We start from the raw sequence: 56,147 nt of genomic DNA on the forward strand, positions 1-56,147 counted from the left end.
AGCGAAGCGAAATGCCGCGACACGCGATCGAAGGCTGTGGCGCGATCGGTCAGCGCGCGCGTCAGGAAATCGGGCCATGGGCGCAACCGATCCAGCCGCTCCCGTGCGCGCGCCAGATGCTGTTGCAGCAAAGCCGGGCGCAACGCCCCGCCCGCCTGCCCCAGATGCGCGCGCGCATCCGCCAGCCGGTGCCGCAGACCGCTGTTGAGCGCATCCGACAACTGGTCGAGCCGCTGTCGCTGCGGCGCGAGCAGCATGTCCGGCGTCGGCATCAACCGCGCCTGCATGTCCAGCCGCTCACGCGCCTGCGCCGCGCCGCGCCGCACGGCCCGCCCGGACCGCAAACCCATTTCCGTCAGGCCCGCCAGCAATTCCGCGCGCACCGGCACCGCCATTTCCGCCGCCGCCGTGGGCGTGGGCGCACGCCGATCGGCGGCATGGTCGCACAGCGTCGTATCGGTTTCATGCCCCACCGCCGATATGATCGGTATGGAACAGTCGGCCACCGCGCGCACGACGACTTCTTCGTTAAAGCTCCACAGATCCTCGATCGACCCGCCACCGCGCGCCACGATGACAAGGTCGGGACGCGGCACAGGGCCGCCCGCCTCCATCGCGGAAAAGCCGCGCACCGCGCGCGCGATCTGCTCCGCCGCGCCAGACCCCTGCACCAGCACGGGCCACAACAGCACATTGGTCGGGCAACGATCCGCCAGCCGATGCAATATGTCACGAATGACCGCCCCGGTCGGCGATGTCACCACCCCGATGGTGCGCGGCAGGAACGGCAGCGGGCGCTTGCGCTCGACAGCGAACAAGCCTTCACCCGCTAGTCTTGCCTTCAGCTTTTCCAGCAGCGCCATCAGCGCGCCTTCGCCCGCCAGTTCCATGCGCTCGATGACGATCTGATATTTCGACCGGCCGGGATAGGTGGTCAGCTTGCCGGTGGCGATCACCTCCACCCCGTCCTGCGCGGCAAAGGCCAGCCGCTGCGCCCCGCCCTTCCACATCACCCCGTCGATAACGGCATTGTCGTCCTTCAGCGCCAGATAGAGATGCCCCGATGCCGCCCGCTTGAACCCGGAAATCTCGCCGCGCAGCCGCACATGGCCGAACCGTTCCTCGACCGTGCGCTTGAGCGACGCCGACAATTCGCTGACCGACAGCGGCGGTGCGTTGTCCCCCGCCCGTTCCTCCGCTAACAGGCGGCCCGAACTGTCATAGGCATCATATTCCGGGGACATGGGCGACATGAACATCCTTCTGCTTGGCGGCGGTGGCCGTGAACATGCGCTGGCGTGGAAACTGGCGCAATCGCCCCGGCTGGCCACGCTCTATGCCGCGCCGGGCAATCCGGGCATAGCCCAGCACGCCACGCTGGTCGATATAGATGCGACCGATCACCGCGTCGTGCTGGATTTCTGCACCCGCCACTCGATCGGCCTGGTCGTCATCGGTCCCGAAGCGCCGCTGGTCGATGGGCTGGCCGACAATCTGCGGACGATGGGCGTGCCTGTCTTCGGTCCCAACCAGAAAGCCGCGCAACTGGAGGGGTCCAAAGGCTTCACCAAGGATCTGTGCATGCGCGCGAACATCCCGACCGCCGCCTACGCCCGCGTGACCAGCAAGGACGGCGCGATCGCCGCGCTGGACGACTTCACCCTGCCCGTCGTCATCAAGGCGGACGGCCTGGCCGCAGGCAAGGGCGTCATCATCGCCGAAACACGGACCGATGCGCTCGACGCGCTCGACACCATGTTTTCCGGCGCGTTCGGCAAGGCGGGCGAGGAAGTCGTGCTGGAAGAATTTATGACGGGGGAGGAAGCCAGCTTCTTTGCCCTGACCGATGGCGAAGCGATCCTGCCCTTCGGTTCCGCGCAGGACCACAAGCGCGTGGGCGATGGCGACACCGGACCCAATACCGGCGGCATGGGCGCCTACAGCCCGGCGCGCGTGCTGACCCCCGAACTGGAAGCGCAGGTCATCGACACGATCATCAGGCGCACGGTGGCGACGATGGCGGCGGAGGGGATGCCCTATTCCGGCGTCCTCTATGCCGGCCTCATGCTGACCGATCAGGGACCAAAGCTGATCGAATATAACGCCCGCTTCGGCGACCCGGAATGTCAGGTGCTGATGATGCGCTTCGACGGCGATCTGGTCGATCTATTGCTGGCCGTGGCGCAGGGGCGGCTGGCCGATCAGGGACCGGTCGAACTGGCCAACCGCACCGCGCTGACCGTCGTGATGGCCGCCAATGGCTATCCCGGCACGCCCGAAAAGGGCGGCGCGATCGACGGCATCGACACGGCGCAGGCCACGGGCGCGCATGTATTCCATGCCGGCACAGCGGAAAAGGACGGCGCGATCGTCGCCAATGGCGGTCGCGTTCTCAACGTCACCGCCACCGGCGACAGCGTGCGCGCGGCGCAGGCGGCGGCCTATGCGGCGGTCGATCTCATCCAATTCCCCACCGGATTTTGCCGCCGCGACGTGGGTTGGCGCGAAGTCGAACGCGAAACACGCTGAAAGCCTTGCCGCGCGCCGCCTTCCATCCCTAATATAGTCGAAATATTACAGGGAGGCTGTGCGCGATGCAGGAATTTTTCATGGACTATGGCCTGTGGCTGCTCATCGGGCTGCTGGTCATCATCGGGCTGGTGTTCCTGCTGTCAGGCAAGGGCAAGGGGGCGGACGCCGCCCCCAGCATCGCGCCCGAAGCACAGCCTGAAACGCCGTCCCCACCCGCCGCGATCATCGACACTACCCCGATCGCCAGTCCGCTCACCCCGCCCTCGCCCGCCGTCGTCATAGAACCGGTTGCGGTCGAACCCCTGATCGTCGAACCGATCGAGCCGACGGTAGAGCGTCCCACGCCGCCTGCACCGGAAGCGGAAACCCCCTCCGCCCCCATCCCGGTTTCTCCTGCCGCCGTCGCCCCGCCGTCGTCGGAGGATGACCTGCTGCGCCTCAAGGGCGTCGGTCCCAAGCTCAAAACCCTGCTCATCAGCCTGGGCATCACCCGCTATGCCCAGATCGCGCAGTGGACGGAGACGGACCTGTCCGCGATCGACGCAAAACTGGGATCGTTCAAGGGTCGCCCCGTGCGGGATCAATGGATCGACCAGGCCAAATATCTCGCCGCTGGCGACATCGCCGGATTCGAAGCCAAATATGGCAAGCTATAGCGGATCAGGCTGCGGCGGCGACCGGCGGCGGCTTTACCGCAGCTGGCCGCGCCCGACATGGCGGCGCGCCGCCGATCAATTGCCGGGCTAAAGGATAGCGGGTGACGAAAAGGGCGACGAACGCCAGAATCACGATCGACAACAGCAACAGCGCCAACCCATCCATTCCGGCGATCAGCAACATCCCCATCACCAATGGATGCCACAGGTAAAAGAGCAGGCTGTGATGGCCGATGGTGCCGAGCGGTGCAAAGAACAGATGCCGGGCCGACAGATGCGGCAGCAACGCGATCAACGACAGGCACATCAGCAGGCGAGCAGGCACGAAGGCAAGGGCATTACCCGTACCGTAAAGTCCGACCCACCAGAACAGGCCAAGCGCCCCGGCCAGGAGCGCGACCGCAAGATAACGGGTCGGCAAGCCCCGCTCCGCCACCAACATGCCAAAGAAAAAATAGACCGGATAACGCAGATAGCGATTGTCCGGCGACAGCAGGCTGAACCCCATCGGTCCATGGTCCAGGCCAAAACTATACATCGTCGCCAGACTGATCGGCGCGCCGATCGCCAACAAGGCAAGCGGCGAGAACGGCACCAGCCGCGTCATGACGATCAGGAAGAACAGCACCGGCACATACCATAGGTGGAATGGCGGGCGCAGCAGCAGTTCCAGCGGCGTCGACAACGACAAAGACCAGCCACTGGCCAGAATATAGACACACACCGCCACGGCCCAGGGCAGCAGCATCCGGTTGGCATAGCGCCCGAACAGCGAAGCTGCGCCTTCGTTACGGGTGCGGTCGATATTGAGGAGAAAGCCCGACAGGCCAAACATCATCGGCATGCGAAAACCGCCACCGATCCACAGCATGACATGATTCTGATGGGCCAGCTCCATGGCATGACCGGCCATGACCAACAGGATCAAAAGACCACGCAAAAGGTCGATCGACGGATTTTTTACCACCAAACTATTCCATCCCCCCAAGAACCTGCATGACAGGATAGACGGCTTTCCTTAACAATGTGATGATCCGCCTGTCCGCGTGCTTCCCAATGACGGCTTTGCGCGATGACCGCGTCAATCCGCAAGGATCACAGGAGACTCACTTTGCCTGGCCTCAATCAAGCCCCGCTCGCCAAGCTGGGCGTGCCGTTGATCATATTCGCGCTGATCGTGGGCGGCTGGATGATCGCCAACCGCTATCGCGACGCGCATGAAACATTGCCGAACACGGGTGTTGGCCGGGAGCAATGCGCCCTCTGGTTCGTGGGCAGTTCCTCGATCCATCGATGGACCAGCATGAGCCGGGATATGCAGCCGTGGACGGCCCATAATCGCGGCATCAACAGCGCAACCTACGCCGACATCCTGCCCCGCTTCGCCCATATCAATCCGGGCGAAGGCAAACCCCGCGCCATCATCCTGTACGCCGGGGAAAACGATATTGCAGAGGGCGTGCCGGTGCGTATGGTCATCCGCCAACTCGCCGCCTTTCTGGACCTGCGCCACACAAAGCTGGGCGACGTACCGGTGCTCGTCCTGTCGATGAAGCCAAGCCCCGGCCGCCGCGCAAACCTGCCGCAGCAGCGCCTGTTCAATGCCGCCGCACAGGCATTGATCCCCCATTCGCCCGCCACCTATTATGCGGACATCACCGCCCCGCTGCTGAAGGATGGACAGCTTGGCGACAATTATCAGCCGGACGGCGTTCATATGAATCCGCAGGGCTATCGCATCTGGGCCGATGTCGTGCGGCAACGGCTGACCGACATCCTGCCGCGGGATGTGGTGCGCGATTGCACCAAATGACGTTAAGAAGCTGACGCAGCCGGGGGTTCACCCAATATGTCCCGCGCGCGCGGAGCCAGACGGTCGGTCGCGGCGGCATGGATACCCGGCGCGGCGCATAGCAGGCCAAAGGCGGTCGGGCGTGGCCGGTTGAACCGCAACGGATCGCCCAGCGCGTCGGTGACGATGCCGCCCGCTTCCTGACAGATCAGCGCCGCCGCCGCGATATCCCACTCATTGCCCCATCGCACCGTAGCGACCAGATCGGCTTCGTCCGCCGCCACCATCGCCATGCGCAGCGCGATGCTGTTGGGCTTGTCCACCGTCACCAGATCGCGATCATAGCGCGGCAATTGATCCGCAGGCACCCGCGCACCGGGCAGGGCCGTGCGCCCACCCGCCCGCAAACCCCGGCCATTGCGCGTCGCGCCATGGCCTGCCTGCGCAATCCACAATTCGTTGCGGGCAGGCGCAGCGAGAATACCAAGCCGCACCGCGCCATCCTGCACCAGCGCGACCGACACCGACCATCCCGGCCACCCGCGCAGATAATCGCGCGTACCGTCGATCGGATCGACCACCCAGACGCGCGACAGGCCCAGCCGGTGGACGGTGTCCGCCGTTTCTTCCGACAGCCAGCCTGCCTGCGGGTCGATCCCGGCCAGACTGCTGCGCAACATGGCGTCCACTTCCAGATCGGCGTCGCACACCGGATGGCCCGGCACTTTTTCCCACTGGCGCACACGGGTTTCGCCGCCCGCCCACAGCGTCAGCGCATGGTCCGCCGCGTCCGCCACTGCGGCCACGATCGTGCGCAGCGGCGCAGGCAGGTCGGCGTCAGCCTCCCGCAACGGTCATCCCGTCTATGCGCAGCGTCGGCACATTCATCGCGTATCGGAAAGACAGGTCACTGGCTGGCACCAGCGCGCGGAACATATCCTTCAAATTGCTGGCGATCGTAATTTCCGACACCGCATGCGCCACCGCGCCATTTTCGATCAGAAATCCTGCCGCGCCCCGGCTGTAATCGCCGGTCACGCCATTAACACCCATGCCGATCAGCTCGGTGACATAGATGCCGCGCGTCACATCGGCCATCAGGTCGCCGGGCGACACGATGCCCGCTTCCATATGGACGTTGGTGATGCTGGCCCCCGGCGCGCCACTGCCGCCCCGGCTGGCATGGCCGGTCGGCTCCAGGCCAAGCTGCCGCGCGGACCCGCTGTCGAGCAGCCAGCCGGTCAGCACACCCTTGTCGATCAGCGCGTGCCGATGCACCGGCAACCCTTCACCATCGAACGGGCGCGAACGCAGCCCGCGCGGCATCAACGGATCGTCGATGATCGTGACGTTCGCATCGAACAGAGCCTGCCCCAGCGAATCCAGCAGGAAACTCGACCGGCGGGTGATCGCCGGGCCAACCATGCCGCCGATCAGATGGCCCAGCAGGCTGGACCCGATCCGGGGATCGAAGATGATCGGCATCACCCCGCTGCCCACCTTGACCGGATTGAGCCGGGCGACCGCTCGCTGACCCGCGCGTATGCCAATGGATTCGGCGTCGTCCAGATCTTCCAGATGGCGCACGCTGTGGCTGGCATAATCGCGCTGCATGCCCGATCCCGCGCCCGCCAGCACGCTGGCCCAGGTCGAATGGGACGTGGCGGCATAGGCACCGGCAAAGCCATGGCTGGTCGCCAGCGCCATCTGACTGCGCCCGCTCGACGCGCCGCCGCCCTCGCTGTTGGTGACGCCGGGAATACTGCGCGCCGCCTCTTCCGCAATCAGCGCCCGTTCGCGCAGCGCGGCGGGTTCCGGCTCCTCGCTGTCGGTCAGGTCGAGTGCGGGCGGACGCTTGCGCAGCAGGCGATCTTCCGGCGCAAGCCCCGCATAGGGATCTTCGGGCGCTTCATGCGCCATCGCGATGGCGCGATCGACCAGCGTGCCGAGCGTTGCGGGGTTCATGTCCGACGCGGAAATGCTCGCCGAACGCTGGCCCACGAACACGCGCAGGCCAATTTCCTCGCCTTCGGACCGGTCCACATCCTCCAGCGCGCCAAGGCGCACCGACACATTGGTCGACGCGTTACAGGCGTAGATGGCGTCTGCCGCATCCGCCCCTGCCTTGCGCGCGGCGCTGACCAGATCCTGCGCGCGCGACTGGGCTTCTTCTAGGCTGAGCATGGAGGCGGGATGATCCTGAACGAGGGAAAGATGAGGTCAGCCTTACGCGCTTGCGCCGGGGGGGACAAGCATGGGGTCCGCGACTTGGGACAGCCAGTGGTCCAGCAGATGCCAGGCAACGGCCATGCGCGGCGGGGCAAGGAAGGGCGCATCCGGGTCGCCATTCATCGCCGCGCGCACCCCATCGGCATCGCACCAGAACGCGTCCTCGATCTCATTGACGTCCAGCGTCAGCGCATCGTCATCGGCCTGCGCGGTGCAGGCGATCATCAGCGACGATGGAAAGGGCCAGGGCTGGCTGGTCACATAACGCACCGAATGGACGCGCACGCCCGCTTCCTCGAACAGCTCCCGCGCCACGGCTTCCTCGATCGTCTCGCCCGGCTCGACAAAACCCGCCAGCGCCGAATAGCGCCCCGGCGGAAAAGCATGTTGCCGCCCCAGCAATATCCGCCCGCCATGCTGCGCCAGCATGATGACCACTGGGTCGGTCCGGGGGAAATGTTCCGCCTCGCACCCCTCGCATTTCCGCGCCCAGCCCGCCTTCATTGGCTGCGTCACCCCGCCGCACACCGCGCAATAGCCATGACGGCCATGCCAGTGAAGCAGACTGCGCGCCGTGCCATACAACGCCATGTCAGCCGCAGACACCTGCCCCGCCAGCCCGCGACTGCGCGCCGTTGCCCCCACCGGCTTGGCCAGTGCGCCGATCAACCGCGCAAAGATCGGCCGCCCCGCAGGATCGACGCCCAGCAGCACATGATCCTCGACCCGCGCTTGTCGCTCCAGCGGCTCCAGCAGCAACTGCCCCTCACTCACGACCGGCTCCAACCCCTCCAGCACCACGCGTCGCGCAGCAGGATCGGCGAAGCAATCCGCCAGTAATGCCGGGCTGGACCGGATATGGTCTACCCGATCCAACGTGCCGCCGACAAAGCCTGGCGGATCGACCGGGCGGGGTTCAGTTCCGTGCATCGCGCGCGCTCTCCTTTACTACGGCATCCGCCGCACGGGCGAACAGGGTCGGCAGGCCCGCCTCCCCGATCCGGTCGATCGGCCACCATTCACCCGGACCGGTCGGCTTATGGTCCACGCCCACATGGGTAGTGGCAACATGCAGCGCCAGAGAGAAATGCGTAAAAACATGGGCGACCGGCTCAACCAGCACCGCCCAGCGCGCCGGAAACGGCGGCGTCGGGTCCGGCGCATCGCTCCATTCGGAACTCGGCAAAGCGCGCATCCCGCCCAGCAACCCCCTGTCGGGACGACGCACCAGCCAGACATGCCCATCCCCCCGCTCGATCCACCACGCATGGCCGATTCGGTGCGGCCGCGCCTTCTTCGCTGCCTTGACCGGGAAGGCGGCAGGGTCAGCGGTGGCGAACGCATCGCAATCCTCGCGCAAAGGACATATGCCGCAGGCCGGATTACGCGGCGTGCAGATCGTCGCGCCCAGATCCATCATCGCCTGCGCAAAATCCCCCGCCCGCGCGTCCGGCGTGATCGCATCTGTCGCCACGCGGATCGCTGGCCGGGCGGCGGGCAAAGGCGTGGCAATCGCAAACAGCCGCGCCACCACCCGCTCGACATTGGCATCGACCACGACGGCCCGTCGCCCAAAGGCGATAGCCGCCACCGCCGCCGCCGTATAAGCGCCCACGCCGGGCAAAGCGCGCAATCCATCCTCGCTATCGGGGAAAACCCCGCCATGGTCCCGCGCCACCGCCCGCGCACAGGCCAGCAGATTGCGGGCGCGGGCATAATAGCCAAGGCCAGCCCACGCCGCCATCAGATCGGCGTCCTGAGCAGCGGCCAGCGTCTCCACCGTGGGCCAGCGCGCCGTGAATTTATCGAAATAGGGACCGACTGCCGCCACCGTCGTCTGCTGCAACATCACTTCGGACAGCCAGACACGATAGGGATCGGCGCCGTTCGCCCCCGGCGCAGCGCGCCACGGCAGGCGGCGGGCATGGACGTCATAATGAGCGAGCAGGCGCCCAGCGATTTTTGACTCTCGACCCTCGACGCGCATGGCCGCCCTATGCCATTAAGTGCGCCATGACGGAACGCCCCCCGACACCGAAATTAAAGGCCAAGGCCGTTCCCCCCGTGGAACGCCCGCGCGTCGGTGCGCCGCGCCGAATCGCGGACCTGATGCCCGACATCGGTCGCGCCGCGTTTCGAAAATTCGGCTTCGTTCAGTCCAGCATCGTCACGCGCTGGTCGGAAATCGTGGGCAGCCATTATGCGGGCATCTGCGCACCCGAATCGATTCGCTTTCCGGTGGGACAGAAAGCAGGCGGCACGCTGCAGCTCACGGTATTGAGCGGCCATGCCCCGATGGTGCAGCATATGTTGCCCGATCTGGTCGAACGGGTGAACCGCTTCTTTGGCTATGCCGCCGTGGCAAAGGTCGCGATGCGTCAGGGCGAAATCATGAACAGCCCCGCCGAACGTCGGCCCCCGCCCCGCAACCTCAAACCCATTCCGGTCGAACTGGGCGATTCGCTGCGCGACATTGGCGATCCTGAATTGCGCACCGTGCTGGAATCGCTGGCGCAGGGGCTTGCAAACAGCAGCGGCCTGCCCAAAATCGGCTGAGACTCTTCCGTTCCCGTTCATCCAGACACGCCCAATGGATCACGCCATGAAAAAGCTGCTGCCCCTCGCTCTCCTCGCCCTGCCCGCCATCGTCATGGCCGCGCCTGCCGCCAACTGGGTCAGCCGGGTGGTGCTCTCGCCCATCGGCGGTCATGCCATGGGCAATCCCAACGCACCGACCAGGCTGGTGGAATATGTCAGCTACACCTGCTCGCACTGCGCGAAATTCGTCGGCGAAGCGAGCGCCCCGCTCAAGGCCCAATATGTGAAGGGCGGCAAGGTCAACGTCGAAATCCGCAACGCGGTGCGCGACAAATATGACCTGACCGCCGCCCTGCTCGCCCGTTGCGGCGGCCCGGCCCGTTTCATGGGCAATCATGAGGCATTGTTTGCCAACCAGACGCCGTGGATGGAAAAGGTCGAGGCTTATGACGCCGCGACCACGACCAAACCGACCGAACAAATCGCCGCAATGCGCGACGTCGGGCAAAAAACCGGCCTCTATGCGCTGATGAACAAGCGCGGCTTCAAAGACGCGCAACTCGACGCCTGCATCGCCAACCCCATGTCGATGAAGCAGGTTCTGGCCATGACCGACGACGCATGGAACAAGGTGAAGATCGCCGGTACCCCCGGCTTCACCGTCAATGGCACGCGCGTCGAAGGTTCGACCTGGGCGATCGTACAGGCTGCATTGCCCGCGCCCGCGCGCTGATCTAAAACCCTTTCATTGTCATCCCATCATCGGAGCCTGCCCGTCGTGAAAGCCGTTTCCGGACTAGCCCTCATCGCCATCAGCCTCAGCCTCGCCGCATGTGGCGGCAAGAGCGAGGACGCCGCCAAGCCGACCGGCGATCCGATCGCCACTGTGGCCGCGCCTGCTGGCACCACATGGTCCGACACGATCGCCGACTCGCCCGAAGGCTATTATCTGATGGGTAACCCGTCGGCGAAGATCAAGCTGGTGGAATATGGCTCCTACACATGCAGCCATTGCAAGGATTTCTCCGTCGAAGCATCGGAAGAAATCCGCAAGATCGTCGATAGCGGCCGGATGAGCTTCGAATTTCGTCCCTATGTCCGCGATCCCATCGACCTGACCGCCGCCCTGCTGGCACGCTGCGGCGGTAAGGACATCTTCTATCCACTGTCCGAACAGTTTTTCGCCAATCAGGAAGCGATGTTCGCCAAGGTGCAGGCCAGCGAAGCGGCACTCAAAGCCGTCGAACAACTACCCGCAGCCCAGCGTCCGGGCGGCATCGCCAACGCAGCGGGTCTGGTCGAATTTGCCCAGCAGCGCGGCATTTCCGCCGATCAGGCGAAACAGTGTCTGTCCAACACCGCTGCGGCCGAAAAGCTGGCCAAGGGCGTGGAATCAGCCAACAGCCAGTATAATATCAGCGGCACCCCCAGCTTCCTGATCAATGGCGTGCTGGTGGACAATGTCGCCAACTGGTCGTCGCTTCAGGCAAAGCTCAAGGAAGCGGGTATCTGATTGCCTGACCGGGGGGTGACAGGCGCGCGCCAGCGCGGGGAGGCCGGGGCGGACGACTGCTCCGGCGCATCCTTGTGCAGATAAAACGCCTCAAATTGTCGGGCTTCAAAAGTTTCGTCGATCCCGCCGAACTGCGGATCGAACCGGGCCTGACCGGCATCGTCGGTCCCAATGGCTGCGGCAAATCCAACCTGCTTGAAGCGATCCGCTGGGTCATGGGCGAATCCAGCGCCCGGTCGATGCGTGGCGCAGGCATGGAAGATGTGATCTTCGCGGGGACCGCCACCCGGCCCCAGCGCGACTTTGCCGAAGTATCGCTGCTGACGGTGCAGGAACAGGGCGAAATGTTCAACGCCGTCGATGTCGGCGCGGACGGCGAACTGGAAGTCACGCGCCGCATCGAACGCGGCGCAGGCAGCGCCTATCGCGCCAATGGCCGCGACGTGCGCGCCCGCGACGTCGCCCTGATCTTCGCCGACGCCGCCACCGGCGCACATAGCCCCGCGCTGGTCAGCCAGGGACGCATCGCCGCCGTCATCGCCGCCCGCCCGCAGGAACGGCGCGCCATGCTGGAGGAGGCGGCGGGGATCGCTGGCCTGCATGTCCGGCGCAAGGATGCCGAACAGAAACTGCGCGCCGCCGAAAGCAATCTCGCGCGGCTGGACGAAATTCTGGCCGACATGGACAATCGTGCCAACGCCCTGCGGCGGCAGGCCCGCGCCGCCGAACGCTATATCCGCCTGTCCGAACAGATTCGCACCGCCGAAGCGCGCACCCTGTTCGCCCGCTGGCGCGAAGCCCATGCCAGCGCCGAATCGGCCCGCGCCGACGCCGCTGCTGCCGAAGGAACCGTGCGCGCCGCACAGGAAGCTCAGATGGCCGCCGCCGCTCACGCACAGGCCGCTGTCGCCACGCTGGCCCAATGCCGCAGCACCGCGCAGGCCGCCCGTGACGAAGCGAGCGAGGCGGGTCATCGCCTCGCCACGCTGCGCACCGAACGCGACGGCATCGTGCGCCGCTTGGGCGATCTGGCGCAGCAGGCCGAACGGCTGGCGGAGGATCGCGCGCGCGAAGGCACGCTCGCCAACGATGCGGCCGACGCGATCGCTCGCCTGACCGCCGAAATCGCTACGCTCAAGGTGCGCGCGGGCCAGAGCGAAAAACAACGCCCCGACTTTGCCGGACGCATCGCATTGGCCGAAAATGCCGCGCGCGATGCCGAACTCGACTTGGCCAAAGCGATGGCGCAACAGGCAGGCGAGCAGGCCGAACTGCGTGTTGCCGACGCCGCGCTGGCCGCTGCCCGCGCGCGGCTGGAAAGCGCAGAGCGGACGGCTCAGAAACTGGACGCCGAAGCCGCCGCCCTCCCCGACATCGCGCCATTGGAGGCGCAACGCGCCACCGCGCTGGCCCAGCAGCAACAGGCGCAGGGTGATCGCGAGGCTGCCGATGCGCTGATCCACGATGCCGATGTCGATCGTCATGCCGCCAGCGAAGCCCGCGCATCCGCGCAGGCCGCTCTATCCTCCGCCCGCGCCGCGCTGGCCGCGCTCGACAGCGAAGCCAGCGCCCTCAAACGCGCGATCGACAGCGGCGCGGACGGCCAAAACCGCGCGATCGATCGGGTCAAGGCCGCACCCGGCTACGAACGCGCCCTCGCCGCTGCGCTGGGCGACGACCTCGCCGCACCGATCGCCGCGCAAGGCAAGCAGCGCTGGAGCGGCGCCCAAATTCCAGACAGTGATCCTGTCCTACCCGAAGGCGTCATCGCCCTTTCCGCCCATGTCGAAGCCCCCCCCGAACTGGCGCGCAGACTCGCACAAATAGTGGTGGTCACTCAGGACTTTGGTCAGCCGCTCGCCGTCGGCCAACGCCTCGTCACCCTCGACGGACAGATGCGCCGCTGGGACGGCTACATCGCGACGCAGGGTGGCGCGGCAGCCGCCGAACGCCTCATCCGCCTGAACCGACTGGCCGCGATCGACGCCGCCCGCCCTGCCCTGGCCGCTGAAGTGGTAACAGCGCAGGCAGCCCAGGACGAAGCCCATTCCCGCGAACAGGCCGCAACCCAGACACTCGAAGCGGGTCGCAAGCGCCTCATGCAGGCCGACCAGCAATTACGCACCGCCCTGCGCGCAGCCGACGCGGCCACAACGGCGATCGAACGACTGGCAGGACGCCGCGAAGGGCTGAACGAACGCCTCGCCACCGCCCAGCGCGACCGGGACAACGCCCGCGCCGATCATGATGCGGTACAGGCCGTCCGAGCCGCGATGCCCGACGGCGCGCAAACCCGCGCCCTCGTCACAAGCCTCAGCGCAGCCAGCGAAAAGGCGCGCACAGAAGTCAGCCGGATTCGCGCCGATCAGGCGCTGGCCGACCGGGCCATCGCCAGCGACCGTGAACGGCAAGCCGCCGCCGAAGCCGAAGCCAAAGGCTGGCGCGCCCGCGCGGGCGAGGCCGCCAAACGCATCGCCGCCATGGTCGCGCGCGGTGAAGCGATTGCGACTGAGCGCCAGTCCATCGCTGACCAGCCCGCCACACTGGCGCAGGCCATCGTCCGTCTGGACGATCAGGGCGCGACCCTGACCCAAGCCGCTGCGCAAGCCCAACAGGCCGAACTGACCGCACAGGATGCCCTACGTGCCGCCGAAGCCAGGGCTGCGCAGGCAGGCGAAGCGCTTGCAACCGCACGCGAAGCCCGCGCCACCGCCACCGCCCGCGCCGAAGCTGCCGACGAACGCCGCATCGAAACCAGCCGCCTGTCGGGCGAACGCTTTGAATGTCCCCCACCGCTGCTTCCCGAACGGCTGGGCTTCGCCAGCACCGACATTCGCGTCGCCCAAAACGAGCAGGCCGATCATGACCGCTTTGCCGCCGATCGGGAAAAGATCGGCCCGGTCAATCTGGTCGCAGCACAGGAACTGGCGGAACTCGAAGCGGTGCAGGCCGCCAGCCGCGCTGAAAGCACCGAACTCACGCAGGCTATCCACCGCCTGCGCGGCTCGATCGGCAGCCTCAACCGCGAAGGTCGACAAAGGCTTATCGCCGCCTTCGAAGCGGTCGATGGCCATTTCCGTCGCCTGTTTACCACCCTCTTCAACGGCGGGCAGGCTCATCTGGAACTGATCGACAGCGACGATCCGCTGGAGGCCGGGCTGGAGATCATGGCCCAGCCGCCCGGCAAGAAACTGGCCGCGCTGACCCTGCTGTCTGGCGGCGAGCAGGCGTTGACGGCGGTGGCGTTGATCTTCGGCCTGTTCCTGACCAACCCCGCGCCGATTTGCGTGCTGGACGAGGTCGATGCGCCACTGGACGACGCCAATGTCGAACGCTTCTGCGACCTGCTCGACGCGATGGTGGCGCAAACCGACACCCGCTACCTAATCGTCACCCACAACGCCGTCAGCATGGCCCGTATGCACCGTCTGTTCGGCGTCACCATGGTGGAACAGGGGGTCAGTCGGCTGGTGTCGGTCAATCTGGGCGGCGCCGAAGCACTGCTGGCGGCGGAATAGTTCCTAGTTCCGCCCGAACCACCCCTTCATCCGGCGAAACAACCCGCGTTCGCTGATCGACTCGAACATCTCCTCCGGCCCTTCGGGATCGAGTATCTCATTGTCCGCAAGCCACGCCTGCACATCGTTGAGGTCAGGCGTCTCATAGGGGCGCAGCGTGCGGCCGGGCTTCTGCCGCATCTCCTCGATCCCCGCGATCAACCCGCGCGCCGCGATCACGCCCGCCACCCGCTCGGCTGGCAGGTCGAGATGTTCGGCGATCAGGTCGTCGCGTATCGCCAGTATCTGCGCGCCGCACTCCGCATTGACAGGCAGGGCCGTGTCGATCGTCACGTCACATTCCGTGTCCAGCCGCATCGATCGGTTATTCATGTTGGACGATCCCACACGGATCAGCCGGTCGTCCACGATCAATATCTTGGCATGGACGTAAATCGGCACGCCGCGCTGGGTAAAGGGGTGATAGATGCGAAAGCGGCCATGGGTATCGCGGGCCTTGAGCGCTTCGAACAGGCGCGCGCGCGCCGTGTCCATCGCCTGCTGTTCCAGCCAGCCGTCCGCCTGCGTCGGGTTGACGATGACGATGTCCGGCCCATCCGCTTCGTCCAGACGCCGGGCAATGGCTTCGGCAATCCGGCGCGACGCGAAATACTGGCTTTCGGCGTAGATACAGCGCTTGGCCGACGCGATCTGATCGAGATAAAGTCGCTCGATCTCCCTTATGCCGTCCTGATCGTCCATCTCCGGCGCGGACCGGGAAATGGCGACATCGACGTTCGTAAACTGCACCTTGAGCGCATCGGGCCAGCAATCCTCCACGCCCTCCACGGGCAGCAGGTCGTCGCCCCCCGCACCTTTCCACCGGTTGCGGGCATGGTCGCCCAGCGCGACGGCGACCGGTCCGCTCAGCGCGGTCGTGGCGTCGTGCCATGGGCTATAGGGCGATCCGTCGGGATGCAGCCGCCCCGGCTCCTCGTCGCGATGATGGCGCGTGTCCCACCGGTCGCCGGTCATGTCGATGCCGCCGCAAAAGGCGAAGCAATCGTCGATCACGACGATCTTTTGATGATGGGAAGCGGCGGGCGGATGATGGCTGTCCATCTTCACCGTCACGCGCGGATGCGCCATCCATTTGATCGTGGTGAACAGATTACTGGGCCGCACCATCGCCTTCATTGCGCCGACGTCCCAGCGCAGCAGAAAGATTTCAAGGTCCGGGCTGCGTTCGACCAGCCAGCTGATGAAATCGCCGATCACCGCCGGCGCGCCATCCTGCGCTTCGTCTTCGCGGATCAGGCTGATCGCGGCATCGAAGTCCCAGCCGATCAGCATGATCCGCTTCTTCGCCTTGATCATGGCGGCGCGGGCATGCCGGAAATAGGCGTCGGCGTCGATGATGGTACTGGCCTGCGTGGCGCGCGCGATGCGCCAGCAATTGTCACCTGGTTGCGGCACGCTCATGCGTTACCCACCACGATACAGGCGCAAAAGACCAACAGCCCGGCAAAGCGGTTGGAGCGGAACTTGGCGAGCGGGTCGATGCCGTCCTCCTTCAAAGTGATGACCTGCCAGCCCAGATGGACGGCGATCGGCAGCAGCGCGGCAAGCGCCAGTATTTGCGGCCGCACCACCCATAGTGCGCCACCCCATAGGCCCAGTGCCGCCAAATAACAAAGCATGACCCCCATTCGCACATGCCGACCCATCGACAGCGCGCTCGACCCTATTCCGATCAGCGCATCATCCTCCCGGTCCTGCATCGCATAGATGGTGTCATAGCCCACAACCCAGAAAATCGTTCCCGCATAGAGCAAAAGCCCCGGCAGCGTCAGCGATCCTGCCACCTCGCTCCACCCCACGAGCGCGGCCCAGGAAAATACGAGGCCCAGCCATATCTGCGGCCAGCCGGTAATCCGCTTCATGAACGGATAGGCCGCCACCAGCGCCAGCGAGGCCAGCGCGACGACCTGCGCATACAGATGCAATTGCAGCAGCACGATCAGGCCAATGAGGCATAGCGCCAGAAGCCAGGCCCACGCGACCTTGACCGCCATCGCCCCGCTCGCCAACGGCCGGGCGGCAGTGCGCGCGACCTTCGCGTCCAGATCGCGATCGACGATATCGTTGAACACGCACCCCGCGCCCCGCATCGCGATCGCACCCAGCAACAGCCAGCCGATCAGCGCCCAGCGGACCACTCCGCCACCAGCCAGCGCGACTGCCCATGCACCGGGCCAGAACAACAGCCACCAGCCAATCGGCCGGTCGAACCGCGCCAGCAACGCCAATGCGCGCGGCGTGGCGGGCAATCGGGCCAGCAGGCCGCGCGCCTGACTGTCGGGAACGATCGTCTGATTCACTTCTGCTCCGTTCAGGCTATGCTTGTCCCAGGCCTCACCTTCTCTTTAGGGAAGAAAGAGGCTTCGACAAGCATAGCCGGAACGGAAGAGACAAAATGACCGCAACCCCCGCCTGGCCCCCGCAAAGCGCCCCGCGCCTGCATGTCGAAACCCAGTTGGGCGAGGCCGTCGTCGTGCCGGTCGATGGCAACCCGGCCCATTATCTGATCAGCGTCATGCGCGTGAAGGAGGACGACATCGTCCTGCTGTTCGATGGCCGGTCGGGCGAATGGGCCGCGCGTGCGCGCGACATCCGCAAGCGCGATCTGGTGCTGGAGTGTATCAGCCAGACCAAAGCGCCGGAAGTCGTACCCGATTTCTGGCTCTGCTGCGCACCGATCAAGAAAGGCCGCATCGACCTGATCGCAGAAAAAGCGTGCGAACTGGGCGTTGCGCGGCTGCAACCGGTGCTGACGCGGCGGGCGGTGGTCGACAAACTGAATTTCGACAGGCTCCACGCCCATCTGGTCGAAGCGGCCGAACAATGCGGCCGCACCGCCCTGCCCGATCTTGTGCCGATGATGAAGCTGGATGCGCTACTGAAAAATTTGCCTGACAATCGCTGGCTGTTCTTCGCCGATGAAACCGGCGGGCAGCCCCTGCACGCCACCCTGACCGCGCATCCCGGCCCCGCCGCCATGCTGATCGGGCCGGAGGGCGGCTTCGATCCCCAAGAGCGTGAGGCAATTCGCGCCCATCCCCGCGCGGTGCCGCTTTCGCTCGGCCCGCGCATCCTGCGCGCCGAAACCGCCGCGATTGCCGCCACCGCTGCGTGGATGACGATCAACGGCGATTGGAAATAGTTTCATTTCGCTATTGGATTGAAGCGGGGACGGACTGGCCTTATGTGAGGGCCGCCCGACAATGTTTGACGGGCACTGGGGAAGCAGTAAGGGCGGATCATGAGCACGAGAACCGATACAGGGGACCATGATCCCGTCATCGAAAGCCGCGACCAGATGATCGCGGCTTTCGCCAACGGCGAAAAGCCCAAGGATCGCTGGCGCATCGGCACCGAGCATGAAAAATTCGTCTATAGCCGCAAGGATCATCATGCGCCCAGCTATCAGGAAAAAGGCGGCATCCACACGCTGCTGATCGGCCTGACCCGCTATGGCTGGAACCCGGTGTTCGAGGGTGAGAATATCATCGCCCTGTCCGGCGCCGATGGCACGATCAGCCTGGAACCGGCAGGCCAGCTCGAACTGTCGGGCGCGCCGCTCGACAATCTGCATCAGACCTGCGCCGAAACCGGCCGCCATCTGGAACAGGTGAAATATGTCGGCGACATGCTCGGCCTAGGGTTCCTCGGCCTTGGCATGTGGCCCGACAAGACGCGCGCTGAACTGCCGATCATGCCCAAGGGCCGCTATGACATCATGCTGCGGCACATGCCGCGCGTGGGGTCGATGGGTCTCGACATGATGCTGCGAACCTGCACGATCCAGACCAATCTGGATTATGGCAGCGAAGCGGACATGGTGAAGAAATTCCGCGTGTCGCTGGCGCTGCAACCGCTTGGCACCGCGCTGTTCGCCAATTCGCCCTTTACCGAAGGCAAGCCGAACGGCTTCCTGTCCTACCGCAGCCATATCTGGTCCGACACCGATCCGCAGCGCACTGGCATGCTGCCCTTCGTGTTCGACGACGACTTTGGTTATGAGCGTTATTGCGACTACGCCCTCGATGTGCCGATGTATTTCGTCTACCGCGACGGCAAATATATCGACGCATCAGGCCTCAGCTTCCGCGATTTCCTGAAAGGCGAACTGTCCGTCCTACCGGGTGAAAAGCCGACGGAAAAGGATTGGGAGGACCATCTGTCCACCGCCTTCCCCGAAGTGCGCCTGAAAAGTTTCCTGGAAATGCGTGGCTCCGATGGCGGGCCATGGGGTCGCATCTGTGCGCTACCGGCCCTGTGGGTCGGCCTGCTCTACGATCAAGGGGCGCTCGACGCCGCGTGGGATCTGGTCAAGGACTGGAGCATGGAGGATCGCCAGATATTGCGCGATTCCGTGCCGAAGCTGGGCCTCAATGCGCCGATCGGCGGCGGACGCACGCTGCGTGACATTGCCCGGCCCGTGCTGGACATCGCCCGGTCAGGCCTCACCGCACGCGGTCGGCTCAATGCTGCTGGCGACAATGAAACTGGCTATCTGTCCGATCTGGACGAAGTGGTCGCTTCGGGCAAGACGCACGCCGAACGGCTGCTGGATCGCTACCATGGCGAATGGCAGGGTGACGTCAGCCGCGTCTATGACGAGGAAAGTTTCTGAAACCAATGGGCGGGGTCACGCCAGCCCTTCCTTGCCTCAATCCCGCGCGCCGAACAACGCGCTGCCTACCCGAATGTCGGTCGCGCCCAGCATGATTGCCGTTTCATAGTCGCCCGACATTCCCATGGACAGCTGCTCCAGCCCTTCTTCCCGCGCCATCTTCGCCAGTAGCGCGAAATAGGGCGCGGCCTCCACGTCCGCAGGCGGCACGCACATCAGGCCAAGCAACGGAATGTCCGCATCGCGCGCCGCCGCGATCAGCGCAGGCGTATCGGCAATGGCACAGCCACCCTTTTGCGCCTCCGCCCCGATATTGACCTGAATATAGCAGGGGACGCGCTTGTCCGCCGCGTCCATCGCCTTGGCCAGCGCGGTCAATAGCGACGGGCGGTCGAGGCTGTGGATCACGTCGAACAAAGCGACCGCATCTGCGGCCTTGTTCGATTGCAACTGGCCCACCAGATGCAGCGCGATGTCGCCATAGGCTTCTTGCAGGGCAGGCCATTTATCCTGTGCTTCCTGCACACGGTTTTCGCCGAACACCCGCTGGCCCGCGTCGATCAGCGGAAGGATGGCGTCGGCCCCGTGCATCTTGGACACGGCGATCAGGGTGATGGCGTCGGCTGTGCGGTCGGTCAGGCGCGCAGCCCGGTCGATGCTTTCGCGCAGGGTGGCCAGCCGCTCTGCGGCTTCGATGGTGTCGGTCGTCATGCGCGCTGCTATAGGACAGGGTCATGCACGCCCGCCACCGCAAAAATCGCTCTTTCGCCGCCTTGCCGTCCCTGTGGCTGATGACCGATGAACGAGTGAGCGACGCGGCGATGCTCGCAGCCGTCGGACAACTGCCAAAAGGGTGCGCGGGCATCATCTTCCGCCACTATTCCATTCAGCCCAAGGCCCGGCGCGCGCTGTTCGACGCCGTGCGCGCCATCGCGCAACGGCGGCGGCTAACGCTACTGCTGGCGGGGAAAGCCCGCACGGCGATGGCGTGGCAAGCTGACGGATGGCATGGCCCAACGGGTCGCAAAGCGACAGGACGCATGTTCCATAGCGCCGCTGCACATGACGCAAAGGAGATACAGGCCGCCCGGCGCCACCACGCCGACCTTATCCTGCTGTCCCCGCTCTTCCCGACCCGCTCCCATCCCGGTGCGGCGCATCTGGGCCGTGTGCGTTTCGCTGCACTCGCGCGTCAGGCAAGGATGCCCGTCATGGCACTGGGCGGCGTAAACCACAGCCATCGGCATATGCTGCCCGGCATCGGCGCGGATGGATGGGCGGCAATCGACGGACTGACCGGGCCTTACCCCTTATAAAGCGCGTCCAGCCGGTCGGCATAGCGTTTGCGGATAACGTGGCGACGGATCTTCATCGACGGCGTCATTTCCTCATTTTCGATGGCGAACGGTTCATCGGCCAGGATGAAACGGCGCACCCGTTCCAGCACCGACAGGTCACCATTCACCCGGTCCACCGCCGCGCGCAACGCCGCCATATAGGCTGGGTCGGCCTCGACCCCCTCCACCGGCACGCCTTTCTCCTGCGCCCATTCCCGCGTCCATTCGGCGTCCGGCACGATCAGCCCAACCAGATAGGGCCGCCGGTCGCCGTGGACCATCGCCTGCCCGATCTCGCTCTGGAGCGTCAGCATCCCCTCGACCTTTTGCGGGGACACATTATCGCCCTTGTCGTTGACGATCAGGTCTTTCTTGCGATCGGTGATGCGGATGCGGCCCTTGCCGTCGATCTCGCCAATGTCGCCGGTGTGGAGCCAGCCGTCCTTCAGCACCTTTTCGGTTTCGGACGGATTGCGCCAATAACCGTGCATGACGAGTTCGCCACGCACCAATATCTCGCCATCCTCCGCGATCTGCACTTCCACGCCGTCCAGCGGCGGGCCGACCGTGTCCATGGCAATGCCCGCCGCCGGGCGATTGCAGCTGACGATCGGACCGGCTTCGGTCTGGCCATAGCCCTGCAACAGGATCAGCCCCATCGCGTCAAAAAACAGGCCGACATCGGGGTTGAGCGGCGCGCCACCCGACACCAGCGCCTTCATCCGCCCGCCGAACCGCGCGCGCACCTTGGGGATCAGCGTGCGCGACAGGATCAGCTTCATCGGCTTGTCGAGAATCGACCCCCGACCCTGCTGTTCCCGCGCTGCGATGCGCAGCGCCTGCCCCATCAGATAGGCGGGAAATTTGCCCTGCTTCTCGATCGACTTGATGATGCGGGCGCGCAGCACTTCGAACAGGCGAGGCACCACGACCATGATGGTCGGGCGCGCTTCCTCGATATTGCCGGCCAGCTTTTCCAGCCCTTCGGCATAATAGATCTGCCCGGCCAGCAGCATTGGCAGGAACTGGCCGCCGCTATGTTCATAGGCATGGGACAGCGGCAGGAACGACAGGAACACCTCATCACCCCAGCCAAAGTCCTGAGCGACCACCAGACCTGCGCCCTCAACGTTGGACAGGATCGACCCGTGATGCTGCATCACGCCGCGCGGTGCGCCGCCGGTGCCGCTGGTATAGATGATGCAGGCCTGATCGTTGCGGGTCGCGGTCTGCGCCAGCGCACATTGCCCTACATCTGCCGTTGCATGGGCCGCGATCAGGTCGCTCCACAGGTGGCAGCTGCACTGACCCTGCGCACCGCGCAGCGGCTCCATGCCAATGACGAAGCTCGCCTGCGACCGGACGACGGCGGGCATCAGTGCCTGGGCTAGTTTCGATGTCGAAACGATTACCGCCCGCGCGCCGCTGTCGGTCAATATATGTTGATGATCGCGCGTCGTGTTGGTGGTGTAGGTCGGCACGGTGATGCAGCCCGCCGCCATGATGGCCAGATCAGCGATGCAGAATTCCGGCCGGTTCTCGCTGACCAGCATCACCCGATCGCCCGGACGCAGGCCCAATGCCTTGAGCGCGGCGGTCAGCGATGCGACCTGTTGCGCGACCTCTGTCCAGCTTTGGCTATGCCACGCACCCTCGCTCTTGCGCCACAGGAAGGGCGCGTCGCACTTTTCGCCGGCGCGGGCGAAGAACATCGTAACCAGGTTGGGGAATTTCTCGATGGCCCGCAAGGCGCAACTCCTGTCTGTCCGGGCGCGTCTGGCGCACGCCTCCTTTAGTCAGTCCGCTATAGCTGCGCCTTGCTGTAACGGCCATGGCTTTTCAGCAGCCACCTAATCGAAGAGGCCGTTCTGCACATCCTGCGGCGGGTTAAGGCCCAGATGCTTCCACCCCGGCCCATTGAGGCAGCGGCCCCGCGCCGTCCGCGCGATCAGGCCCAACTGGATCAGATAGGGTTCGATCACTTCCTCGATCGTGTCGCGCGCTTCGGACAGCCCGGCTGCCAGCGTTTCCACGCCGACCGGCCCGCCGCGATAAATGTCGGCGATCATCATCAGGTAACGGCGGTCCATCAGATCGAGGCCCAACTGATCCACCTCCAGCCGCATGAGCGCCGCATCGGCGACCTTCGCATCCACGGTCGGCACGCCTGCCACATTGGCAAAGTCGCGCACCCGGCGCAGCAGCCGTCCCGCAATGCGCGGCGTCCCCCGCGACCGGCGCGCAATCTCCACCGCGCCATCGGACGTGACCCCCAGGTCGAGCAGGCGCGCGGCGCGACGCACCACCAGTTCCAGTTCATCCACCGTATAAAATTGCAACCGCACCGGAATCCCGAACCGGTCGCGCAGCGGCGTCGTCAACAACCCCTGCCGCGTCGTTGCCCCCACCAGCGTGAAGGGCGGCAGGTCGATGCGCACGGATCGCGCCGACGGCCCCTCCCCGATCATCAGGTCGAGCGCGCGGTCCTCCATCGCCGGATACAGCACTTCCTCGACCGCTGGGCTGAGCCGGTGGATTTCGTCCACGAACAGGACGTCACCGGGTTCCAGATTGGTGAGCAATGCGGCCAGATCGCCTGACTTGGCGATGACCGGGCCGGACGTCGCGCGAAAGCCCACGCCCATTTCCTTGGCGACGATCTGCGCCAGCGTCGTCTTGCCCAATCCGGGTGGGCCAAAGAACAGCACATGATCGAGTGCTTCCCCCCGCGCTTTGGCCGCCTGAATGAAGATTCGCAGATTGCCGCGCGCGGCTTCCTGTCCGATAAATTCGTCCAGCGACTTGGGGCGCAACGCCGCGTCCACATCCTCGATCCGGCGGGCCGGAGTCATCAGGCGGTCGTCGTCGCTCACTTGGCCGCCTTACGCAACGCCATGCGCACCAGCGCGTCGAGCGAGGCAGCGTCGCCCAGTTCGTCGACGGCGGCGGCAACGGCAACGCTGGCCTCATGCGGTTTGAAGCCCAGATTCTGAAGCGCGGACAACGCGTCGGCACTATGGTCGCCAGGCGGCAGCGCGACGACGCCCACGCCGATCGGGCCGCCAGCGGGCGCAGTGCCGATCTTGTCCTTCAATTCATTGACGATCCGCTGCGCCAGTTTCGGCCCCACGCCATTGGCGCGCGCGATCATCGCCTTGTCCCCCGCCGCCACGGCGCGGTGCAGTTCAAGCGGTTCGAGTGCGGACAATATGGCCAGCGCCACACGCGATCCCACGCCCTGCACATGGGTCAGCAACCGATACCAGTCGCGTTCCTCCGCACGGGCAAAGCCGACCAGCCGGATGGAATCCGCCGCGACCAGCATTTCGGTATGGATGGTCACCGCTTCCCCCACCGGGCCAAGCGCCGCCAGCGTGCGGGACGACGCACCGACCAGATAGCCGACCCCGCCCACATCAATGATGGCATGGTCGATGCCGCTACTGTCCAGCCGCCCTTTGAGTTTCGCGATCATGCCCGCCATCCCTTGGTCATGATCTGTTCCTTACGGGTGTCATACGACAGGCGCCAGTCAAAAGCGCGGCACCTTTTTGCAGGCTCGTGCGTAATCCTGCCCGACTGCCCGACACACAGGAATAATTGCATGTTCGCCACTGCGCCGCTTCTTACCGCCAAGGATTTCGAATTTCCCGCGATCATGCTGTCAGGCGCGGTCGATCATGGCATGTATCTGCATTTCAAAAAGTGCCTGTCCACCGCATCGCAAACGGGGCTGGTCGTCGTCGAACTGTCTACCTTAGGCGGCGACCCGGAAATCGCCCGGCTGATGGGGGAGGATATTCGCTTTCATTCGGATCTCTATCCCGAACGGCGGCTGGTGTTTCTGGGCCGGACTGCGGTCTATTCGGCGGGAGCGACCTTCATGAGTTTTTTTGCGGCGGAAAACCGCTATCTGACGCGCGGCACCCGGCTGATGATCCACGAGCGAGTCATCACAAAGAAAATCCAACTCGCCGGACCGCTGTCCACATGCATAGCGACCCTCAAGGCAACCCTGAACGAGATCGAATCATCCATCGCTATCCAGAATGAAGGATTTCAGAACCTGATCCTGGGATCGCAGATCACGATGGACGAATTGCTGAAAAAAGCGCCGGAAAACTGGTATCTGGAAGCCAATGAGGCGCAGGCGCGCGGGCTGATCGCCTCCGTCCTCTAAACGCGGCTTGCAAGGGCAGTTCTTTTGCGTCTTTGATGATCGCCATGGCCCGTTCGTCCGCTTCCCTGCCGATTTTCCCATGGCGTTACGGCATGTTTCTGGCGCTGCTGGCGACCATGGCGCCGCTGGCGCTGGTTCTGCCATGGCATGAGGCGGTGATGGCGGGGTTCGACATCGCCGCCCTCGCTTTCTTCGTGTCCGTCGTCCCGCTCATCGATTCCAATCCAAAGGCGATGCGTGCCAAAGCGGCGGCCAACGACGCCAATCGCAACCTAATGCTGCTATTGACCGGCATCGTCAGTCTGGTCGTCCTGATCGCCGTGGGGGTGGCCGTCGGCCAGCATGGCGGGGCCAAGGCGTCCGCCGTCGCGCTGCTGCTATCCACATTGCTGATCGCATGGACATTTTCCAATCTGGTCTACGCCATGCATTATGCCCATAATTATTATCTGCCGGGTCCAGCGGGCCAGGATGGCGGCGGGCTGGATTTTCCGCAGACCGATGAGCCGGGCTATTGGGATTTCCTCTATTTCGCCTTCACATTGGGCATGACGTTCCAGACGTCCGACACGGCCATCACGGAAACGACGATGCGGCGCACGGCGCTGTTCCAATGTTTTGCCGCTTTCCTGTTCAATCTGGGCATATTGGCGTTCACCATCAACGTGCTGGGCGGCGGCTGAGCGACGGGAAGCAGGCTTTCACCGCTTGCTTACCATTTTTCGCTACAGCATCCCCCATGCCCGCACCCCATGATCCATGCCCCCCATCCGCCGTCAGCCATGGCGTAGGTATCGCGGGGATGGCGGGGCTGGCCCTCTGGACGCTGGTGGCGCGCCATTATGGCATGAACGGTCCCAACGCCGGTTTCGCCGCCGTCGTCGCCTGCGGCCTGCCAATGGTGCTGTGGTCGCTGATCGTGGACAAGGTGCATCGCAACGCATCGACCGGCATCGACTGGCAAGCCCCCTCCCGCGCCGTGCGCGACATCTGGCGCGTCAGCGCGGTCAAGATCGTCGGCCTTTGGGCGACATGGGGCGCCATCGCCCTCTTCTATTGTCTGGCGCGCTGGTACTGGAGCGGCAATTACCGATTTTCCATGGATCTGTTCACCGCTGCTGCGCCGTGGCTGCTGATCGCGTCAATCCCCTACATCCTGTGGATCGACCGGCATCTGGTCGAACCGCGCGACGGCGCTCACGCCTTTGGCCAGTGGGTCATCGGCGGCGCGTCGGGCGCGCCCGACATGATACAGGTCGCCCATCACGCGCGCGCATGGGCGGTGAAGGGCTTCTTCCTCGCCTTCATGGTCTCAATCGTACCGGGCAATTTCGCCAGCGTCGTGGATTGGCGGATAGAAGACGCGCTGGCCCATCCGGTTGCGCTCGCCGGGTTCCTGATCGCAGTCATGTTCATGATCGACGTGTGCCTGGCGACGGTCGGCTACATCCTGACGTTCAAACCGCTCGATTCGCACATCCGCACTGCCAATCCTTATCTTGGCGGATGGCTGGCGGCTTTGATCTGCTACCCGCCCTTCGTGCTGATGGGCGCTGGCGGGCCGCTCGATTATCATGCGGGCGGCGCGGAGTGGGATCATTGGACGCAGGGCGCACCAGCGCTGCAATGGCTGCTGGGCGGCTGGCTGGTGTTGCTGACCGGCGTCTACGCCTGGGCGACGGTGGCGTTCGGCCTGCGCTTTTCCAACCTGACCCATCGCGGCATCTTGACGCACGGTCCCTATCGCTGGACGCGGCACCCGGCCTATCTGTCGAAGAATCTCTTCTGGTGGTTTTCCGCCCTGCCCTTCCTGACGGTCAGCGGATCGACCACCGACATGATCCGCAACTGCACGATGCTGGCGCTCACCAACGCCGTCTATTACTGGCGCGCCAGGACCGAGGAGCGGCATCTGTCCGCCGACCCGGACTATCGCGCCTATAGCGCATGGATGGACCGCAACGGCCCGGTGCCGCGCGTCGTTGCATGGATCACAGGTCGCAAACCGGCCGAACCGGCGGTAGCCCAGCCAGCGGAATGAAGGTCCGCCTCATGAGGAGACGGACCTTTCCTTCGATCAGAAACTCCCACGCAGCGTGATGCCATAGGTGCGCGGTTCGGCCAGATAGGCGGAGATCAGCTGGTTCGCCATCGGCGCGCCGCCCGCAAACTGGCCAGTGGTCGATGTCGCCGGGCTGCTCGATTGCAACGGGCTGCTGAACGCGACCTGGGTATAATTCTGGTTGAAGATATTCTGGCCCCAGAATTCGACCGCCCACCGCTGGTTGGGTCCACGGATGCCGATGCGCGCATTGGCGATGGCATAGCCATCCTGCCGCTTTTCGGGGAACAGGTCGGACCCGGTATTATAGTCGCTGGTCATGCGCCCATCGATGTAGAACAGCGCCGACAGACCGCTCGACCCCAGTTCCGGCGTCCAGGCGAAGCTGGCCGTCGTCACCATCTTGGGCGCGTTGCTATTGATGGAGCCAGGCAGCAGGAACAGCGCCGGGTCCAAAGGCACCGCTCCATTGCCGCTGCCCACCAGCCGGTTGGCGAACTTCGCCTCCGCATAGGTAAAGCCGCCGGACACGCGCACGTTGCGCACCGGGCTGGCCGTCAGTTCCAGTTCGACGCCCTGACTGGTCAGGCCCGGCCCGACATCGCCCGAAGCGCAGGTCCGCGCCGCGCTCAGTGCGCTGTCGCATCCATTGATATTCTGCACGACGAAGCTGGTGCCGTTGAATGTGTTCAGCTGGAAATTCTTGAACTCCTGCCGGAACGCAGCGATGTTGGCGCTCCATTTGGGCTGGCTGTATTTCAGGCCGACTTCAAATGAATCCACCTTTTCCGCAGCAAAGCGCAGGCTGGCGACATCGGCGTTGCTGCGCGGTGCAAAGACGGCTGGCACGGCGTTCAGGCCGGTCGATCCCAACTGGAAGCGATCCAGATTGTATCCGCCCGCCTTATAGCCCTTGGAATAGCTGCCATAGAGCAGCAGGTCGTCGGTCGGCTTCCACGACAATACGGCGGTGCCGGAAAATTCGCCGTCGCTGATCTTGTCGTTGAGGTCGAGCGCGTTGAGGCTGGTCGATCCGTTACCCAGACAGCCGAGCGTCAGGATGCCGCCTGCCAGCGTCGCCGCGCTGCCCAGCGCCGGGTTGGTGGCGATGGGGGCAAGCCCCGGCTGCAGTGCCGCGCAGGTCGCGTTGTTGTTATTGAAATCGGACGAGAAGCGCTTGCTTTCATGGGTGTAGCGCAGGCCCACCGTCAGATCGAGCCGCTTCGTCAGATGGATGATATTGTGCGTGAACAGCGCCCAATTCTCACTCTTCTGCCGATAGAGCGAGGCGACGTCGCCGGTGCCGGACGGGATCGCAGCAAGCGCGCGCAGCCCGTTGCCAAGGCCGGTGGAAATGCCCGACGCCTGCGCATTGGCGATCGCGGTCGCCTGCGCGGCCGGTACGCCCTGCGCGATCAGGCTGGCGCGGATGGCCGGGGCAAGCCCGGCATTCAACTGCGCCTGCGTCCCGGTGATCAATGCCCCAGTGGCAAGACCGCTGCCGCATGCGGACAGTTGCGCCGCGCTGAAATTGCTGTTGACGCCCGCGCCCGCCATCAAACGGCACGCCGCAAAGCGCCCATAGTCCGCGCCGAACCGGACATTGTCCTGCAATGTCAGCCGTTCATTGGCGTAATAGCCGCCGACCAGCCAGTCGAGCGCCTCGCCGAAGGCCGAACCCTGCGCGCGCAATTCCTGCGTGAAGGTCTTGAACTGGCGATAGGTATTGGGATCGCGGTAGAGCAGGTCAGCGCGGTTATAGTCATAATCGCCATAGTCGCGGGACTTATAGTCGCGATAGGCGGTGATGCTGGTCAGCTTGACGCCGCCCATGTCATAATTGACCTCGCCCGATACGCCCCAGTCGCGCAGCTTGCTGACATAGTCGCGGCCCGGCGTGGTGGTCAGGTTGCGGTCATAGGGGTCGGCGGCAATCACGCTGCCCTGCCCTGCCAGAATCGCAGCGATCCGGTTGAACGGCGCATCGGTATAGCCACCCCCCGCCAGCGGTCGCCGTTCGCGCGATTCGGTATAGGCCGCGCCGCAGCAGCTTTCATCGCGATTGGTATAATCACCGATCAGCCGGATCGACAGCGCGTCATTGGGTTCGATCAATGCCTGTCCGCGCAGGAAGTAACGGTTGCGGTCGTTGGTATCGCCGACCTTGTTGCCCGCCGTATCACGCAGCGTGAAGAAGCCGTCGCGCTTGGACCATACGCCGTCCAGACTGAGTGCCACGCCTTCCGCGATCGGCCCGGTGACGCGGCCAGACAGCCGCCAATAATCATAATTGCCGTAAGTGATCTCGCCCTTCGCGCTGAACGTCCGCTCAGGCGCCTTGCTGATGATGTTGATCAGGCCCGCCGACGCGTTACGGCCGAACAGCGTGCCCTGCGGCCCGCGCAGCACCTCCACTCGTTCGATTTCGCCCAGTTCGTTGAGGCCCGCGCCGGTGCGCGATCGATAGACGCCGTCGATGAACACCGCGACGGAGCTTTCCAGACCTGGATTGTCGCCCACCGTGCCGATGCCGCGAATACGCGCCGACGCATTGGCTTCCGATCCGGTCGAGGACACCAGCAGCGAGGGCGCCAACTGGTTGAGCGTGCGAATATCGCTCGCGCCGCTGTTCTGCATCGCCTGCGCGCCCACGGCGGACACGGCGATCGGCACGTCGGACAGGGGGCTGGCGCGCCGCGTGGCCGTGACGATGATTTCGGATTCGTTGATGTCGGCGGCGGCCTGCGGCGCGACATTGTCCTGCGCCATCGCGGCGGACGCACCCAGGCTGAGTGCGATCATAGCGGCGGTCGATGCCCAACGGCTCTTGTCTGTCATGATGGTCATGTCCTCTCCTGGTCCGCACGGCTTTTTGCCATATCGAAACTCTGCGCGATTATGCTGCCACAGCAGGACGATGGCAATAGACCCCAGCATTTCCGCGACTTTTAATGAATCGGTAAGCGCGATCTTCATGACGCGTTGCACAAATACAACGGTCGATATCCGCTTTCCGTAACGTCGCTTTACGATAACGGAAAGCGGAGCAATCGGTCCGCGACCGGCACCAGCGCGCTTGCCCCCGGTCCCACAGCCCGCCGAATCTCTCCATGCCCCGCATCCAGCCCCCCGGTCAGCGCGCCGAGTGCCGGTAGAATCAGCTTCGTCGCCGATCCCACGAAGCAGCGCCGCGACACATGCCGTCCGCGCAGTGACAGGCGCAGCTTGGGATGGAAATGGCCGGAAATTTCGGGTCGCGGATCGTCCGCCACCGCTTCATGCCGCAACCATATGCCGCTCACCTGCGCCTCCGCCACCCGGCGTCCGCCCGGCATCTGCGCCACGCCAATGTCATGATTGCCGGTGATCCAGGTCCAGTCCAGCCGATCCGTCAGGGCATGAAGCCGATCGCGCGCACGCGGGTCCAGCCGTGCCGCGCCGCCCGCATCATGGAAACTGTCGCCCAATGACCAGACCGACTGCGCACCGGTGCGCTCCACCATCGCCTCGATCACGTCCAGCGTCGCTTCGCTGTCATGGGGTGGCAGGAACTGGCCGAAGCGCGCGAACCAGCTCGCCTTTTCAAAATGCAGGTCGGCAATCAGCAACGCGCGCTGGGCGGGCCAGTAAAGCGCCGCTTCGGGCAGGGCCAGAAAAGCGTGATCCGCGAACGAAAGGGGAACCATAGCCCTGCCTATGCGCGTTCGGGCCATAGCTTTCAAGACAAAGCGCGTGCCGCTATAGCCGCGCCATGTCCGCTTACACCGTAGCCGCCCTCTATCGCTTTGCGTCCTTCCCCGATCCGCAGACGATCGCCGCCGATCTGCGCACGCTATGCGCCACGCTGGGGACGTACGGCACGCTGATCCTGGCGACGGAGGGGATCAACGGCACGGTCGCTGGCGATGCGGACGCCATCGCCCGCCTCGTCGCCCATATCCGCGCCCTGCCCGGCTGCGCGGACCTCGACGTCAAATATTCCGCCGCCGACACCGCGCCATTCGGGCGCATGAAGGTGAAGGTGAAAGCGGAGATCGTGACGCTGGGCGTGGGCGATCTGGACCCGGCACATCGGGCTGGCACGCATGTCGACCCGGCCGCATGGAACGCGCTGATCGCCGACCCGGACACGGTGGTCATCGACACGCGCAACGCCTATGAGGTCGCCGTCGGCACCTTCGACCGGGCGATCGATCCTGCCACCGCCTCCTTCCGCGAATTTCCCGACTGGTTCGACCGCTTTGCCGCCGACCTGAAGGCGCAGGGCCGCACGCCCAAGATCGCGATGTTCTGCACCGGCGGCATCCGCTGCGAAAAATCGACCGCCTTGGTCAAGGCGCGCGGCTTCGATGACGTCTATCACCTGCGCGGCGGCATATTACGCTATCTGGAGGAAATGCCTGCAGCGGACAGCCGGTGGCAGGGCGACTGTTATGTGTTCGATGAACGAGTCGCCGTTGGCCATGGCCTGCAACCGGGCGATCATATCGTCTGCGCCGCCTGCGGCCTCGCGCATCGTCGCGACGCAGACCACCCCTGCCCGGCCACCAATCAGGCCGTGTAGCGATGCAGCCCCGCGCCATGGCTGCGCAGCCATGCGCGCGCTGGCCGGGGATCGGCCCCATATATCCGCGCATGAGCCGCATGGAACGCCGCGCTATGATCCATATGCAGCAGATGCGCCAGTTCATGCGCCACCGTCGCGCGCCGCACATGGGGTGGACACAGGATCAGCCGCCAGCTGTAGCGGATCGCGCCTGACGAGGTGCAACTGCCCCAGCGGGTGCGTGGATCGCCCACGCCCACCGACGCGACGATCAGCCCCTGATCGCGCGCGAGTTCATGGCTTTCGGTTTCCAGCACCGCCCGCGCCCGCGTGACCAGCCAGCGCATCACTCGCGCGCTCACAGACTCTGCCGCCCCGCCTAGCAGCAGCCGGTCGCCCTCCAGCCGGATCGTGCGCGTCGCGCCCGCGACCCAGCATATCTGGACGTCGCGTCCCTCCAGCGGAAAGACCGCGCCATCGTCCAGCCGGGTGATCGCGGGTTGCTGCGCCAGTTGCGCGCGCACCCAGCCTTCATGATCCTGCGCCCAGCCAAGCGCCCGTTTCAGGTTCCCCCGCATCGGCAACGATAGGCGCAATTCGCCGCGCGTGCCGTCCATCGTCAGCTTATACGCCCGCGCCCGTGCCGACCGGCGCACCCGCACCGGCATCGCTACGCCGTCGATCAGGATCGCGGCGCTGGATTCCGCTTCAGATTTCGCGGTCGACAAGATGGTTTTCCAGATCGCCTGCCTCCGACTCTGCTACCGTCCACCCCCGGATGGATTGCCGCGCACGATGCACCGCTTCCCGGTCGCCGCACACCAGATAATGCCAGTCCGGCAACGGCAGGCCGTCTTCGCGCAGGCGATAGGCGCATGTCCGGGGCAGCCAGCCGATCTGCTTGACCTTGGTCGGCGTCAACCGCACGCAATCGGGCACGAAGGTCCGGCGATTCTTGTAATTGGTGCATTGCGCGCTGTGCCGGTCGAGCAGGCGGCACGCGACGTTGGTCGGATAGATACGCCCCGTATCCTCATCCTCCGCCTTATGCAGACAGCATTTGCCGCACCCGTCGCACAGCGCTTCCCACTGCGCGCGGTCGAGCTGGTCGAGCGGCTTTTCCCAGAACGGCGTCACTTGACCCATTTTTCCAGAAAGGCGAGCACCTTGTCCGGCGCGCCTTCGTCCACATCCGGCGTCCCCGGATCATCCACCGGCACCAGCGCGACCGGCTTGCCGTCCGTGTCGAACAGATAGGGCGTCCGGCTGTGACCGACCTGATAGTCGGTGGCGCCGGGCTTCTGTTCGACATTATAGATGACGGCGAAATCTTTGGCGACCCTGGCGATCTGATCCTTCGTCCCCGTCAGGCCGATGAGGCGCGGGTGAAAGGCCGCGACATAGGTTTTCAGCACCGCTGGCGTATCGCGCGCCGGATCGACGCTGATCAGCATCGGCTGCACCCTGGCCGCCAGTGCAGGCTTGTCCTTCTCGAACCTGCCAAAGGCCTGCATGATGCGTTGCAGATCGACGGGGCACACGTCGGGGCAATAGGTGTAGCCGAAATAGACAAGGCGGTACTGGCCTTTGAAATCGTCCCACTGGACCGACTGGCCATTCTGGTTGGTCAGGGTGAAGGGCGCGCCGATCCGCGCGCCGACCAATTCGCCCTGTTCGCTGTTCCCGCTTGATGCATTGTCGCCAGCACCCATATTACAGGCGGCCAGCAGGCATAGAAGCGGCAGGGCGAAGGCGATCTTGGCTTTGTTCATGACAGGACCAGCCATGCCTTGCTAGGACATGATTTGCAAATGCAACGGGGCGCGCGATGACAAAGATGTGGAGCTTGGCTTTTCTGGGATCGATGGCGCTGGTGGCGATGACCCCCAATGTCGCGCAGGCCCAGTTTTCCGACAGTTATAACTTCCTCAAAGCCGTGAAGGACAAGGACGGGCAAAAGGTCACCGACCTGGTTCAAAAGCCCGGCTCCACCGTGATTAACAGCCGCGACGTCAACAGCGGCGAAAATGCGCTGCACATCGTCGTCACCCGTCGCGACCCGACCTGGCTCAGCTTCCTGCTGGCCAAGGGCGCAAACCCCAACCTGACCGACAATGACGGCAACACACCCCTGATGGATGCGGTGCAGGGCCGGTTCGAGGAGGGCGTGCGCACGCTGCTGAGTTTCAAGGCGCAGGTCGACAAGGTAAACAATAGCGGCGAAACCCCGCTGATCCGCGCCGTGCAGTTGCGCGACGTTGGCCTTGTCCGCCTGCTCGTGGCGCAGGGCGCAAACCCCGAACGCCGCGACGCCATCGCCGGCATGTCCGCCCGCGACTATGCCGAGCGTGACGGCCGCACTCCCGGCCTTATCGAAGCGCTCGCCGCCGCCAAAGCCAGCAGCGCTCCCAAGGGTCCAGTGCAGGGACCGGTGTTTTAACGCACCCCTATTCGTTCGCTTCGAGCGAAGTCGAGAAGCCTATAGCGCAGTGCCTGCGTTTCTCGCTTCGTTCGAAACGAACATTGCCCGTGTTAAGGTCATCATGCCCTAACCCCACCGGCCGCCCAGCTCTGCGGTATGGTCAGGATCGTTGATCGCCGTCAGCCGCCGCGCAGCGCGCCGGGCAAAGCGTAGCGTTTCCGCCTTGCGTCGCGCTGCGGCCAGCGGCTCCACCGGCGCGGGCCGCACCAGTTCCGCATCATATTGATCCGCCACGATCAGCCCGGTGCGTGTCGGCCACAGTGCATCGCTATCGAACGGGGTCAGGTCGAACCCCGCAGGCACCGCCCAGAAGAACCGGTCGCAATAATCGAAATAGTCAGGCCATTTCATGTCGCCCAGCAAATCGGCGCGACTGCATTTGATTTCCACGATAGTCAGCCGCCCGGCCCCGTCGATCGCCATGATGTCGGCGCGGCGGCCATTGGGCAGCGGCACTTCCATGATGCCGCTCATGTCATGACGGAAAAATAGCCGTAGCGTCCCGCGCGCCACGGCCAGCGCCGTGCCATCCGTCAGGGGCGAACAACCGTCCGCTACGAGAGTATCAACCGCATCATTCATGCCGCGACATTAGAACATGAAGGGAACAAAAGAAAAGACCGATTCGACATCCTGCCAAATCGGTCTTTTCCTGTTCGCCGATCACAGTCCGCCGAAACGAAACTCAGCGATAAAAGATATGATTGTCGATCGAAGCCAGCTTGGCTTTCCCCCATGACGGGGAAACGCGACGCGCATGAAAGAACAAGGCGCCTTCCGCCCGGCTGTTCCAGCTGTCGTCCATCGCGATCTGGGCGATGGCAACGGCCTGGCGCCAGCTTTCGCTCTGCATGCGCACGGGCGGCATCCCACCACCGCGCACGAAGCTGAACTGGCTGGGCTGATACACCACGCCGCACAGGCTGCTTGCAAAGCGACCGGACTTCGCCCGGTTGATGATCACGCGGGCAACGGCCAACTGGCCTTCCAGGCTTTCGCCCTTCGATTCGAAATAGACCGCCCCGGCCAGGCATTTCATGTCGCCGTCCAGCGGTTCGGCGTCGCCCTGGGCATCGACCAGAGCCGCGAGGCTGTTCGCCTGAAAATCGGAGTCGGTGGAAAAGGATGAATCGGCCTTCTTGGCCGAAACGAGCGGCTGCGCGATTTCGCGCGGCGCTGAAAAGATCACGGCGGGCGTCGAGCCGGCCGATGGCGCTACGTTGAGCGCATTGGGGATGGAGGATACCGAAGAAATCGATTCGCCAGCGATCGACATTTCAGAAGCAGTGACCGCAGCGGTGGCGGACAAAGCAAAGGCCGCAATGATCGCGGCTTTCAGACGAAAACTCATTATGACTCAAAAACATGCGGTTCTTGGCCCTAACGTCGATTTTTTAACCCAAATCGTTCGACGTCTGGCCGCCCCCCGTCTGCGTGTTTACCGCGTCCGCCCCCCTTGGACGACTGCGGCAACCTGCGCGTTCAGCGTGGCCGGGCCTTTGCCTTGGCCATAACGCTAAGTCAACGACACGCAGATCGTTTCAGCGGCGAACCGTTCCGCTTCCGGGATGTCGAGTTCGATTATCCACAGGTCGGGGTCCGACTTGCGGCGACGCGCAACATATTGCGCCATGGATTCGGGACCATCCTGAGGGGCGGGTCCACATGCTATCAACGCATACCCCCCCGAAAAGTTCGATACCCGCTCAAAAAGGCCGGTTTCGCGCCCTTTTTCCATCGCCTGGACCAGAATCACCCCGCTGGTGGGATCACCCTTCACCAGCACGGTGGCAAAGCCGCCTGCCGCCATCGTCCGCCGTACCAGCGCGCCGATCAGCATCGCGCTGGTCAGCCGCGCAGGCTCCTGAAAATCAGGCACCGGGACTGGCCGATCCATAGCCCGGCAGTGACGACAGTGGGAATTGCGACCGCATGAACGTGCCCGTCCCGCGCCCCACTTCCTCTCCGTCCGAATCGATCAGGCTGGCTTCGGCGACATAAACGCGACGCTTGCCGCTGATCCATCGCCCCTCTGCCCGCAATCGCCCCGGCCCGATCGGGCGGGTGAACAGCAGGTTGAACGCGGTTGTCAGCAGGAAACGGTCACTGACAAGACTATTGGCGGCGTAGAAAGCCGCATCGTCCAGCATCTTGAAATAGGCGGTGCCATGCACCGCGCCGGCTGCGTGAAAGTGGCTTTGGTCAACCTCGAAATCGATGACCGAATGGCCCGGCCCGCTGATCGTCAGCGTCGATCGGAAGAATCGATTGATCGGCGCAGAACCGTACAGATTTTCCAGCGCACGGAAATGGGCGGCCTCGCCACTGGCAGGGCCAGGCATGTCAGGCAGCGTCACGCGCCTCGCCACCCGACAGGAGCGCATGGAGCGCGCCGGTGGACTTGGCCCCACGCAAACGCCCGACCTGTCCCTCATCGCGCAGATAACGCGACACGCGGGCCAGCGTCTTGAGATGCTCCGCCCCGCTATCGACCGGCGATAGCAGCGCGAACACGACATCGACCGGCGCATCGTCCACTGCGTCGAACGGCACCGCCGGGTCCAGCAGGACGACGACGCCGCACATCCGGTCCAGCCCGGCAATCTTCGCATGGGGGATGGCCACGCCGCCACCAAAGCCGGTGGAACCCAGCCGCTCGCGCTCGAACAGTGCGTCGCCGACCATATCGGCATCCAGATCATAGGCGCAAGCGGCCAGTGCCGCGATCTTCTGGAACAACTGCTTCTTGCCGTTCGCCGACAGGCCAGTGGCCAAAGCGTCGGCGGATACAATATCTTGGAAATCGACCATGGGTAATCCGAACCGGCCGAGCCGCGCCCGGCTCATCAATCTCGTGCGCGAAGCCCGGAGAATATAAAGTCCGGGCCAATAGGCCGCCTGGACCATCAGGTCAACAGGCGGCCCTTGGGCGGATCAGGTCAGGCGTTGCGCTCAACCTGATTAACGATCGTGACTTCAGGCTCGGGGTTCGACCCAACCAATCGTCCCGTCATGACGACGATAGACCATATTATAGGCCGATGTGCCCGCGTTCATGAACAACAGCGCGTTGGTGTTGCGCAAGTCCAGCATCATGACCGCGTCCGACACGCTGGCTTCGGGGATGTCGACACGGGTTTCCGCGACGATCAGCGGCGCATCGGCGGCTTCTTCCTCAGGTTCGGCAGCGCCCGCGAAGATCGTATAGCCTGCGCCGTCCAGCTCATCGAATGTGCTGACCCGCTGCGCTTCGGCTGCCACCGCCTGCGAATGGCGATCCTTCAGGCGGCGCATGTAGCGGCGCAATTGCGTTTCGATCCGCGTGGCGGCCTGGTCGAATGCGGGATGCGCTTCCTGCGCCTCGCCTGAACCTTTCAGGATCAGGCCGGTCATGACATGGCACACGATGTCGCAATGGAACGCGCCGTGCGGACCGGGCCGGAAGGTCACCTGAGCGGAGATCGTGCGCGAGAAATATTTCTCGGCCATCGCTTCGAGACGGTCGGCGACGTGGCTTTTAAGCGCCTCGCCAGTGTCGACCTGATGCCCGGAAACACGAATATCCATATGCCTTCTCCTTATTCTTGCCGGATCGCCAGGAACGGCGCCCGGATGACACAAGAGGCGTGATCATGCAGGCCAGTTCAGCCCGCCTGCGCCTCCTCCAGCCAGAGCGGCTTGTCGAGCGTCGCGACAAACGCCCGGTGCCGCTCCAGCTCCGCCACGCTCGCCATGAAGACGCGCGCAGGACGTACAGGGCGAACGGCGCTGTGCGCCACCAGTTCCACCCCGAAACTGTCTTTGGCCTCCTCCCGTGCCAGACCCAGGCCGATCTGACGGCCACCAGTCAGCTCGATATAGAGTTGGGCCAGCAATTCAGCGTCCAGCAGCGCGCCATGCTTGACGCGATGGCTGCGATCGATGCCGTATCGGGTACACAGCGCGTCCAGACTGTGCTTGGCGCCCGGATGCATCTGCCGCGCGATCGCCACCGTATCGATCATCCGCTCCATCGACACGTCGGGCAGCGCGCAACGCCGCAATTCGTGATTGAGGAATCCGAAGTCGAACCGCGCATTATGCGCGACCAGCGGGCTGTCTTCCAGAAAGGCGAGCAGATCGTGGACGCCGCTGGAAAACAGCGGCTTGTCCGACAGGAAATGGGTGGACAGGCCATGCACGGCCTCTGCGGCGGCGGGCATGTCGCGCTGCGGATTATAATAAGCGTGGAAAGTGCGCCCGCTCGGCACGCGATTGATCAGTTCGATGCAGCCGATCTCCACCATCCGATCGCCGGATGCCGGATCAAATCCCGTCGTTTCGGTATCGAAAATAATCTCGCGCATCGCCCTCTTCATATCGACTCTCTGGGCTAATCCTTATCCACCTGTCTTGCGGCCAAGGCAAGCGACGAGCGCACGCACCTGCCCCTGCGTGCGCGTAAAAGTGGTGCCGGTGTGAATGATATGGTCGGCCCGCTGCCGTTTTTCCGCGTCCGGTGTCTGAAGCGCCAATATCTGCTGGAACTTCGCGACCGTCATACCCGGCCGCGCCAGCACGCGCCGGCGCTGCTTCCATGCAGGCGCGGTCACGACGATGACGCCGGCCAACCCTTTCTGCCCGCCCCCTTCGAACAGCAGCGGTATATCGAGAATGACGAATGGCCGCGACCGATTCCGCCGCAGGAACGTGGCCCGCGCCGCCCGCACCGCCGGATGGACGATCGCTTCCAGCGCACGCCGCGCCTGATGATCGCCAAACACTGCCGCGCCCAGCTTCGCCCGGTCCACGCCCTTTGGACCAGTCGTGCCGGGAAAGCGCGCCTCGATCGCGGGCAGTAATGCGCCACCCGGTCCCTGAAGGCGATGCACCTGCGCATCGGCGTCGAACAGCGGTACACCCAAACGCACGAACATCGCCGCCACTGCCGACTTGCCCATGCCGATCGATCCGGTCAGGCCATAGACGCGCATCAGCCCCAGCCCTTAACTGTCGGCGGAAAGCAGCAGCGCGCGCAAGTCCGCGTCCAGATGGCGCGGCGCCTGCGCATCGAAAAATATGTCGAACGCCAGAGCCGCCTGCCCGATCAGCATTTCCAGCCCATCCAGCGTCTTCAAACCGCGCCCGCGCGCGGCCTTGAGCAATCCGGTCTCCAGCGGCGTGTAGACCGCATCATAGACGGTCGCACCACCGGGCAGCGGCGTCAGGTCCAGATCGAGCGCAGGCTGGCCCACCATGCCCAGCGACGTTGCATTGACCAGCAGGTCAGCGGCGGGCAGCGGCGCACCAAGCGCGATCGCCCGGCCCTTCACCCCGGCATGGTCGAGCATCGCCTGACCCTTGGCCAGGTCGCGCGCCATGACCGTGATGTCCGGCACGCCCAGACTGGTCAGCGCGAACAGGATTGCCCGCGCCGCGCCGCCCGCGCCCACCAGCACCGCGCTGCGCCCCTGCCATTTATCGCGCAGCAGCGGCTGAAGAAAGCCGCCCGCATCGGTATTGGTGCCGATCAACGGCCCGCCTGTTTCGCTGGCGATCGTGTTCATCGCGCCGATCCGTTCCCGCACGCCGCCCGGATCGTCGGTAAAATCCATGACCGCGATCTTGTGCGGCAATGTGACGTTGCACCCCAGCCAGTCGGGATCGGCCCGACGCATCAGGAAATAGGCGGCCAGTCCCTCGGGCGTCACATGGGTCTTGCGATATTCCGCCTCTATATCCAGCGCATCGAGCCAGAAATTATGGATCAGGGGCGATTTGCTGTGCGTGATCGGATCGCCGATCACTTCGGCATAGGGAAGGGTGTCGCTCATGCCGCCAAAACGCCGCGCACGCGCAGAAAGTCAAGCAGCGGCAGCAGCGGCAATCCCTGAATCGCAAACTGGCTGCCGTCCACCTTGGCGAAAAGCTGCGCGCCCGGTCCCTCTATCCGGTAACAGCCCACGCACCATCGGCATGCATCCCAGTCGCCGTCCAGATAGGCCGTGATGAACGCGTCGCTCAAGGGCCGCATCGTCATCCGTACCCGCTCGACATGGCGCCAGATCGGTTCGCCGTTCAGCACGATCACCGCCGCGCTGTGCAGATGATGCACCCGTCCCGACAACAGGCGCAGGATCCGCTCGGCATCCGCCCGATCGACCGCCTTGTCGATCATCGTCTCGCCTTCCAGCCCGTCATGACCGATGCTCAGCGTCTGATCGCACCCCAGCACCAGAGCCCCCGGCACCCGACGCGATACTTTCAGTGCCTTCAATTCGGCCAGCGCATCGGCCAGCGCACGCGCATCCAGCCCATCGGCCCGCAACGCTTCCTTGGCGGATTCTTCATCCACACCGGGAGAGAGCGCCTCGAACGGCACCAGCGCGGCCGATAGCAGCGCGCGGCGACTTTCGCTCTGCGACGCCAGCACGATCATGCCCCCCTGGCTCGTCATGTCGTCACCCCTTCGCCCAGCACATGATCGTTGAACAGGTTTATGATCGCGGCAGCCGCTTCCTCGATCGACCGACGCGTCATGTCGATCACGGGCCAGCCATTGTCGGCAAACAGCCGCCGGGCGAAGGCCAGTTCCTCCTGCACCTTGTCATTGTCGACATAGGCAGTCTCTGGTGCCTGATTGAGCGAAAGCAGGCGATTGCGCCTTATCTGGATCAACCGTTCAGGACTGACGGTCAGCCCGACGATCAACGGATGCTTGAGCGTGTAGAGATTTCGCGGCGGCGGCGATTCCGGCACCAGCGGGATGTTGGCGGTCTTATACCCACGATTGGCGAGGTAGATGGATGTCGGCGTCTTGGACGCGCGCGATACCCCGGCCAACAATATGTCGGCCTCCTCCCAATTTTCATGCCCCACCCCGTCATCATGGGCGATGGTGAACTGAATCGCCTCGATCCGGGCGAAATAGGCTTCGTCCAATATATGTTTGCGCCCCGGCCGAGTCCGGGTTTCCTGCCCCAATATGTTGGACAATGCGTCCGACACCCCGTCCAGCGCCGCGACATGAGGCAGGCCCAATGCCCGGCAGCGCGTTTCCAGCCGCCGCCGCAGCGGATGATTGGTCAGCGTGAACAATACCAGCCCCGGATTGGCGGCGATTTCCTCCATGATCCGATCGAGATGGACTTCGGATCGGACCATCGGCCAGAAGTGGCGGATTGCTTCGACATTTTCGAACAGACCGATTGCTGCCTTGGCGATATTTTCCAGCGTTTCGCCGGTGGAATCCGAAAGCAGATGGAGATGAATGCGCGCCATATGGGATATCTGTGTGGATATGCTGTGGATAAAGCAAGGGATGAATTGCGGGCAAAATCGCCCCATTTCCTTCGTCCACGCTGCCCGGAATCTTATCCACATCCCTCCCACAGGTCGATATTTTCATCCACAGCCTGTGGATAACGGGGACAGATGGACTGACTCGCAGGGCAATCGGAACAGGTGGGGAGTCAAGTTGTTGGCAAATCCGGGCACAGCGCATAAACCCCGCTGCCAACGTCCCCTACTATCTCCATCATCCTTTGAATCTAATATTAAGAGAGAATAGATGAGTTCTGTGCCGTCCACGGACCTGCCTGCCACGGCCCGCGTCGAAAAGCCGCTTCTCTCTGTGCTGCATGGCGCCTGTCCCGCCGTGCCGCCGATGTGGCTGATGCGCCAGGCGGGGCGTTATCTGCCCGAATATCGTGCTTTACGGGCTGACAAGGGCGGCTTTCTCGAACTCGTCTATGACAGCGCATCCGCCGCCGAAGTCACGCTTCAACCGTTGCGCCGTTTTGGCTTCGACGGCGCGATCCTCTTTTCAGACATCCTGATCGTCCCCTACGCCATGGGCCAGAAACTGTGGTTTGAAACCGGCGAAGGCCCACGCCTCGCGCCCCTATTGGCAGAGACCGACCTGTCTGTGCTGACGCCTGATTTCAGCCGGTTCGACGCAGTCTACGAAACCGTGCGGCAAGTGAAGGCCGCGCTTGATCCATCCGTCACTTTTCTGGGCTTTGCGGGCAGTCCCTGGACCATTTCGACCTATATGGTCGCGGGGCAGGGCAGCAAGGATCAGGGCGCGGCGCGGCGGCTGGCCTATGGCGATCCGGCTCGTTTCGGTGCGCTGATCGACGCGATCGTGGATGCGACCGTCATCTATCTATCCGGCCAGATTCAGGCTGGCGTGGAGGCGGTCCAACTGTTCGACAGCTGGGCGGGCAGCCTCTCGCCGCTTCAGTTCGAACGCTGGGTGATTCAGCCCAATGCCGCGATCGTTAACAGGCTAAAGGTGTTGCATCCCGACATTCCTGTCATCGGCTTTCCCAAGGGCGCTGGCGCGAAACTGGCCGACTATGCGCGTGGCACCGGGGTAGATGCGATCGGCGTCGATGAAACGGTCGATCCGCACTGGGCCAATGCCGTCCTGCCCAAGGGGCTGCCGGTGCAGGGCAATCTTGATCCCTTGGCGCTCATCGCCGGGGGCAAGGCAGTCGAGGATGCGGTGGACAATATCCGCGCCGCTTTCGCCGGGCGTCCGCACATCCTGAATCTGGGCCACGGCATATTGCCCGACACCCCCATTGATCATGTCGAGGCGCTGATTACCTATGTGCGCGGTTAAGGAGAGCATGTGATGGCCTATCTGGGTGCCGCCTATCTCTGGGTGAAAGCCGCTCATGTCATCTTCGTCATCTTCCTGATGGCGGGCCTGTTCATGATGCCGCGTTTCTTCGTCTATCATCAGGAAACCGCCGTCGGATCTGACGAGGATCGCAAATGGATCGACCGCGAACAGCGGTTGCTCAGGATCATCCTCAACCCTTCGCTCGTGCTGGTGTGGTTTTTCGGCCTGATGCTGATGGTCGAAATCGGCGCGTGGAGCTTTGGCTGGTTCCACCTCAAATTGCTCTTCGTGCTGGGCCTGTCTGGCTATCATGGCTGGATCGCCAGCTATGCGAAGAAACTGGCCAAAGGGCAGCGGACTTTGTCCGATCGCAATTTGCGTCTGATGAACGAAATCCCCGGCGTCGCGGCGGCCGTCATCGTAATCGCCGTGATCGTCAAACCTTTCTAATGCTTAGCTAACTAACAATATCGCCCTCGATCAAGCCGGATCGACGGCGATATTGTCGATCAATCGCGTCTTGCCCAGCTTTGCGGCGATCAGCAATCGGGCCGGTCGGTCCAGCACGGTCATCGGCTCCAGACTGACCGCATCGCACAGTGTAACATAGTCGATGGGATCAAACCCATGTGCAGAAACTGTGGTCCTCACTCTGGAAATCGCCGCGGCGACATCCTCCCCTTTCTCGATCTGCCGCTTCGCCTCCCCCAGCGCGCGGGGCAGCACTAGCGCCGCTTTGCGCTCCTCCTCGCTCAGATAAGCGTTGCGCGACGACAGCGCCAAACCATCCTGCGCCCTTTGCGTGGGCAACCCGACAATCTCGATGCCCATGTCGAGGTCTGCGACCATGCGCCGGATCACGGCCAACTGCTGGAAATCCTTTTCCCCGAATATCGCGACATCGGGCCGGACCTGATTGAACAGCTTGGTGACGACCGTCGCAACCCCATCGAAATGCCCAGGCCGCGCGGCGCCATCCAACCCCTCGCTGATGCCCGATATGCTGATATTGCTGGCAAAGCCCGCAGGATACATGACCTCCACCGTGGGCGCCCATAGGATGTCCACGCCAGCCGCCTGCAACATCTGCGCGTCCTTCGCCTCCCGCCGTGGATAGGCGTCGAGATCCTCGTTCGGCCCGAACTGCTTGGGATTGACGAAAATGGACACCGCGACCGCCCGGCCATGACGTCGCGCCTCCTCGACCAGCGCCATGTGCCCGTCATGCAAAGCGCCCATCGTCGGCACCAGAGCCAGCGCTTTCCCCTTCGCTTTGATGGCAGCGACGGCGGCACGAAGGGCGGGCAGGTCACGCAGCGTTTGCACGGGAAGGAAGCCTCCGATAAGGGCATGGGGACAAGGGGACGTCCTGCTAGGCACCTGTCCGAGCGACCGTCAAGAATCATTGCGACAATCACGGGGTTATCACAGGACCAATGGCCAATCCGCAGCCGCATCTTATCGTATTCGCCAATGAAAAGGGCGGCACCGGCAAATCGACGACCGCGGTGCATACCGCTATCGCGCTGACCGCGCTCGGCCATCGCGTTGGCATCATCGATCTCGATCCGCGTCAGCGCACCGTCACCCGCTATCTGGAAAACCGCGCCGAAACCGCCCGCCGCCGCCAGGTCGAATTGCCTGCCCCCGCCTTTGCGGTGCTGAAGGGCGACAGCATCGAGGCGCTGGAATCGGAAGTCGCGGACTTGTCGCAGGACAAGGATTTCCTGATCGTCGATACGCCCGGTCGCGACGATGTCTTTGCCCGTCATATGGCCGCGCGCGCCAATACATTGGTCACGCCGATGAACGACAGTTTCGTCGATTTCGACCTGATCGGCCAGGTCGATGCGGAAACCTTCAAGGTGCGCCGCCTGTCCTTCTATTCCGAACTTATCTTTGAAGCGCGCAAGACGCGGGCCAAGGCCGATGGCGTGTCGATCGACTGGGTCGTGCTGCGCAACCGCGTCCAGCATCAGGACGCCCGCAACAAGAAGCGTGTCGGCGACGCGTTGATGGAATTGTCCCGCCGCGTGGGCTTCCGCGTCATTCCCGGCCTGTCGGAGCGCGTGATCTTCCGTGAACTCTTCCCATCGGGTCTTACCCTGCTGGACAAAGGGCATCTGGGCGAGCTGGGCGTCAGCCATATCGCTGCGCGACAGGAACTGCGCGAAATGGTGTCCGGCCTGGCGCTGCCCGAACGCGTCGGCACGTCGTCGATGGACATGATCGGCGCGGCCTGATGGGCTGGCTTGCGCTGCTGCTGGCCGGAGTGGCGGTCTGGCTCATTTGGACGGGAAAGCTGCAACGTATGACAGCCAAGGACGGCATGGCGCTGGGCGTCGCACTGGTGGGCTCTGTACTGGCCGCCAAGGGCAAGCCGGTGATCGGCGCGCCGCTGTTGGTGGGTGCGGCGCTTTTCTTCGCCAGGCAGGGCAAGGCGCGCGTCAAGCAACCCAAGCGTGCTAAGGCCCGACCGCGCGGGGGTGAAGATGTCGCTGCGGCCCGCGCCCTGCTTGGTTTGACTCCTGACGCCGATGCAGACGCCATTCGTGCAGCGCATCGCCGCCTGATCGCTTCGGTCCATCCCGACAAGGGCGGGACCGAAGCGCTGGCGGCACAGATCAACGCCGCGCGCGACTTGCTGATTGCCGACCATGCAGCGCGGCAACATCTGCCTCCCAACGCCTGATCCTGCTTTGACTCATCGTTTTCACCCCAGCCTGCTGCGCGATTACGACATACGCGGCACGGTGGGGAAGACGCTGGATGCCGCCGATGCCTGGGCCGTGGGCCGCAGCTTCGGGACGATCATTCGCCGGGCGGGCGGATCACGGGTAGCTGTGGGTTATGACGGGCGGCTGAGTTCGCCCATGCTGGAGTCCGCGCTGGTCGAGGGGGTGGCGCAAAGCGGCGTCGATGTGTTGCGCATCGGCCTTGGCCCCACGCCCATGCTCTATCATGCCGAAGCGGTCTGCGACGTTGATGGCGCCGTGCAGGTAACCGGCAGCCACAATCCCCGCGACGATAATGGTTTCAAATTGGTGTTGCGCCATGCGCCGTTTTTCGGGGCGGACATAACGCTTCTGGGCGAGATTGCCGCTGCAGGACATTGGATTGACGGGGCCGGACGGGTCGATTCCATCGCCATGACGGATCGCTATGTCGATCGGCTCGTGCAGGGGTTCGATGGTCCAGCCTGTCGCATCGGGTGGGACGCAGGCAATGGAGCTACAGGTTCCGTCATCGAAAAGCTGGTTGAGCATCTGTCGGGTGAGCATCATCTGCTGTTCACCGATATAGACGGCAATTTCCCCAACCATCATCCCGATCCTTCGCAGGACGCCAATCTGGACGACCTGCGCGCGCTTGTCCGAGACAAGAGGCTCGATTTCGGAGTGGCTTTCGATGGTGACGGCGATCGGATCGGCGTGATCGATGCGCTGGGCCGCGTCATCGCAGGCGATCAGTTAACCGGGCTGTTCGCGCAGGATGTACTGCAAAAACGGCCAGGCGCACGGATTGTGGCCGATGTGAAAGCGAGCCAGAGCCTCTTCGACCGCATCACGGACTTGGGCGGTCGGCCCGATATGTGGAAAACCGGTCATAGCCATATCAAGTCCAGAATGAAGCAGATTGGTAGCCCGCTGGGTGGCGAGACGACGGGCCATATCTTCTTTGGCGACGATTATTATGGGTTTGACGATGGCCTTTATGCCGCCGTTCGGCTGATCCAGGTCGTCGGGACGCTGGGTCGCAGTGTCACGGCCTTGCGCAGCGCTATGGCGGAGACTGTCATCACGCCGGAAATGCGCTTTCCAGTCGCCGACGAACGAAAGTTCGCGGTAATTGGCGATGTGCAGGCGCGATTGCAGATGGTGGGCGCGGATGTGAACATGATTGATGGCGCGCGGGTCCAGACCGATGACGGCTGGTGGCTGCTCCGCGCGTCCAATACCGAAGCAGCGTTGGTTTCCCGTGCCGAATCGAGCGACGCTGAAGGTTTGGCCCGCCTGATCGAGCAGATCGATGCACAACTCGCGCAATCGGGGATAGTGCGCAGCCAAAACCATTAAATCTGACGACTGAGCCGCTACGGCAGGGCATGATTTGCGTGACGATTGCACAATCTGCAACTGATGCGTTAACTTTCGCATTTGCGCATGACAGCGCTGGCCCGCAAAAGGAACCCGCCTTTCAGGCATCCTCTCCTAAAACTTCAAGCCGTCCTCCGGGGCGGCTTTTTTTTGCCTTGTGCTGATCCCGTGCCATCTTTGGATGCCGTAGCGTCGATGTGCCTGCGGCAACATTTTACCTGGAATATCGCAACGAACCAGGGGTTTGCGACACTGGAAATTAACCATAGTGTTGATATGCGCCGGTTAACGACGGCCGATCGTGGGATCATGAGTGGCCCCGATCGGACTATTTTTCAGCAGAGGATTTGCCATGTTCCCTCGCCCCTATTGTCTTGCAGCACTTCTGACCGCTGGCGCGCTGTCGATGCCGGTGTCCGCCATAGCCGGTGGTTTCTATCTTCAGGAACAATCGCCCAAAGAAACTGGACGGGCCTTGTCAGGCGGCGCAGCGGCTGGGGACGATCCATCGACCATTTATTATAACCCAGCGGCGATGACCCAACTATCGGGTATCCAGATTTCGGCGGGCGGCGTCGTTCTGTCCGCGTCTGCGCACCAGTCCAATCGTGGGAGCAGCCGGACCATTCCGGGCAGTGCAACGCAAGTGCCCGTCACGGGTAATGATGGTGGAAATCCGTTCGATAAGGTCATCCCAATTCCCAGCTTCTACGCCAGCGCGCAAGTCAGCGACCGGTTGTGGCTGGGCCTTGGCGTCAACGCGCCTTTCGGACTGAAGCTGGAGTATGACGATGGCTTCTTCGGTCGCTACGACTCGCTCTACACGGATCTCAAAACCTACAATATCCAGCCGTCCGCTGCCTATAAGCTTACCGACAATCTGTCGATCGGTGGCGGAGTCGATGTGCAATATGTCAAGGTTACGCTGACCAATGCATTGCCGCAGCTTTCGCCGTTGCTGGCCGACGGTTTCGCTTCGGTAAAGGGTGACGATTGGACGATCGGGTGGAATGCGGGTGTGTTCTATACGACTGGCGACACGAATTTCGGCGTCCATTATCGTTCGGGGATCAGCCATACGCTCAAGGGGACGCAGACCATATCCGGTCTGGTCGGTCCGCTCGCTACGGCCAATGCTTCGGTTTCGGCGATTGCGCCGCTCGACCTGCCCGACATCGTCACTGTGTCCATGACACATAAGCTGACGCCCAAGCTGCGCGCGATGTTGACGGGCCGCTGGTATAACTGGTCGCGGTTCAAGGCGATCGCCATCACGCCGGCCGCCGGATCGCCGTCGATCAAGGAACTGGACTATCGCGACAGTTTCAGCGCCAGCGTTGGTGGCGAATATGACGTTAGTGAAAAGCTGACCCTGCGTGCGGGCACGATGTTCGACCGCACGCCGACCAATCCGCAGCATCTGACCACTCGCGTGCCGGACGGCGACCGCGTCTGGTTGACCGGTGGTGCGACCTGGAACCTGTCGCAGGCCTTTGCCCTCAACATGAGCTACGCCCACACCTTCGTCGGAAAGGCCAATATCATTCGCCCCGACAGCTATTATCCGGCACCCGCTACGGTCACGGCAACAACCTTGGCGCAGACGAGCGGCAATGCGGATCAGATTGCGGCTTCGTTGACGATGCGCTTTTGACACGCTTCTAACCGTCACCAAAAATCCCTATAGGGGCTTCGTATAGCACGGAGCCCCTTTTTTCATGTCCGATCATAATCCCGGCCTGCGTCCCTGGCGCGACATTGCCCGCCGCCAAAGCCGCCAGATCATGGTGGGCGCCGTGCCGGTGGGAGGAGGCGCGCCTGTCACTGTCCAGACGATGACCAATACGCTGACGTCGGACGCCCGCGCGACGATCGACCAGATCCGCCGGTGCGAAGATGCGGGCGTCGATATTATCCGGGTGTCCTGCCCTGACGAGGAATCGACGGCGGCGCTGGGCCAGATCGTGCGCGCGTCGCGCGTGCCGATCGTTGCCGACATTCATTTCCATTATAAGCGCGCGCTGGAAGCGGCGGACGCAGGCGCGGCTTGCCTGCGCATCAATCCGGGCAATATCGGGTCGGAAGCGCGGGTGAAGGAAGTGGTGCAGGCGGCCAAGGCCAACGGCTGCTCCATTCGTATCGGCGTCAACGCGGGCAGCCTGGAAAAGGATCTGCTCGAAAAATATGGCGAACCCTGCCCCGAAGCGCTGGTGGAAAGCGCGCTCGATCATATCAAGCTGCTGCAGGATCAGGATTTCCACGAATATAAGGTCGCGGTGAAGGCCAGCGACGTGTTCCTGGCCGTCGCGGCCTATATGCAGTTGGCCGATGCAGTCGATTGTCCCCTGCATCTGGGCATCACTGAGGCCGGTGGGCTGATCGGCGGCACGGTCAAAAGCGCGATCGGCATGGGCAACCTGCTCTGGGCTGGTATTGGCGATACGATCCGCGTGTCGCTGTCCGCCGAACCGGAGAAAGAAGTCCGGGTCGGCTATGAAATTCTCAAATCGCTCGGCATACGCACGCGCGGTGTGAAGGTGATTTCCTGCCCCAGTTGCGCACGACAGGGATTCGACGTCATCCGCACCGTGCAGGCGCTGGAGGAACGGCTTGCGCACATTCACACGCCTTTGTCGCTTTCGATATTGGGCTGCGTAGTCAATGGTCCGGGCGAAGCGCGCGAGACGGATATCGGTCTGACCGGTGGCGGGGCGGGCAAGCATATGGTCTATCTGTCCGGCGTGACCGATCATGTCGTGCAGGATGAAGGCATGGTCGATCATATCGTCCGGCTGGTCGAGGCCAAGGCGGCGGAGATCGAAGCGGCCAATCTGGAAGCGGAAACCACCGACGCGGGTAAGGCGCAGGCGGCGGAGTGACGGCAGGTTCGGTCGCCGCAGCCGGATCGCGATCGGTTACCGGTTTCGCTGCGCCCTTTGTCTTATGCTGTGCCGGCGTCGCGCTGTTTTCTGTGATGGACGCGGCGATGAAGGGGCTGAGCCTTTCGATCGGCCTGTACAATGCCCTGTTGTGGCGGGCCGTGGCAGGCACCGTCCTTGGCCTGATATTGATGATCGTCACCCGCCAGCGCTGGCCTACGCTAGCCGTGCTGCGCATCCACCTGCTGCGTGGGACGGTGGTGGCGTTCATGGCGCTGCTGTTCTTTTGGGCGATCATGCGATTGCCATTGGCCGAAGCGATCGCGCTGTCGTTCATTGCGCCGCTGATCGCGCTGTATCTGGCGGCTTTGCTGTTGAACGAGCGGGTAGGGCGGCAGGCGATCGGCGCATCGCTGCTGGGGCTGGCAGGCGTAGGCATCATCCTGTCCGGGCGGATCGAGGCGGCGTATCGACCGGATGCTTTGCTGGGCGCGGGCGCGGTGCTGGCGTCGGCGGTGCTGTTCGCCTGGAACCTGATCATCCAGCGGCAGCAGGCGCAATTGGCGTCGCCGATCGAGGTGGCCTTCTTTCAACATCTGGTCATGCTGGGGATATTCCTATTGGCAGCGCCCCTGTGGGCGGTCGTGCCGCCATTGCAGGCGGTGCCGCTGGTGATACTCGCCGCTACCCTTGCCTTCACTTCGCTGGCGGCGCTTGCCTGGGCCTATGCGCGGGCGGAGGCGCAACGATTGATCCCCGTGGAATATAGCGCTTTCCTGTGGGCAGCGATCATCGGTTGGCTGGCGTTCGGGGAGAGAGTGACGCTGACGACCATCATGGGCGCATTGTTGATCGTGGCCGGTTGTATCATCGCAGCGCGTACGAAGCGGGCGGACATGGCCCATGTCGAGGCAGGGGCGGTATGAGCGACATCATCATTCGAGCGGCACAGGGCGATGACATCGGCGTCATCCATGATTTCATAGTGGCGCTGGCCGAATTTGAAGAGCTGTCTCACGCGGTAAATGCGGATCGCGCCACGCTTGCCCACTATCTGTTCGGGCCGCGTCCCATGGCCGAAGTGCTGATCGCGGATTATCGCCATGGGGATGAGGCGATGAAGCCTGTGGGGTTCGCGCTCTTTTTCCACAATTTCTCGACTTTCGAAGGGCGGCCCGGCCTCTATCTGGAGGATCTGTTCGTCCTGCCCGATGCGCGAGGGCTGGGCGTTGGCAAGGCGCTGCTTGGCCGATTGGCGCAGCTTGCGATCAAGCGGGATTGCGCCCGGCTGGAATGGTCTGTCCTGGACTGGAACGCCCCGGCCATCGCTTTTTATCGATCCATCGGTGCGATGCCGATGGACGGGTGGACGGTGCAGCGGCTGGATGGCGGGGCGCTCGATACCATGGCGCAGTCGGTTAGTCGCGACGAGCCGCAAGCGCTCTGACTTGACGCGGACTCGCCGCTCGGCGCATTGTGCCGAAACGGAACATTTGGGGGACATGGACGCATAATGGCTGTCGGCCGTACTGTTAAGCGCTCGCCGGAATGGCGCGAAATGCTCAAGCGCAGCCTGATGCGCAGCGGGGCGCTGATCGGCGCGTTCGCGCTTATGCTGGCGACGCTGTTCCTCGCTTTGGCGTTGCTGAGCTATGCGCCCAGCGATCCGTCGATGAATACGGTCGCGGGCGAGCAGGTTTCCAATATCATGCAGGCGCCCGGCGCGTGGACCGCCGATTTCCTGCTTTGGTTGCTGGGCGTGCCGGTGGCGTTGATCCTGCCGCTGATGGCAGTGACTGCCCGCCGTTTGTGGGGCGATCAGGATATGGCTGGCTGGAAGGGGCAATTTGGCAAATGCCTGGGCGGCATCGTGTTGATCGGCGTTGGTCTGGCACTGTTCCAGAGCGAGCCGCTGGTTGGCCTGCCAGCGGGCTGGGGCGGCGTTTTGGGGCTTGTGATTTCCAGAGGGATCACGAGCCTTTCTGCGCAACTGCCTGCCATCGCGCCATGGGTCAGGGGCGTTCTGATCATGGTGACGTTGGTGATGGGCCTGTTCGCCTGTTATCGCAGTCTGGCGCTGGAGAAGCCGATTCTCGCGCTGCGTCGTCCTTCGTTGCCCAAGCTCAATCTGCCGCGCCCGAGCTTCGGTTTTGCCGGTGGTGCGGTGGCCGCCGACGATCACGAGGAAGAGGATGCGGTGGAACGGGTGGTCGCGCCGCGCAAGCAGGTCAGCAACGAACCCAAGCCCCCGATCACGATCCAGTCGCCCAAGCCTGCTCCAGCGCCCCGCGCGATGGCGCCGGTGTCGCAGGACGATCTGTTTGGCCATTCCTCTCTGCCCTCGCCCGATCTGCTTAATCCCGTGCCTGCCAGTCAGGGTGGCAAGATCGACAAGGCTGCGCTGGAGCGGAATGCCCGCCTGCTCGAATCGGTGCTCGACGATTTCCATGTGAAGGGGAATATCGTCGAAGTCCGGCCCGGTCCGGTGGTTACCATGTACGAACTGGAACCCGCGCCGGGCATCAAGGCAAGCCGCGTGATCGCGCTGGCCGATGATATTGCGCGCAACATGTCGGCACTGTCGGCGCGTGTCGCAACGATTCCGGGACGCACCGTCATCGGCATCGAATTGCCCAATGCACATCGCGAAGGCGTGTCGTTCCGTGAACTGATCACCAGCGAACAGTTCATGCAGGAAGCGACCCTGCCGATCATCCTTGGCAAGAATATTTCGGGCGAGCCGATCATCGCCGATCTGGCGCCGATGCCGCATCTGTTGATCGCAGGCACGACCGGGTCGGGCAAGTCGGTGGGCCTTAACGCCATGATCCTGTCACTGCTGTATCGCATGACGCCGGACCAGTTGCGGCTTATCATGATCGATCCCAAGATGCTGGAACTGTCGACCTATGACGACATTCCGCATTTGCTCTCACCGGTCGTTACCGAACCGAGCAAGGCGATCCGCGCGCTTAAATGGGCAGTCGAGCAGATGGAGGACCGTTATCGCATGATGGCGTCCATTTCCGTCCGCAACCTGGCCAATTATAACGAAAAGGTCCGCGCCGCGAAGGTGAAGGGCAAGCCACTGGGTCGTCGGGTACAGACCGGTTATGATCCCGATAATGGCAAGCCGATCTATGAAGAGGAGCAGCTGGATTTCCAGCCGCTGCCGCAGATCGTGATCGTGGTCGATGAGCTGGCCGACCTGATGATGACGGCGGGCAAGGAAGTCGAATTTCTGATCCAGCGACTGGCGCAGAAGGCGCGCGCGGCCGGTATCCACCTCATCCTCGCGACGCAGCGGCCTTCGGTCGACGTCATCACTGGCGTCATCAAGGCGAACCTGCCCACGCGCATCAGCTTCTTTGTCACCAGCAAGATCGACAGCCGCACCATATTGGGCGAGCAGGGGGCCGAACAGCTGCTGGGCAAGGGCGACATGCTATACATGCATGGCGGCAAGGGACTGACCCGTGTCCATGGTCCCTTCGTTTCGGACGATGAAGTGCGCATGGTGGCGGACCATTGGCGCGCGCAGGGTCAGCCCGACTATATTTCCGCAGTGACCGAAGAGCCGGAGGAAGGCAGTTTTGCCCTGGATGGCGTGGACCTAGGCGACGACAGCCCGGACGCGCAGCTGTTCCGCAAGGCGTGCCAGCTGGTGTTCGAGAATCAGAAGGCATCGACCAGCTGGCTGCAACGGCAGCTTCGAGTAGGATATAATAGCGCAGCGCGCCTAATCGAACGGATGGAAGAGGAGGGGCTGGTCGGCGCGCCCAATCACGTCGGTCGGCGGGAAGTGTTACGCGACGAAAATGGTAATCCGCTCTGACGGCCAGCCGGACGATGGTGGTAACGATTGCATGGAATGCAATCGCCATTGCTTTCTTCGCATTTGCAGCATGAATGATAGCCAGGCATAGAGACTGTGCCTTTCAGGCATCCTCTCCTAAAACTTTCAAGGGCCGGTCATGCGATCGGCCTTTTTTTTGTCTTGAAAACGCGCTAGGTCATCGCTGCTGTCGCCGCGCCGATAACATAATTGGAGCGGTGCCGCCGGTCAGACCGGCAGGGCGAGGTGGGAGCATGGGGGATTGAGCATGATCCGCGTTCAGCGATGCTCTCCCCCATTCCTTCTTTCCATGTACCGGACCGGGCGGGTTCACAGCGGGTTCAATCCGCATCGTCCAAGCCCGACATTCATACATAACCGGAGTTGAAAGCCATGAAGCGCATCCTCGCGCCCCTGATGCTGGTCGTTGCGGTAGCGCCCGCCATCATGCCAGCCCTGCCAGCCATGGCGCAGCAGGAGACGAGCGACCTCAATCGGGTCAATGCCTATATCCGTGCGGTGACAACGATGACTGCGGATTTCACGCAGACGGATCGCAATGGGCAAAGCCTGACCGGGCAATTGACGTTGAAACAGCCGGGCAAGATTCGATTCCAGTATCAAAAGGGTGTGCCGCTGTTGATAGTGGGCGATGGCAAGGCGCTGACCATGATCGATTATGAAGTGCGGCAAGTGCAGCGCTGGCCGATCGGCAATTCTCCGCTGGGCGCGCTGTTGGACCCCAGCAAGGATTTGACGAAATTCGCCAAGGTCATACAGACGGGCGATCCATCAATCCTGAGCATTCAGGCGCGGGACGCCAAGCGGCCTGAACTGGGCACGATCACGATGATCTTCAATCGCGATGCGGGTGGGCCACAAGGTCTGCGCCTCTATGGCTGGGTCGCTCTCGATTCGCAGAATAACCGGACCGCCATTCGTCTGACTAACCAGCGTTACGGCGTTGCGGTGGCCGATTCGGCGTTTCGATGGACCGATCCACGACCCAAAGGCCGGGCTGGCGGGGGCTGACGCGAGCCTGACGCGGGATGAACGGAAAAACTTTTCTTTCCGTTCATCTGCGGCTCATATGGCGAGCGCTAATTAGAAATCCACGGCGAGAGACCAGACCGGGATTTCCCCCCTGTTACCCGGTCCTCCTTTCGTCGCAAAGCGCTTCAAGGGCGCGATCGAGACCCCCGTTCCACGCCCCCGGAGCGGGGGTCTTACTTTGTCCGGCGCAGCGATGGTCTGCGTCTTGCATGGCGTCGCGCACGCTCCTAGTGCGGGACCATGGCTCAGACCCTTTCTATTTGTTCCTGGAACATCAACAGCGTCCGCGCGCGCATCGACATCGTCGAACATTTGTTGCAGCAGGAAGCGCCCGACATCCTGTGTTTGCAGGAAACCAAGGTGGTGAACGACATCTTCCCCACCGACATGTTTCGGCGCCTGGGCTATGTCCATCAGATATTGAATGGTCAGCGCATGCACCATGGCGTTGCCATCATGAGCAAGGTGCCGGTGCATGAAGATGACCGGTTCGACTGGCAGGCCAATGGCGAAGCGCGCCATGTGGGCGTGCGGCTCGACAATGGAGTGCGGATCGAAAATGTCTATGTGCCGGCTGGCGGGGACGTTGCCGACCGGACGGTCAATCCGAAGTTCGGACAAAAGGTCGATTTTCTGGAGCGCATGATCGCCTGGTCGGCCGCGCTGGATAACAAGCCGACGATTCTGACCGGTGATTTCAACATCGCGCCGATGGAGTGCGACGTGTGGAATCACAAGCAACTGCTGAACGTCGTCAGCCATACGCCCGAAGAATGTGCGATATTGGAGCGGCTGAAGGCGTCCAACGACTGGGTCGATATCGGTCGCCATTTCTATCCTGCGCCGCAACGCCTTTATACCTGGTGGAGTTATCGCGCGAAGGATTGGGCTGAGTCGGATCGCGGCCGTCGGCTGGACCATATGTGGATGACGAAGGATGTCGCGGACAAGGCGATCAGCCATCGTGTCGTCGAACCCGCGCGTAGCTGGATCAAGCCGTCGGATCATATTCCGATCATCACCGAATTCGCATTCTGATGATGGCGGGCGGAAACGGTCGGGACGCGGCGCGGGCGATCGACGCATTGCGTCGTGGCTGGGCCGTGCGGCTGACCGGTGTCGATGGCGCGATCCGCCTGATGGCGATCGAGGGCGCGGATGCGGTGACGCTTGCGGAGTTTGATCCTGAGGGAGCCGCTGATCTTCTGATTTCAGCCGCGCGGGCGCAAACGCTCAAGCTGGTCAACCAGCTTGCGGCCGCCGACCCTGATATGCCGGTGCAGATTGCGCGGACGCCGTGGATCGACGCCGATGTCGCTACGGCGATTGCCGATCCGGTGTTGGATCTTGCCTCACCTCTCAAAGGGCCGTTTCGCGCGCGCACGCTCTGGTCGCCGGCGGCGGCCAAGGCGGCACTGCGTCTCGCGCGGCTTGCGGGCATTCTGCCTGCTTATTTTCTGCTGGGCGCCGATGGCCCGGCGGAGGCGGATATCCGGGTCGAGGATGTCGCCGATTATGACGACGCGACGCATCTGGCCATTGCGACTCGTGCGCGCCTGCCTGTGTCGGCCAGCGAGACGGCTGAGATCGTTGCCTTTCGCAGCCCGGATGA

Annotated in this window: 57 protein-coding genes (2 of these 57 only partly in view); 28 read left to right on the plus strand and 29 right to left on the minus strand. The window is 63.5% G+C overall.

The window, feature by feature from the left end:
* Positions 1 to 1,244, minus strand: the 5' portion of a protein-coding gene (gene xseA, locus WA070_RS10060; protein WP_422633899.1) for an exodeoxyribonuclease VII large subunit. Its footprint begins 253 nt before the window's first position; the window shows 1,244 of its 1,497 coding nt (coding positions 1-1,244); it begins with the start codon at positions 1,242 to 1,244; its stop codon lies beyond the left edge, outside the window.
* 7 nt (positions 1,245 to 1,251) lie between these two features.
* On the opposite strand from xseA, the gene purD reads away from it, so the two are divergent.
* Complete coding sequence (gene purD, locus WA070_RS10065; protein ID WP_422633838.1) at positions 1,252 to 2,529, plus strand: phosphoribosylamine--glycine ligase; 1,278 nt, start codon at positions 1,252 to 1,254, stop codon at positions 2,527 to 2,529.
* Positions 2,530 to 2,594: 65 nt separating this feature from the next.
* Positions 2,595 to 3,188, plus strand: a complete 594-nt coding sequence (locus WA070_RS10070; RefSeq protein WP_422633839.1) for a hypothetical protein — start codon at positions 2,595 to 2,597, stop codon at positions 3,186 to 3,188.
* A gap of 4 nt (positions 3,189 to 3,192) precedes the next feature.
* Here the strand turns inward: WA070_RS10070 and WA070_RS10075 are convergent, their stop codons facing one another.
* A complete protein-coding gene (locus WA070_RS10075; RefSeq protein ID WP_422633840.1) occupies positions 3,193 to 4,155 on the minus strand; it encodes an acyltransferase family protein in 963 nt (320 codons plus the stop codon).
* A gap of 144 nt (positions 4,156 to 4,299) precedes the next feature.
* Between WA070_RS10075 and WA070_RS10080 the strand changes: the two genes are divergently transcribed.
* Entirely contained in the window at positions 4,300 to 5,001 is a 702-nt protein-coding gene (locus WA070_RS10080) for a GDSL-type esterase/lipase family protein (protein ID WP_422633841.1), read from the plus strand.
* A 2-nt stretch (positions 5,002 to 5,003) separates the two neighbouring features.
* Here WA070_RS10080 and WA070_RS10085 read toward each other — a convergent pair whose 3' ends face one another.
* Genes WA070_RS10085 through WA070_RS10100 form a run of 4 tightly spaced genes read right to left on the minus strand, consistent with a single transcriptional unit; the run spans position 5,004 to position 9,196 of the window.
* Positions 5,004 to 5,798, minus strand: coding sequence for an inositol monophosphatase family protein (locus WA070_RS10085; RefSeq protein ID WP_422633900.1), 795 nt, complete (start codon positions 5,796 to 5,798; stop codon positions 5,004 to 5,006).
* 19 nt (positions 5,799 to 5,817) lie between these two features.
* Positions 5,818 to 7,164 carry a TldD/PmbA family protein gene (locus tag WA070_RS10090; protein ID WP_422633842.1) on the minus strand — a complete coding sequence of 449 codons (1,347 nt, stop codon included), beginning with the start codon at positions 7,162 to 7,164 and terminating at the stop codon, positions 5,818 to 5,820.
* Positions 7,165 to 7,206: 42 nt separating this feature from the next.
* On the minus strand, positions 7,207 to 8,139 hold the full coding sequence (nudC, locus tag WA070_RS10095) for an NAD(+) diphosphatase (RefSeq protein ID WP_422633843.1): 933 nt from the start codon (positions 8,137 to 8,139) through the stop codon (positions 7,207 to 7,209).
* Positions 8,126 to 9,196, minus strand: coding sequence for an A/G-specific adenine glycosylase (locus tag WA070_RS10100; RefSeq protein WP_422633844.1), 1,071 nt, complete (start codon positions 9,194 to 9,196; stop codon positions 8,126 to 8,128). Before WA070_RS10100 ends, nudC begins: the two co-directional genes overlap by 14 nt.
* A gap of 26 nt (positions 9,197 to 9,222) precedes the next feature.
* On the opposite strand from WA070_RS10100, the gene WA070_RS10105 reads away from it, so the two are divergent.
* From WA070_RS10105 to smc, 4 genes are all read left to right on the plus strand, one after another.
* Positions 9,223 to 9,765, plus strand: coding sequence for a DUF721 domain-containing protein (locus WA070_RS10105; protein WP_422633845.1), 543 nt, complete (start codon positions 9,223 to 9,225; stop codon positions 9,763 to 9,765).
* A gap of 46 nt (positions 9,766 to 9,811) precedes the next feature.
* Positions 9,812 to 10,480, plus strand: a complete 669-nt coding sequence (locus WA070_RS10110) for a thioredoxin domain-containing protein (protein WP_422633846.1) — start codon at positions 9,812 to 9,814, stop codon at positions 10,478 to 10,480.
* 45 nt (positions 10,481 to 10,525) lie between these two features.
* On the plus strand, positions 10,526 to 11,260 hold the full coding sequence (locus WA070_RS10115; protein ID WP_422633847.1) for a thioredoxin domain-containing protein: 735 nt from the start codon (positions 10,526 to 10,528) through the stop codon (positions 11,258 to 11,260).
* Between the two features lie 74 nt (positions 11,261 to 11,334).
* Positions 11,335 to 14,778: a chromosome segregation protein SMC gene (gene smc / locus WA070_RS10120; protein WP_422633848.1), complete on the plus strand. Its 3,444-nt coding sequence runs from the start codon at positions 11,335 to 11,337 to the stop codon at positions 14,776 to 14,778.
* A gap of 3 nt (positions 14,779 to 14,781) precedes the next feature.
* On the opposite strand, the gene WA070_RS10125 is transcribed toward smc, so the two are convergent.
* Entirely contained in the window at positions 14,782 to 16,239 is a 1,458-nt protein-coding gene (locus WA070_RS10125) for a phospholipase D-like domain-containing protein (RefSeq protein WP_422633849.1), read from the minus strand.
* The gene (ubiA, locus tag WA070_RS10130) at positions 16,236 to 17,138 is read right to left on the minus strand and encodes a 4-hydroxybenzoate octaprenyltransferase (RefSeq protein WP_422633850.1); all 903 of its coding nucleotides are present in this window, start codon (positions 17,136 to 17,138) and stop codon (positions 16,236 to 16,238) included. The genes WA070_RS10125 and ubiA overlap by 4 nt, the downstream gene beginning before the upstream one ends.
* Before the next feature lie 95 nt (positions 17,139 to 17,233).
* Between ubiA and WA070_RS10135 the strand changes: the two genes are divergently transcribed.
* The gene (locus WA070_RS10135) at positions 17,234 to 17,980 is read left to right on the plus strand and encodes a 16S rRNA (uracil(1498)-N(3))-methyltransferase (RefSeq protein ID WP_422633851.1); all 747 of its coding nucleotides are present in this window, start codon (positions 17,234 to 17,236) and stop codon (positions 17,978 to 17,980) included.
* Positions 17,981 to 18,079: 99 nt separating this feature from the next.
* Positions 18,080 to 19,453 carry a glutamate--cysteine ligase gene (locus tag WA070_RS10140; RefSeq protein WP_422633852.1) on the plus strand — a complete coding sequence of 458 codons (1,374 nt, stop codon included), beginning with the start codon at positions 18,080 to 18,082 and terminating at the stop codon, positions 19,451 to 19,453.
* Positions 19,454 to 19,489: 36 nt separating this feature from the next.
* Here the strand turns inward: WA070_RS10140 and WA070_RS10145 are convergent, their stop codons facing one another.
* A complete protein-coding gene (locus tag WA070_RS10145) occupies positions 19,490 to 20,164 on the minus strand; it encodes a YggS family pyridoxal phosphate-dependent enzyme (protein ID WP_422633853.1) in 675 nt (224 codons plus the stop codon).
* Positions 20,165 to 20,187: 23 nt separating this feature from the next.
* Between WA070_RS10145 and WA070_RS10150 the strand changes: the two genes are divergently transcribed.
* A complete protein-coding gene (locus WA070_RS10150) occupies positions 20,188 to 20,769 on the plus strand; it encodes a thiamine phosphate synthase (protein WP_422633854.1) in 582 nt (193 codons plus the stop codon).
* On the opposite strand, the gene WA070_RS10155 is transcribed toward WA070_RS10150, so the two are convergent.
* The 3 genes from WA070_RS10155 to ruvA form a co-directional block, all read right to left on the minus strand.
* Complete coding sequence (locus WA070_RS10155; protein WP_422633901.1) at positions 20,757 to 22,502, minus strand: AMP-dependent synthetase/ligase; 1,746 nt, start codon at positions 22,500 to 22,502, stop codon at positions 20,757 to 20,759. The two genes, WA070_RS10150 and WA070_RS10155, sit on opposite strands and share 13 nt — an antisense overlap.
* 138 nt (positions 22,503 to 22,640) lie before the next feature.
* Positions 22,641 to 23,663, minus strand: a complete 1,023-nt coding sequence (ruvB, locus tag WA070_RS10160; RefSeq protein ID WP_422633855.1) for a Holliday junction branch migration DNA helicase RuvB — start codon at positions 23,661 to 23,663, stop codon at positions 22,641 to 22,643.
* Complete coding sequence (gene ruvA, locus WA070_RS10165) at positions 23,660 to 24,265, minus strand: Holliday junction branch migration protein RuvA (protein ID WP_422633856.1); 606 nt, start codon at positions 24,263 to 24,265, stop codon at positions 23,660 to 23,662. Before ruvA ends, ruvB begins: the two co-directional genes overlap by 4 nt.
* Positions 24,266 to 24,394: 129 nt before the next feature.
* Here ruvA and WA070_RS10170 point away from each other — a divergent pair, with 129 nt between their 5' ends.
* Genes WA070_RS10170 through WA070_RS10180 form a run of 3 tightly spaced genes read left to right on the plus strand, consistent with a single transcriptional unit; the run spans position 24,395 to position 27,011 of the window.
* Complete coding sequence (locus WA070_RS10170; protein WP_422633857.1) at positions 24,395 to 24,970, plus strand: peptidase S14; 576 nt, start codon at positions 24,395 to 24,397, stop codon at positions 24,968 to 24,970.
* Between the two features lie 44 nt (positions 24,971 to 25,014).
* A complete protein-coding gene (locus WA070_RS10175) occupies positions 25,015 to 25,653 on the plus strand; it encodes a DUF1345 domain-containing protein (RefSeq protein WP_422633858.1) in 639 nt (212 codons plus the stop codon).
* 56 nt (positions 25,654 to 25,709) lie between these two features.
* Positions 25,710 to 27,011 (plus strand): methyltransferase family protein, encoded by a 1,302-nt coding sequence (locus WA070_RS10180; RefSeq protein ID WP_422633859.1) that lies wholly within the window; start codon positions 25,710 to 25,712, stop codon positions 27,009 to 27,011.
* 36 nt (positions 27,012 to 27,047) lie between these two features.
* Here WA070_RS10180 and WA070_RS10185 read toward each other — a convergent pair whose 3' ends face one another.
* The gene (locus WA070_RS10185; RefSeq protein WP_422633902.1) at positions 27,048 to 29,870 is read right to left on the minus strand and encodes a TonB-dependent receptor; all 2,823 of its coding nucleotides are present in this window, start codon (positions 29,868 to 29,870) and stop codon (positions 27,048 to 27,050) included.
* Between the two features lie 188 nt (positions 29,871 to 30,058).
* Positions 30,059 to 30,718, minus strand: a complete 660-nt coding sequence (gene pdeM, locus WA070_RS10190) for a ligase-associated DNA damage response endonuclease PdeM (protein ID WP_422633860.1) — start codon at positions 30,716 to 30,718, stop codon at positions 30,059 to 30,061.
* Between the two features lie 65 nt (positions 30,719 to 30,783).
* On the opposite strand from pdeM, the gene WA070_RS10195 reads away from it, so the two are divergent.
* Positions 30,784 to 31,596 (plus strand): rhodanese-related sulfurtransferase, encoded by an 813-nt coding sequence (locus tag WA070_RS10195; RefSeq protein WP_422633861.1) that lies wholly within the window; start codon positions 30,784 to 30,786, stop codon positions 31,594 to 31,596.
* Here WA070_RS10195 and WA070_RS10200 read toward each other — a convergent pair.
* Genes WA070_RS10200 through WA070_RS10210 form a run of 3 tightly spaced genes read right to left on the minus strand, consistent with a single transcriptional unit; the run spans position 31,584 to position 33,365 of the window.
* The gene (locus tag WA070_RS10200; RefSeq protein WP_422633903.1) at positions 31,584 to 32,246 is read right to left on the minus strand and encodes a M48 family metallopeptidase; all 663 of its coding nucleotides are present in this window, start codon (positions 32,244 to 32,246) and stop codon (positions 31,584 to 31,586) included. The genes WA070_RS10195 and WA070_RS10200 overlap by 13 nt on opposite strands.
* A gap of 40 nt (positions 32,247 to 32,286) precedes the next feature.
* The gene (locus WA070_RS10205) at positions 32,287 to 32,724 is read right to left on the minus strand and encodes a YcgN family cysteine cluster protein (protein WP_422633862.1); all 438 of its coding nucleotides are present in this window, start codon (positions 32,722 to 32,724) and stop codon (positions 32,287 to 32,289) included.
* On the minus strand, positions 32,712 to 33,365 hold the full coding sequence (locus tag WA070_RS10210) for an SCO family protein (RefSeq protein WP_422633863.1): 654 nt from the start codon (positions 33,363 to 33,365) through the stop codon (positions 32,712 to 32,714). The genes WA070_RS10205 and WA070_RS10210 overlap by 13 nt, the downstream gene beginning before the upstream one ends.
* A gap of 41 nt (positions 33,366 to 33,406) precedes the next feature.
* On the opposite strand from WA070_RS10210, the gene WA070_RS10215 reads away from it, so the two are divergent.
* Complete coding sequence (locus WA070_RS10215; RefSeq protein WP_422633864.1) at positions 33,407 to 34,018, plus strand: ankyrin repeat domain-containing protein; 612 nt, start codon at positions 33,407 to 33,409, stop codon at positions 34,016 to 34,018.
* A 108-nt stretch (positions 34,019 to 34,126) separates the two neighbouring features.
* On the opposite strand, the gene WA070_RS10220 is transcribed toward WA070_RS10215, so the two are convergent.
* The 11 genes from WA070_RS10220 to WA070_RS10270 all read right to left on the minus strand — a co-directional run bounded on the left by WA070_RS10220 (position 34,127) and on the right by WA070_RS10270 (position 41,320).
* Entirely contained in the window at positions 34,127 to 34,642 is a 516-nt protein-coding gene (locus WA070_RS10220; protein ID WP_422633865.1) for an MmcB family DNA repair protein, read from the minus strand.
* 103 nt (positions 34,643 to 34,745) lie between these two features.
* Positions 34,746 to 35,411 (minus strand): cell wall hydrolase, encoded by a 666-nt coding sequence (locus tag WA070_RS10225; protein ID WP_422633866.1) that lies wholly within the window; start codon positions 35,409 to 35,411, stop codon positions 34,746 to 34,748.
* A gap of 165 nt (positions 35,412 to 35,576) precedes the next feature.
* Positions 35,577 to 35,900, minus strand: coding sequence for a DUF1491 family protein (locus tag WA070_RS10230; RefSeq protein ID WP_422633904.1), 324 nt, complete (start codon positions 35,898 to 35,900; stop codon positions 35,577 to 35,579).
* A 31-nt stretch (positions 35,901 to 35,931) separates the two neighbouring features.
* Entirely contained in the window at positions 35,932 to 36,444 is a 513-nt protein-coding gene (locus WA070_RS10235) for a PaaI family thioesterase (protein ID WP_422633867.1), read from the minus strand.
* A complete protein-coding gene (locus WA070_RS10240; protein WP_422633868.1) occupies positions 36,404 to 36,871 on the minus strand; it encodes a PTS sugar transporter subunit IIA in 468 nt (155 codons plus the stop codon). Before WA070_RS10240 ends, WA070_RS10235 begins: the two co-directional genes overlap by 41 nt.
* Before the next feature lie 165 nt (positions 36,872 to 37,036).
* The gene (gene hpf / locus WA070_RS10245; protein WP_422633869.1) at positions 37,037 to 37,627 is read right to left on the minus strand and encodes a ribosome hibernation-promoting factor, HPF/YfiA family; all 591 of its coding nucleotides are present in this window, start codon (positions 37,625 to 37,627) and stop codon (positions 37,037 to 37,039) included.
* Positions 37,628 to 37,704: 77 nt separating this feature from the next.
* Positions 37,705 to 38,406, minus strand: coding sequence for a DNA polymerase III subunit epsilon (gene dnaQ / locus WA070_RS10250; protein ID WP_422633870.1), 702 nt, complete (start codon positions 38,404 to 38,406; stop codon positions 37,705 to 37,707).
* Between the two features lie 33 nt (positions 38,407 to 38,439).
* Entirely contained in the window at positions 38,440 to 39,033 is a 594-nt protein-coding gene (gene coaE / locus WA070_RS10255; RefSeq protein ID WP_422633871.1) for a dephospho-CoA kinase, read from the minus strand.
* A gap of 12 nt (positions 39,034 to 39,045) precedes the next feature.
* The gene (locus tag WA070_RS10260; protein ID WP_422633872.1) at positions 39,046 to 39,873 is read right to left on the minus strand and encodes a shikimate dehydrogenase family protein; all 828 of its coding nucleotides are present in this window, start codon (positions 39,871 to 39,873) and stop codon (positions 39,046 to 39,048) included.
* Positions 39,870 to 40,478: a Maf family protein gene (locus WA070_RS10265; protein ID WP_422633905.1), complete on the minus strand. Its 609-nt coding sequence runs from the start codon at positions 40,476 to 40,478 to the stop codon at positions 39,870 to 39,872. Before WA070_RS10265 ends, WA070_RS10260 begins: the two co-directional genes overlap by 4 nt.
* Before the next feature lie 14 nt (positions 40,479 to 40,492).
* A complete protein-coding gene (locus WA070_RS10270) occupies positions 40,493 to 41,320 on the minus strand; it encodes a pyruvate, water dikinase regulatory protein (RefSeq protein ID WP_422633873.1) in 828 nt (275 codons plus the stop codon).
* A gap of 289 nt (positions 41,321 to 41,609) precedes the next feature.
* Between WA070_RS10270 and hemE the strand changes: the two genes are divergently transcribed.
* Both hemE and WA070_RS10280 read left to right on the plus strand, forming a co-directional pair.
* Entirely contained in the window at positions 41,610 to 42,668 is a 1,059-nt protein-coding gene (gene hemE / locus WA070_RS10275; protein ID WP_422633874.1) for a uroporphyrinogen decarboxylase, read from the plus strand.
* A 12-nt stretch (positions 42,669 to 42,680) separates the two neighbouring features.
* Positions 42,681 to 43,121, plus strand: a complete 441-nt coding sequence (locus tag WA070_RS10280) for a CopD family protein (protein WP_422633875.1) — start codon at positions 42,681 to 42,683, stop codon at positions 43,119 to 43,121.
* A gap of 30 nt (positions 43,122 to 43,151) precedes the next feature.
* On the opposite strand, the gene panC is transcribed toward WA070_RS10280, so the two are convergent.
* The gene (gene panC, locus WA070_RS10285) at positions 43,152 to 43,997 is read right to left on the minus strand and encodes a pantoate--beta-alanine ligase (protein WP_422633876.1); all 846 of its coding nucleotides are present in this window, start codon (positions 43,995 to 43,997) and stop codon (positions 43,152 to 43,154) included.
* Between the two features lie 110 nt (positions 43,998 to 44,107).
* Between panC and WA070_RS10290 the strand changes: the two genes are divergently transcribed.
* From WA070_RS10290 to ribA, 11 genes are all read left to right on the plus strand, one after another.
* A complete protein-coding gene (locus tag WA070_RS10290) occupies positions 44,108 to 44,914 on the plus strand; it encodes a division plane positioning ATPase MipZ (RefSeq protein ID WP_422633877.1) in 807 nt (268 codons plus the stop codon).
* Positions 44,914 to 45,363, plus strand: a complete 450-nt coding sequence (locus WA070_RS10295; RefSeq protein ID WP_422633878.1) for a DnaJ domain-containing protein — start codon at positions 44,914 to 44,916, stop codon at positions 45,361 to 45,363. The genes WA070_RS10290 and WA070_RS10295 overlap by 1 nt, the downstream gene beginning before the upstream one ends.
* A gap of 7 nt (positions 45,364 to 45,370) precedes the next feature.
* Positions 45,371 to 46,747, plus strand: a complete 1,377-nt coding sequence (gene pgmG, locus WA070_RS10300) for a phosphoglucomutase/phosphomannomutase PgmG (RefSeq protein ID WP_422633879.1) — start codon at positions 45,371 to 45,373, stop codon at positions 46,745 to 46,747.
* Between the two features lie 427 nt (positions 46,748 to 47,174).
* The gene (locus WA070_RS10305; RefSeq protein WP_422633906.1) at positions 47,175 to 48,422 is read left to right on the plus strand and encodes an OmpP1/FadL family transporter; all 1,248 of its coding nucleotides are present in this window, start codon (positions 47,175 to 47,177) and stop codon (positions 48,420 to 48,422) included.
* Positions 48,423 to 48,486: 64 nt separating this feature from the next.
* Positions 48,487 to 49,647, plus strand: coding sequence for a flavodoxin-dependent (E)-4-hydroxy-3-methylbut-2-enyl-diphosphate synthase (gene ispG / locus WA070_RS10310; protein ID WP_422633880.1), 1,161 nt, complete (start codon positions 48,487 to 48,489; stop codon positions 49,645 to 49,647).
* Entirely contained in the window at positions 49,644 to 50,573 is a 930-nt protein-coding gene (locus tag WA070_RS10315) for a DMT family transporter (protein ID WP_422633881.1), read from the plus strand. The genes ispG and WA070_RS10315 overlap by 4 nt, the downstream gene beginning before the upstream one ends.
* Positions 50,570 to 51,094, plus strand: coding sequence for a GNAT family N-acetyltransferase (locus tag WA070_RS10320; protein WP_422633882.1), 525 nt, complete (start codon positions 50,570 to 50,572; stop codon positions 51,092 to 51,094). Before WA070_RS10315 ends, WA070_RS10320 begins: the two co-directional genes overlap by 4 nt.
* Positions 51,095 to 51,160: 66 nt before the next feature.
* On the plus strand, positions 51,161 to 53,482 hold the full coding sequence (locus WA070_RS10325) for a DNA translocase FtsK 4TM domain-containing protein (protein WP_422633883.1): 2,322 nt from the start codon (positions 51,161 to 51,163) through the stop codon (positions 53,480 to 53,482).
* A gap of 393 nt (positions 53,483 to 53,875) precedes the next feature.
* On the plus strand, positions 53,876 to 54,514 hold the full coding sequence (locus tag WA070_RS10330) for a LolA family protein (protein WP_422633884.1): 639 nt from the start codon (positions 53,876 to 53,878) through the stop codon (positions 54,512 to 54,514).
* 261 nt (positions 54,515 to 54,775) lie between these two features.
* Positions 54,776 to 55,573 (plus strand): exodeoxyribonuclease III, encoded by a 798-nt coding sequence (xth, locus tag WA070_RS10335; RefSeq protein ID WP_422633885.1) that lies wholly within the window; start codon positions 54,776 to 54,778, stop codon positions 55,571 to 55,573.
* A 2-nt stretch (positions 55,574 to 55,575) separates the two neighbouring features.
* Positions 55,576 to 56,147, plus strand: the 5' portion of a protein-coding gene (gene ribA / locus WA070_RS10340; protein WP_422633907.1) for a GTP cyclohydrolase II. 499 nt of this gene lie beyond the right edge of the window; 572 of the gene's 1,071 nt are visible here — the first part of the coding sequence; it begins with the start codon at positions 55,576 to 55,578; its stop codon lies beyond the right edge, outside the window.

The organism is Sphingobium sp. (assembly GCF_049304695.1).
In the GTDB taxonomy this organism is placed as follows: Bacteria; Pseudomonadota; Alphaproteobacteria; order Sphingomonadales; family Sphingomonadaceae; genus Sphingobium.

Bases quoted from the DNA above. Each gene is read 5' to 3' on its own strand.
- WA070_RS10290 (WP_422633877.1), top strand. From the start codon at position 44,108: ATGGCCAATCCGCAGCCGCATCTTATCGTATTCGCCAATGAAAAGGGC.
- WA070_RS10175 (WP_422633858.1), top strand. From the start codon at position 25,015: ATGGCCCGTTCGTCCGCTTCCCTGCCGATTTTCCCATGGCGTTACGGC.
- WA070_RS10220 (WP_422633865.1), bottom strand. From the start codon at position 34,642: ATGAATGATGCGGTTGATACTCTCGTAGCGGACGGTTGTTCGCCCCTG.
- WA070_RS10230 (WP_422633904.1), bottom strand. From the start codon at position 35,900: ATGCTGATCGGCGCGCTGGTACGGCGGACGATGGCGGCAGGCGGCTTT.
- WA070_RS10195 (WP_422633861.1), top strand. From the start codon at position 30,784: ATGTCCGCTTACACCGTAGCCGCCCTCTATCGCTTTGCGTCCTTCCCC.
- WA070_RS10295 (WP_422633878.1), top strand. From the start codon at position 44,914: ATGGGCTGGCTTGCGCTGCTGCTGGCCGGAGTGGCGGTCTGGCTCATT.
- WA070_RS10265 (WP_422633905.1), bottom strand. From the start codon at position 40,478: ATGATCGTGCTGGCGTCGCAGAGCGAAAGTCGCCGCGCGCTGCTATCG.
- WA070_RS10215 (WP_422633864.1), top strand. From the start codon at position 33,407: ATGACAAAGATGTGGAGCTTGGCTTTTCTGGGATCGATGGCGCTGGTG.
- WA070_RS10170 (WP_422633857.1), top strand. From the start codon at position 24,395: ATGTTCGCCACTGCGCCGCTTCTTACCGCCAAGGATTTCGAATTTCCC.
- WA070_RS10240 (WP_422633868.1), bottom strand. From the start codon at position 36,871: ATGGTCGATTTCCAAGATATTGTATCCGCCGACGCTTTGGCCACTGGC.
- WA070_RS10305 (WP_422633906.1), top strand. From the start codon at position 47,175: ATGCCGGTGTCCGCCATAGCCGGTGGTTTCTATCTTCAGGAACAATCG.
- WA070_RS10205 (WP_422633862.1), bottom strand. From the start codon at position 32,724: ATGGGTCAAGTGACGCCGTTCTGGGAAAAGCCGCTCGACCAGCTCGAC.
- dnaQ (WP_422633870.1), bottom strand. From the start codon at position 38,406: ATGCGCGAGATTATTTTCGATACCGAAACGACGGGATTTGATCCGGCA.
- WA070_RS10235 (WP_422633867.1), bottom strand. From the start codon at position 36,444: ATGCGCTCCTGTCGGGTGGCGAGGCGCGTGACGCTGCCTGACATGCCT.
- WA070_RS10155 (WP_422633901.1), bottom strand. From the start codon at position 22,502: ATGTTCTTCGCCCGCGCCGGCGAAAAGTGCGACGCGCCCTTCCTGTGG.
- WA070_RS10200 (WP_422633903.1), bottom strand. From the start codon at position 32,246: ATGCCGGTGCGGGTGCGCCGGTCGGCACGGGCGCGGGCGTATAAGCTG.
- WA070_RS10330 (WP_422633884.1), top strand. From the start codon at position 53,876: ATGAAGCGCATCCTCGCGCCCCTGATGCTGGTCGTTGCGGTAGCGCCC.
- WA070_RS10325 (WP_422633883.1), top strand. From the start codon at position 51,161: ATGGCTGTCGGCCGTACTGTTAAGCGCTCGCCGGAATGGCGCGAAATG.
- pdeM (WP_422633860.1), bottom strand. From the start codon at position 30,718: ATGGTTCCCCTTTCGTTCGCGGATCACGCTTTTCTGGCCCTGCCCGAA.
- WA070_RS10145 (WP_422633853.1), bottom strand. From the start codon at position 20,164: ATGACGACCGACACCATCGAAGCCGCAGAGCGGCTGGCCACCCTGCGC.
- WA070_RS10210 (WP_422633863.1), bottom strand. From the start codon at position 33,365: ATGGCTGGTCCTGTCATGAACAAAGCCAAGATCGCCTTCGCCCTGCCG.
- WA070_RS10090 (WP_422633842.1), bottom strand. From the start codon at position 7,164: ATGCTCAGCCTAGAAGAAGCCCAGTCGCGCGCGCAGGATCTGGTCAGC.
- WA070_RS10180 (WP_422633859.1), top strand. From the start codon at position 25,710: ATGCCCGCACCCCATGATCCATGCCCCCCATCCGCCGTCAGCCATGGC.
- ispG (WP_422633880.1), top strand. From the start codon at position 48,487: ATGTCCGATCATAATCCCGGCCTGCGTCCCTGGCGCGACATTGCCCGC.
- coaE (WP_422633871.1), bottom strand. From the start codon at position 39,033: ATGCGCGTCTATGGCCTGACCGGATCGATCGGCATGGGCAAGTCGGCA.
- WA070_RS10260 (WP_422633872.1), bottom strand. From the start codon at position 39,873: ATGAGCGACACCCTTCCCTATGCCGAAGTGATCGGCGATCCGATCACG.
- WA070_RS10125 (WP_422633849.1), bottom strand. From the start codon at position 16,239: ATGAGCGTGCCGCAACCAGGTGACAATTGCTGGCGCATCGCGCGCGCC.
- WA070_RS10100 (WP_422633844.1), bottom strand. From the start codon at position 9,196: ATGCGCGTCGAGGGTCGAGAGTCAAAAATCGCTGGGCGCCTGCTCGCT.
- WA070_RS10135 (WP_422633851.1), top strand. From the start codon at position 17,234: ATGACCGCAACCCCCGCCTGGCCCCCGCAAAGCGCCCCGCGCCTGCAT.
- hemE (WP_422633874.1), top strand. From the start codon at position 41,610: ATGAGTTCTGTGCCGTCCACGGACCTGCCTGCCACGGCCCGCGTCGAA.
- WA070_RS10110 (WP_422633846.1), top strand. From the start codon at position 9,812: ATGAAAAAGCTGCTGCCCCTCGCTCTCCTCGCCCTGCCCGCCATCGTC.
- WA070_RS10225 (WP_422633866.1), bottom strand. From the start codon at position 35,411: ATGAGTTTTCGTCTGAAAGCCGCGATCATTGCGGCCTTTGCTTTGTCC.
- WA070_RS10150 (WP_422633854.1), top strand. From the start codon at position 20,188: ATGCACGCCCGCCACCGCAAAAATCGCTCTTTCGCCGCCTTGCCGTCC.
- xth (WP_422633885.1), top strand. From the start codon at position 54,776: ATGGCTCAGACCCTTTCTATTTGTTCCTGGAACATCAACAGCGTCCGC.
- WA070_RS10070 (WP_422633839.1), top strand. From the start codon at position 2,595: ATGCAGGAATTTTTCATGGACTATGGCCTGTGGCTGCTCATCGGGCTG.
- WA070_RS10105 (WP_422633845.1), top strand. From the start codon at position 9,223: ATGACGGAACGCCCCCCGACACCGAAATTAAAGGCCAAGGCCGTTCCC.
- hpf (WP_422633869.1), bottom strand. From the start codon at position 37,627: ATGGATATTCGTGTTTCCGGGCATCAGGTCGACACTGGCGAGGCGCTT.
- WA070_RS10320 (WP_422633882.1), top strand. From the start codon at position 50,570: ATGAGCGACATCATCATTCGAGCGGCACAGGGCGATGACATCGGCGTC.
- WA070_RS10280 (WP_422633875.1), top strand. From the start codon at position 42,681: ATGGCCTATCTGGGTGCCGCCTATCTCTGGGTGAAAGCCGCTCATGTC.
- WA070_RS10270 (WP_422633873.1), bottom strand. From the start codon at position 41,320: ATGGCGCGCATTCATCTCCATCTGCTTTCGGATTCCACCGGCGAAACG.
- WA070_RS10185 (WP_422633902.1), bottom strand. From the start codon at position 29,870: ATGACAGACAAGAGCCGTTGGGCATCGACCGCCGCTATGATCGCACTC.
- purD (WP_422633838.1), top strand. From the start codon at position 1,252: ATGAACATCCTTCTGCTTGGCGGCGGTGGCCGTGAACATGCGCTGGCG.
- nudC (WP_422633843.1), bottom strand. From the start codon at position 8,139: ATGCACGGAACTGAACCCCGCCCGGTCGATCCGCCAGGCTTTGTCGGC.
- ruvA (WP_422633856.1), bottom strand. From the start codon at position 24,265: ATGATCGCGAAACTCAAAGGGCGGCTGGACAGTAGCGGCATCGACCAT.
- WA070_RS10140 (WP_422633852.1), top strand. From the start codon at position 18,080: ATGAGCACGAGAACCGATACAGGGGACCATGATCCCGTCATCGAAAGC.